We start from the raw sequence: 56,923 nt of genomic DNA on the forward strand, positions 1-56,923 counted from the left end.
CGTCCACGACGGGTGATGCGTCTTCCACGGGTGGTGCGTCCACGACGGGTGATGCGTCTTCCACGGGTGGTGCGTCCACGACGGGTGATGCGTCTTCCACGGGTGGTGCGTCCACGACGGGTGATGCGTCTTCGACCGGTGGTGCGTCCACGACGGGTGATGCGTCTTCGACCGGTGGTGCGTCCACGACGGGTGATGCGTCTTCGACTGGTGGTGCGTCCACGACGGGTGATGCGTCTTCGACCGGTGGTGCGTCCACCACCGGCGAGACCTCCTCCACGGGTTCCTCGTCCTCCACCGGTGAGGTGACGAGCGGCTCCAGCAGTACCGGATCCACGACCACCACCGGTGGCAGCTCGACCACCACCACCGGTGGCGGCTCGTCCGCCAACGGTGGCGCCGGCACCTGCACCGTCGACCTGGACGGCGCCGAGTGCGTGGACACCGGGGACGGCACGAAGACCGACCAGGCCGGCTCGCAGCCCGTGCAGCAGGGCGAGGCCAAGGAAGAACTCGCCGAGACCGGTGCGGCCGAGACCTCGTTCCTGGTCATCGGCGCCGCGACCATGATCGCTGGTGGCATCGGCTTCCGCATGCTGCCGCGTCTCGTCACCGGCGGTCGCACCGCCGCCTGACGCGGTCGCGCAGCGGTGTGACGACGGCAGCATGACGAAGGGCCGGGGGTTCGCTCCCGGCCCTTCGCGTGCTTCCGGCTCGTGCGGGCTTTGCGGGCCCTCCGGTCAGGCGGTCTGGACCGCGGCGAGCAGGGCGATCGCCGCGAGCAGGGCGACCGCGAGCGTCAGGAGCATCGCGGGAGTCAGTCCCTGGGGGGTCAGTCGCTCCCGGTTGGCGCGGCAGACGGGGCAGCGGCCCTCGGCGACCGGGGCTGCGCAGTTGGCGCACACCAGTCGGTCGTAGGTCATACGCTCTCCTCCTCCCGCACGGGGTACACACGGGACAACGTCCGATGGGATCCGGACGTTCCCCTACCACTGTGCCAGCTTCGCTGCGTTTCGGCGCGCCCGTCGGATCGTCCGCCCCCCGACCGGGAGGGCGAAAAGGATAAAGCACGCAAGCCGGGGCCGCGACTGCGCGGTGCATCCCGGGTCGCGTAAGGTCACGCACACCTACTCCCGGCCGACCGTGGTGCACCCGTGATCCGATTCGACAACGTCTCCAAGTCCTATCCGAAGCAGAGCCACCCCGCTCTCCGGGATGTCTCCCTGGAGATCGAGAAGGGGGAGTTCGTCTTCCTCGTCGGTTCCTCCGGCTCCGGAAAGTCGACCTTCCTGCGCCTGCTCCTCCGCGAGGAGCGCGCCAGCCAGGGCCAGGTGCACGTCCTCGGCAAGGACCTGGCCCGGCTCTCCAACTGGAAGGTGCCGCACATGCGGCGCCAGCTCGGCACCGTCTTCCAGGACTTCCGCCTGCTGCCCAACAAGACCGTCGCCCAGAACGTGGCCTTCGCCCAGGAGGTCATCGGCAAGCCGCGCGGCGACATCCGCAAGGCCGTGCCGCGGGTGCTCGAACTGGTCGGTCTGGGAGGCAAGGAGGACCGGATGCCGGGCGAGCTCTCCGGTGGTGAGCAGCAGCGCGTCGCCATCGCCCGCGCGTTCGTCAACCAGCCGATGCTGCTGATCGCCGACGAGCCCACCGGCAACCTCGACCCGCAGACCTCCGTCGGCATCATGAAGCTGCTCGACCGCATCAACAGGACGGGGACCACCGTCGTCATGGCGACCCACGACCAGAACATCGTCGACCAGATGCGCAAGCGCGTCATCGAGCTCGAAAAGGGCCGCCTCGTCCGCGACCAGGCACGCGGCGTCTACGGATACCAGCACTGAGCCTGTAGCTAGTAGGAGAAAGCAGACCCATGCGCGCTCAGTTCGTGCTCTCCGAGATCGGCGTCGGTCTCCGGCGCAATCTCACGATGACCTTCGCGGTGATCGTTTCCGTGGCCCTCTCGCTCGCCCTGTTCGGCGGTGCGCTGCTCATGCGCGAGCAGGTCAGCACGATGAAGGACTACTGGTACGACAAGGTCAACGTCTCCATCTTCCTCTGCAACAAGACCGACGCGGCCACCGCGGCCAAGTGCGCCAAGGGCGCGGTCACCGGTCAGCAGAAGGAGCAGATCGAGGCCGATCTGAAGAAGATGGACATCGTCGAGTCGGTGCACTACGAGTCGGCCGACGAGGCGTTCAAGCACTACAAGGAGCAGTACAGCGACACCGCCATCGCCTCCATCATCACGCCGGACCAGATGCAGGAGTCGTTCCGGGTCAAGCTGAAGGACCCGGAGAAGTACAAGGTGGTCGCGACGGCCTTCGCCGGCCGTGACGGCGTCGAATCGGTGCAGGACCAGCGGAACATCCTGCAGAACCTCTTCGACCTGATGAACGGCATGAACATCGCGGCCCTCGGTGTCATGGGCCTGATGCTGATCATCGCGCTGATGCTGATCGTCAACACCGTCCGGGTCTCGGCCTTCAGCCGACGGCGCGAGACCGGCATCATGCGGCTGGTCGGGGCGTCCAGCTTCTACATCCAGATGCCGTTCATCATGGAGGCGGCCTTCGCCGGACTCCTCGGCGGTGCCGTCGCCTGTGTGCTGCTGCTCGTGGGCCGGTACTTCCTGATCGACCACGGCATCGCGCTCGCCGAGAAGATGCAGCTGGTCAACTTCATCGGCTGGGACGCGGTCTTCGCCAAGTTGCCGTTGGTGATCGCCATCGGGCTGCTCATGCCCGCCCTGGCCGCCTTCATCGCCCTGCGCAAGTACCTGAAGGTGTGAGAAGGCACCCCTGTTCGTGGATGGCGTCGTGCGCTCAAAGCCCGTGCGGCGCCATCGCCTTGTCCTAGAGTGGGCGCCATGCCGGCCGGGCTCGACCTCTTCTCCTTCCGGCCCCGCGGAACGGTCCGCGGGGCCGTTCTCACGTTGGTGTTCACGGGGGTGCTCGCCACCGCCGCGGCCACCGGCTCGCTGCCCCGGCAGGAGTCCGCGGAAGCCGCGCAGCGGCCCGTCCCCTCTCCTGCGCCGTCCGATGCCACCGTCGACAGCGCCGCGCTCAGCCGGGCCGCCGCCGCGGCCATGGCCGACGGCAAGTCGGGCAAGAAGGCGGCGGAGGAGTTCGTCAGTCGCAGCGGTGACCGCTGGGGCGCGGTGTACGACAAGAAGGAGTACGCCGAGTTCGAGCAGGCCCTGGACGGTTCCTACACCGGAGTGGGGCTCTCTGCCGGCCGGTCCGGAACGGGCGGGGTCCGGGTGACCCGGGTGCACGCCGGTGGTCCCGCCGACCGGGCCGGGATCCGGACCGGCGACGCGCTCGTCGCCGTCGACGGGCACCCGGTCGACGGCCTCTCCGTCTCCGAGGTCGTCTCCTCGCTGCGCGGTGACGGCGTCCCCGGCTCGACCGTCGTCCTCCGGGTCGCGCGGGGGCGCGCCGCCTGGACGCAGACCCTGCGCAGGGCCCGGCTGACGATGGACCCGGTCACCGTCCGCCGCCTCGACGACGGGGCCGTGCTGATCCGGGTCGCCGCCTTCACCAAGGGGGCGGGCGCGCGGGTGCGCGAAGCGGTGCGGGCCGCCCCGGCCGGCGCCGGGGTCCTGCTGGACCTGCGGGGCAACTCGGGCGGCCTGGTCGAGGAGGCCGCCGTCGCCGCCTCCGCCTTCCTCGACGGCGGGCTGGTCGCCACCTACGACGTGCGGGGCGAGGAGCGGGCCGTGTACGCGGAGGGCGGTGGCGACACCGGCAGGCCGTTGGTGGCGCTGGTCGACGGGGGAACCATGAGCGCGGCCGAATTGCTCACCGGTGCACTCCAGGACCGGGGGCGGGCGGTCACGGTCGGCTCGCGGACCTTCGGCAAGGGCTCGGTGCAGATGCCGAGTGCGCTGCCGGACGGTTCCGTCGCCGAGCTGACCGTCGGCCACTACCGCACCCCCGCCGGGCACGCCGTCGACGGACGCGGCATCACCCCGGACCTGTTCGTCGGCGAGCGGGCCGAGGAGCGGGCCCGGACGGTATTGAGTGGCCTCGGAGGGGCCTCCTAGTGCGAAAATGACCGCACTATGGCAAAGGGACTCGTGAACGTGCAGGGAAAGCCTGCCAAGAAGAAGGCCCAGGACAAGGGGCCGGAGCGCAAGCTCATCGCACAGAACAAGAAGGCGCGCCACGACTACCACATCCTCGACACGTACGAGTGTGGTGTGGTGCTCATGGGCACCGAGGTGAAGTCGCTGAGGATGGGGCGGGCCTCGCTGGTCGACGGCTTCGTCCAGATCGACGGCCACGAGGCGTGGCTGCACAACATCCACGTGCCCGAGTACATGCAGGGCAGCTGGACCAACCACCACGCGAAGCGGAAGCGGAAGCTGCTCCTGCACCGGGCCGAGATCGACAAGCTGGAGCAGAAGTCCTCGGAGACGGGTCACACGATCGTGCCCCTCTCGCTGTACTTCCTGAACGGCCGGGTGAAGTGCGAGATCGCGCTCGCCCGGGGCAAGAAGGAGTACGACAAGCGCCAGACCCTGCGGGAGAAGCAGGACACGCGCGAGACCCAGCGGGCGATCGCGGCGGCGAAGCGGCGGCAGCGGGCGGCGTAGCCCGTTTCCGCCGCCGGGAATGTGCTGGCGACCGTGCGCGTCGGTCACGTACGATGGGTCGTGCACCCCACCGAGGGCGCACGTTTTGAAAAAACAACATGGGGATGATCGGTTTCGACAGCGGATGTCGAAGCAGGGGAAGCGTGTCGAGGAAGCGGCAATGATCTCGTTAACCACGCGCCGAAACCAATAATCGCCAACACCAAGCGCGATTCCTTCGCCCTCGCTGCCTAAGTAGCGACTTGCGAAGTGTCAGCCCGGGGCTGTTCCCGACCCGGATCCTGGCATCAGCTAGGGGACTAAACCTTGATCCCGGTCACGGGGTGAAGAGGGAAACCAAACAGTGACTGAGCCCGTTCCGGACTTGTCTGGGTGATCCGGAGGGCCGAGAAACTCGTACCAGACTGCACACGGAGAAGCCCTGGTTCCGCACCGTTGGACGCGGGTTCGATTCCCGCCATCTCCACTCATCCCATGTGGGCACGGGCCCGGTGGTCGCGCGAGCGAGCACCGGGCCTTTGTCATGCCCTCTTGTGGGCTTGGTCTGGACCTGACACCCTGCGGTCGCCGCCCCCCACACCACGGCATTCCCGGAGGTACGTATGCGTCACAGACCCCTCGCGGTCCTGCTCATGCTCCTCGCCCTCCTCGTTCCCGCCACCCTGCCGGCCGGTGCCGCCGCCCCCGCTCCCGTGCAGGTCTACGGCGCCTGGCACTGCGGGGACGACTACTGCACCTGGTCCACCGTCCGCGACGTCGCCGAGTTCGACGCCAAGAACCACTGGCTGGTCGACCGCGGTGACGGACGGCCCTCCGTCAACCTGGTCGTCCTCAGCTTCGTCGAGCCGCTCAAGCTGCTGCACCGCACCACCGACGCCGGCACCGCGAACGGCGTTCCCGTCGGCATGAACCGCGAGGTCGTCCAGTACTTCACCTCGCGGGGGATCCGCGTGATGCTCTCCATCGGCGGCATCACGTACACCGACGCCTGGGACGCGGCCCTCGCGGAGGACGCCACCCGGCTCGGTCTGAACGCCGCGGCCGTCGCCGCCGACCTCGGCGTCGGCATCGAGATCGACTACGAGCAGAACACCGCTCCGAACCTCACCGGGCTCCAGGCCTTCATCGACGCCTACCGTTCCGTCCACCCCTACGACGCCTCCGGCACGCGGCCGGCCGCACGGCTCACCATCGACACCGCCGCCGGCGACCGCTGGCTCATCGCCCTCAACCGCAAGGCCACCGCCGACTGGCTGCGCACCGACGACCCCGTGCTCGACTACGCCAACGCCATGGTGACCGCCCGTCCCACCTCCGCGAGCTCGCACATCGCGAACTGGCAGGAGCACATCGACGGCAAGTCCCAGTACGCGCCGCCGGTCGCTCCGCTCGCGCCCGCCAAGTTCACGGCCGGGCTGTACCTCGCGTACGGCCGCAACCCGCTGCCGGAGTGCACCGACTTCACGGACTCGCTCCAGAAGGAGACCGGCGACTGGGTGCGGAACGCGGCCCCCCACGGCGCCGGGACCACTCCGGGGCTGCTCGGCTACATGTTCTGGGCCGCCGAGAAGCCGTCCACCCGGGGTCTCGGCACCCAGGAGCCCAACGGCTGTGCGGGCGGTGCCGGAGCCGGTGCGACCGCCTTCGGGGTGCAGGTGCCCATGCCGTCGCTGCGGCAGGACTGATCACCCCTGTGCGCGGCGGCCCGCCCCGGTCGCCGCGCACAGGGCCAGGGCGGAGGCCGCGGCCGTCACCGGGAGCAGGAAGCCGAAGGAGGCGAAGGGGGCGTGGTCGGCCGCCCAGCCACCGCCCGCCGAGCCGGCCGCGATGCCCGCCAGGAGTGCGGTGACCGCCAGGGTCATGCCCTCGTTGAGCTGGGCTGCCGGGGTGAGCCGCTGGACCAGGCCCATGCCCGTCACCATCGTCGGCGCCGTCGCGGTGCCCGCCACCAGGAGCCCGACGGCCAGTGCGAGCAGGGAGCCGGTCGAGGCGGCGAACAACGGCACCGTCATCAGGACGGCCATCGCACCGAGGCAGGTGTGCAGCCGGGCGGCCCGGCGGGCGCGACCGTACAGCAGGCCGGCCGCACAGGATCCCGCGGCCTGGAGGGCGAGGATCGGTCCCGCGACGGGGCCGTCCACGTACGCCAGGGTCACCACCTCCATCGAGCCGAAGACCGCCCCGGTGGCGAGGAACACCGCGAGCAGCGGCGCCATCCCGGGGGCCCGCAGCGGGGATCCCGCAGAGGAGCGCGGGGCGACCGGGGGTTCGGTGGAGCGCTGGGCGGCGAAGAGCAGGATGCCGCCGAGGAAGAGGGCACCGGCGGCCAGCGTGCCGGCCTCCGGGAAGAGCGCCGAACAGAGGACGGCGGCGAGCACCGGGCCGAGCATGTAGCAGAGTTCGTCGGCCGCCTGCTCGAAGGAATTGGCGGTGTGCAGCAGGTCCGGGTCGTTCCGGAAGAGGTGCGCCCAGCGGGCCCGGGACATGCCGCCGGTGTTCGGGGTGGTGGCGGTGACGGCGGTGGTGACGAAGAGGGCCCAGACGGGAGCCCGCTCGTGGACGCAGAGCAGCAGGACCAGGTGGCCCAGGACCGCGTAGGCGGCGGCCGGGACCGCGATCCGGGCCTGGCCGTACCGGTCGACGAGCCGGGCGATCAGCGGGCTGGTGACCGAGCCGACCGCGAGGCCGGTGGCGGTGACCGCACCGGCCAGCGCGTAGGAGCCGTACGCCGCCGCGATCATGATCACTGCGCTGACGCCGAACATGCCCATGGGGAGCCGGGCGATCAGGTTCCCGACGGTGAAGGCGCGGGTGCCGGGGCGGGCGAAGAGGCGGAGGTAGGGATTGGTGGGGATCGGGCGGGGCAGCTCGCGGTAGCGGGGGGCGAGGGCCGGGCCCGCCGGGGTGAGGGTGAGGTCCGGTTGAGGAGGCACGATCCAAGGATCTTTTGGCATGCCCCTGCTGGTCCAACACCTGATCGGTGGCCATTCACGCACCCGTGTTGTTAAATCGCTTCGATGTCCGCCTCGCCCTCACCCCACGACCTCGACCCGCGCCTCCTGCGCGCCTTCACCGCCGTCGCCGAGGAACTCCACTTCACCCGCGCCGCCGCCCGCCTCTACGTCGCCCAACAGGCGCTCAGCCGCGACATCCGCCGCCTGGAGCGCGAACTGGGCACCGAGCTGTTCGTCCGGACCACCCGGCAGGTCTCCCTCACCCCCGACGGCGCCCGACTCCTCCCGTACGCACGCCGGGTGCTCACCGCCCACGACGCACTGCGCGAGGCCTTCCGTGCCGAGCCCCGCCCCCTCCTCGTCGACCTCAATTCCCCCGACCTCGCCCAGGAACAGGTCCTCCGCCGGGCCCGCGAACTCGCCCCCGACCAGGAGCTGATGATCCGCTACGAGAGCGGACTCACCGGCGCCGCGCAGAGCATCCTCGCCGGCCGGATCGACGTCTCCTTCGGCCGGTACGGGGGACTCGACGCCCGACTCCGGGCACAGCTCGACTCCCAGTTCGTCCGCTACGAACCGATGGCCGTCGTCCTCCCCGAGGACCACCCGCTCGCCCACCTGCCGGCCGTCCCGCTCGCCCGGCTCACCGGGGAGCAGATCTACGCCGGCGCCGGGAACGAACGCACGCCCGAGTGGACGGACCTCGCCGCCCGCCTCTTCGCCGGTCGCGGAATCGAGATCGCCCCGCCCGCGCCGCTCGCCGTCGGCCACGAGGAGTTCCGCCGCATCATGGCCAAGCACCGCCATCCGGTGCTCGCCGTCATCGACTTCCCGGCCATGCCCGACTGCGTGATCCGGCCACTCATCGACCCCGTCCCCCTCTCACCCGTGAGCCTGGTGTGGCGCAAGGGACTGCGCCACCCCGGCGTCGACGCCCTGCGCCGGGCCGCCACCGAGATCGGCACCCGGTCCGGCTGGCTGACCCGCCCGCCCGGCACCTGGCTGCCCGAGGGGGAACCGGGGCTACCGACACCCGGGGCGCTCACAGGACCCGCGCGCTCCGGGTGAGAGCAAGGTTCCGTCCCCGACACCTCACGGCATCGGCCTGAAACGAGCCCTTCCTAACGTCGGGCACATCAGGGATCCGACTCCGTGGAGGTGCGACATGAGTGGCCGCTGGATCGAACGCTGGGAACCGGAGGACGAGACCTTCTGGCGCGAGGAAGGGGAGCGGATCGCCAAGCGCAACCTCCTCTTCTCCGTCATCTCCGAGCACATCGGCTTCTCCGTCTGGAGCCTGTGGTCGGTCATGGTCCTCTTCATGGGGCCCCAGTACGGGGTCGACCCCGCCGGCAAGTTCTTCCTGATCGCCATCGCGACCTTCGTCGGATCGCTGATCCGGATCCCGTACGCCTTCGCCGTCGCCCGCTTCGGGGGTCGCAACTGGACGGTCTTCAGCGCCCTGTTGCTGCTGCTCCCGACCGGCTTCGCCTACGCGGTGATGGAGCCCGGCACCTCCTACGGCACCTTCCTCCTGGTGGCGGCGCTCACCGGCGTCGGCGGCGGCAACTTCGCCTCCTCCATGACCAACATCAACGCCTTCTTCCCGCTCCGCAAGAAGGGGTGGGCCCTCGGCCTCAACGCCGGCGGCGGCAACATCGGCGTCGCCGTCGTCCAGCTCGTCGGCCTCCTCGTCATCGGCACCGCCGGCGCCGTACACCCGAGGATCGTGCTCGGCATCTACCTCCCCCTCGTCGTCGTCGCCGGCGTCTGCGCCGCCCTCTTCATGGACAACCTCGCCCCCGTCAAGAACGACACCGGTGCCGCCAGGGAAGCCGTGCAGGCCCGCCACACCTGGATCATGTCCTTCCTCTACATCGGCACCTTCGGCTCCTTCATCGGCTACAGCTTCGCCTTCGGACTCGTCCTGCAGACCCAGTTCGGCCGCACACCGCTGCAGGCCGCCTCGCTCACCTTCATCGGCCCGCTCCTCGGCTCGCTCATCCGGCCCCTCGGCGGCTCCCTCGCCGACCGCTACGGCGGCGCCCGCATCACCCTGTGGACCTTCGCCGCCATGGCCGCCTCGACCGGAGTGGTCGTCTACGCCTCCGTGAGCGAGTCGCTGCCCGTCTTCCTCACCGGCTTCATCGGCCTCTTCGTCCTCACCGGACTCGGCAACGGCTCCACCTACAAGATGATCCCGGCCATCTTCCTCGCCCAGGGCCACCGCAAGGGCCTCGTCGGCGAGGCCGCCGAAGCCTACGGACGGCGGCTCTCCGGAGCCTCCATGGGCCTCATCGGCGCCATCGGCGGGCTCGGCGGGCTCGGCATCAACCTCGCCTTCCGGCAGTCCTTCCAGACCGCCGGCACCGGAACCGCGGCCTTCCTCGCCTTCCTCGCCTTCTACGCGGTCTGCATGCTCGTCACCTGGGCGGTATACCTTCGGAGCCCGGTCACCGCCCCCGACACCCCCCAGGCGCTCGCGGAGCCGGCGCCCCGGACCGGCTACGCGCAGGTGTGACGCCCGATGCCCGGCGCGGACCGTAACGACCAGGAAATACCGGCGAACCGAGACCGTCACGCGTCCCCGTCAGGCTCGGGCCCCATGGACGAGCAAGAACACGGCCCCCTCGCGGGCTTCACCGTCGGCGTCACCGCGGCACGCCGCGCCGACGAGCTGATCGCACTGCTGCGACGGCGCGGCGCGGCCGTCGTCCACGGCCCCGCCCTGCGGATCGTGCCCCTGGCCGACGACGCCGAACTCCTCGCCGCCACCAAGGAACTCGTCGCCCACGCCCCGGACGTCGTCGTCGCCACCACGGCGATCGGCTTCCGGGGCTGGGTCGAGGCGGCCGAGGGCTGGGGACACGGGGAAGAGCTCCTCGGCGTCCTCCGGGGCGTCGAGCTCCTCGCCCGCGGCCCCAAGGTCAAGGGAGCCGTACGGGCCGCCGGACTCACCGAGTCCTGGTCGCCCTCCTCCGAATCCATGGCCGAGGTCCTCGACCGGCTCCTCACCGAAGGCGTCGCCGGCAGACGGATCGCCCTCCAGCTCCACGGCGAACCGCTGCCGGGCTTCGTCGAGGCCCTCACCGCAGCCGGCGCCGAGGTCGTCGGGGTCCCCGTCTACCGCTGGATGCCGCCGGAGGACATCGGCCCGCTCGACCGGCTCCTCGACGCCACCCTCGCCCGCGGGCTCGACGCGGTCACCTTCACCAGTGCACCGGCCGCCGCCTCCCTCTTCTCCCGCGCGGAGCAGCGGGGGGTGCGGGACGAGCTCCTCGCCGCGCTCCGCCACGACGTGCTGGCGGTGTGCGTGGGGCCGGTGACGGCGCTGCCCCTCCAAGCGGAGGGCATCGACACCCACCAGCCCGAGCGGTTCCGGCTCGGGCCGCTCGTCCAGCTCCTCTGCACGGAACTGCCCGCCCGCGCCCGGGTCCTGCCCGTGGCCGGCCACCGCGTCGAGGTCCGCGGACACGCCGTCCTCGTCGACGGCGGGCTGCGCCCCGTCCCGCCCGCCGGCATGGCCCTCCTCGGACTCCTCGCCCGCCGTCCCGGCTGGGTCGTCTCCCGTGCCGACCTGCTCCGTGCGCTCCCCGGTGCGGGACGCGACGAACACGCCGTCGAGACGGCGATGGCCCGCCTGCGCAGCGCCCTCGGCGCGCCCAAGCTGATCCAGACCGTGGTGAAGCGGGGCTACCGCCTGGCGCTGGACCCCACCTCCGACCACAAGTACGACGGCTGACCCCCGGTCGCCGGGACGCCCTCCGGGACGCACCGCCCCGCACGGCAGCGCCCGGTACCGTACCGGGATGATCACCGAAAGCCCCCGGATCCGTCCCGCCGCACCCGGTGACGCCCCCGCGCTGGCCCGCGCCCTGATGCGGAACCGCACCCACATGAAGCCCTGGGAACCCCACCGGCCCGAGCGCTACTACACCGCGGAGGCCCAGGTCGAACGGCTCACCGACGGCGCTGCGCAGTGGATCGCCGTGGACGGGGACGAGGTCGTCGGAGCAGCCACCCTCTCCGGCATCGTCCTCGGGGCCTTCCGCAGCGCCTCCCTCGGGTACTGGGTGGACCGGGACCACACCGGCCGCGGCCTCGCCACCGCGCTCGTCGGGACGGTCTGCCGCGGCGCCCGGGAGGGACTGGGCCTGCACCGGATCCAGGCCGGGACCCTGCTCCACAACCACGCCTCCCAACGGGTCCTCGTCAAGAGCGGATTCACCCGGATCGGCACCGCGCCCCGCTACCTCCACATCGACGGCGACTGGCGCGACCACCACCTCTTCCAGCGGATCCTGCACGACGATCCGCCGCCCCACGGCTGATCACGCCTGACACGACGCCCCCTCGTGGCGTACGCTCGACGGCTGCCCAGTGCACATGAGAAGGGGGCCTCCGTGGCCGCGCAGGAAGCCGTCGACACGGTCATGGACCGTGAGATCGGTGTCGAACAGGAACATCTGGATCAGGTCTACCGCCGTCTCGAGGAGAAGATCCACGAGGCGGAGTTCCTGATGAACGACGCCGCCCAGCGGGGTCAGGTCGGCACGCCCGGCGCGCTCGCCGAACGCGACGCCCAGGTCTTCCGGGCCGGCATCCACCTCAACCGGCTCAACAACGAGTTCGAGGACTTCCTCTTCGGCCGGATCGACCTGCTGTACGGCAAGGACGGGAAGAAGGGGCCCGACGGCGCCTACACCTCCGTCGAGCCCGCCGAGGACGCCGTGCGCCCCGACAACACCGCCGAGATCGGCGAGACCCTCCACATCGGCCGGATCGGCGTCCTCGACGCCGACTACGCACCGCTCGTGATCGACTGGCGCGCGCCCGCCGCCGCCCCCTTCTACCGCTCCACCCCCGTCGACCCCGGCCGGGTGGTCCGGCGCCGGGTGATCCGCTCCAAGGGCCGCAAGGTCCTCGGGGTCGAGGACGACCTGATGCGTCCCGAGCTCCGCGCCACCCTCGACGGCCGCGAACTGCCCGTCATCGGCGACGGCGCCCTGATGGCCGCCCTCGGCCGGGCCCGCAGCCACAGCATGCGGGACATCGTCTCCTCCATCCAGGCGGAGCAGGACCTGGTCATCCGCGCGCCCGCGGCCTCCGTGGCCTACGTCGAGGGCGGTCCGGGGACCGGGAAGACGGCGGTCGCCCTGCACCGGGCCGCCTATCTGCTCTACCAGGACCGGCGGCGGTACGCGGGCGGCATCCTGATCGTCTCCCCGACCCCGCTCCTCGTCTCGTACACCGAGGGCGTCCTGCCCTCCCTCGGCGAGGAGGGGCAGGTCGCGATCCGTGCCCTCGGCTCGCTGGTCGACGGTGTCGAGGCCACCGCCTACGACGAGCCGGCCATCGCCCGGATCAAGGGCTCCTCCCGCATGCTCCACGTGCTCCGCAAGGCGGCCCGGGGCGCCCTGGAGACCCCCGCCCCCAAGTCCCAGCCCGAGTTGGGCGAGGACACCGGGGCCGCCCCCGCCGGCACCCCCACGCTGCTGCGCGTCGTCGCCTTCGGGCGCCGCCTGGAGCTGGAGGCGGACGAGCTCCGCCGGATCCGCCACAACGTCCTCGGCGGCACCGCCCCCGTCAACCTGCTCCGGCCGCGGGCCCGTCGACTGCTCCTCGACGCCCTGTACGCCAAGTCCGGTGCCGTGGGCCGGCACAGCGACCCCGAACTCGCCGCCGAGCTGCGCTCCTCCTTCGACGAGGACGTGTCCACGGAGGACTCCTTCCTGTCCTTCCTCGACGCCTGGTGGCCCGAGCTGACCCCCCGCCAGGTCCTCGACGCGATGGCCGACGAGCGGCGGCTCGGCCGCTGGGCCCGCCGGATCCTCACCCCCGGCGAGGTGCGGAAGCTCGCCCGCTCGCTGCGCCGCCGGGAGGCATCCGTCCACGACGTGGCCCTCCTGGACGAGCTGAGCACCCTGCTCGGCGCCCCGGCTCGGCCCCGCAAGAAGCGGGAGTACGACCCGCTGGACCAGCTCACGGGCCTGGAAGAGCTGATGCCGGTCCGGGAGGAGACCCAGCGGGAGCGGGCCGAGCGGCTCGCGGCGGAGCGCACCGAGTACGCCCACGTCATCGTGGACGAGGCCCAGGACCTGACGCCGATGCAGTGGCGGATGGTCGGCCGGCGCGGCCGGCACGCCACCTGGACGATCGTCGGGGACCCCGCGCAGTCCTCCTGGTCGGACCCGGACGAGGCCGCCGAGATCCGCGACGAGGCCCTCGGCAGCAGGCCGCGGCGCCGTTTCGAACTCACCGTCAACTACCGCAACCCTGCGGAGATCGCCGAGCTGGCCGCGAAGGTCCTGGCACTCGCCATGCCGGGCAAGGAGTCGCCGCGCGCCGTCCGCTCGACGGGCGTCCGGCCCCGCTTCGTGGCGGTGGCGGAGCAGGCGGATCTGGCCGGAACCGTACGTTTCGAGGCGGAGCGGCTCCTGGACGAGGTGGACGGCACGGTCGGCGTCGTCGTGGCCATGAACCGGCGCCGCGAGGCGGCCGACTGGCTCGCCGGCCTCGGCGACCGGGTGGTGGCGCTCGGTTCCCTGGAGGCGAAGGGCCTGGAGTACGACGCCACGGTGGTCGTCTCGCCCGCGGAGATCGCCGATGAGTCCCCGGCCGGACTGCGGGTCCTCTACGTGGCCCTGACCCGCTCCACACAGGCCCTGACGGTGCTCTCCGGCGACCGGGACGTGCCGGACGAGGCAGGCGTCCCCGACCTGCTGCGGGACTGATCCAGGGGCAGGTCGGAGGCTGATTTCCGGTCAACCTGTGGCGCTGGAATCGCCGGACGGGGTGGTTTGTTAGCCTTGTCGTGGCACCGGCTCGATCCAAGCCCCCGGGCCCAACCTTCGTCCCTCAGAGGGACCACTTGCCGCGAGGCGAGCATGGCGGGTCGGTGCCACTTAGACGTACGCACGAAGTTGAGGCCCCTGTCACCTCAGGTGACGGGGGCCTCTTCTGTTTCCCTCGAACTTCTCGTATGGTGGAAACTACTTTCCGAAAACAAAAAGACCGCATTACCTGCTACCGGCAGGTAGGTGCGACCATCGGAGGGCGCCGCCAGGCAACCAGCCGGGGCGGCGTAGCAACGAAGCTCAGGGAAAGCAGAGGAACTCGGCCATGGCAACGGCGCCCAGCGTCTCGTACTCGATGACGGTCCGGCTGGAGGTTCCCGCGAGCGGGACCGCGGTCTCCCAGCTCACCACCGCGGTGGAGTCCCACGGCGGATCCGTCACCGGCCTCGACGTGACCGCCTCCGGCCACGAGAAGCTCCGCATCGACGTCACCATCGCCGCCACCTCGACCGCGCACGCCGACGAGATCGTCGAGCAGCTCCGCGCCATCGAGGGCGTCACCCTCGGGAAGGTTTCCGACCGCACGTTCCTGATGCACCTCGGCGGCAAGATCGAGATGGCGTCGAAGCATCCCATCCGCAACCGTGACGACCTCTCCATGATCTACACCCCGGGCGTCGCCCGGGTGTGCATGGCGATCGCCGAGAACCCCGAGGACGCCCGCCGCCTCACCATCAAGCGCAACTCCGTCGCGGTCGTCACCGACGGCTCCGCCGTCCTCGGCCTCGGCAACATCGGCCCCAAGGCCGCCCTGCCCGTCATGGAGGGCAAGGCGGCCCTCTTCAAGCGCTTCGCCGGCATCGACGCCTGGCCGATCTGCCTCGACACCCAGGACACCGACGAGATCGTCGCGATCGTCAAGGCGATCGCCCCCGGCTTCGCGGGGATCAACCTGGAGGACATCTCGGCGCCCCGCTGCTTCGAGATCGAGGCCCGACTGCGCGAGGCCCTCGACATCCCCGTCTTCCACGACGACCAGCACGGCACCGCCATCGTCGTCCTGGCGGCCCTCACCAACGCGCTGCGCGTGGTCGGCAAGGGCATCGGCGACGTACGGGTCGTCATGTCCGGTGCCGGTGCCGCCGGTACGGCCATCCTGAAGCTGCTCCTCGCGGCGGGAGTGAAGCACGCGGTCGTCGCCGACATCCACGGCGTCGTGCACGCGGGCCGTGAGGACCTCGTGGAGGCCCCGGTCGATTCGCCGCTGCGCTGGATCGCCGACAACACCAACCCCGAGGGCGTCACCGGCACCCTCAAGCAGGCCGTCGTCGGTGCGGACGTCTTCATCGGGGTCTCGGCCCCGAACCTGCTCGGCGCCGAGGACGTCGCCGCCATGGCGGAGGGAGCCATCGTGTTCGCGCTCGCGAACCCCGACCCGGAGGTCGACCCGGCCGCCGCCCGGCAGACCGCGGCCGTCGTCGCCACCGGCCGCTCGGACTTCCCGAACCAGATCAACAACGTGCTGGTCTTCCCGGGCGTCTTCCGCGGCCTGCTCGACGCCCAGTCCCGCACCGTCAACACGGAGATGATGCTGGCGGCGGCCTCGGCCCTGGCGGACGTCGTCACCGAGGGCGAGCTGAACCCGAACTACATCATCCCGTCGGTCTTCAACGACAAGGTCGCCGGAGCGGTCGCCGGCGCCGTCCGCAACGCGGCGAAGGCCGCGGGCGCGGGTGTGGTCCCCGAGGGCCGCTGACGGCGCGTCGTGATTCGCGGAGCCGTAAACCCGCCTTTAGGGTTGCTTTTCGACTCCGCCCGGTTTTGGTGGAGTCGACAGAACGTCACCACCGCGGGGCGCTGGCGCTTTTCGTGTGACCCGCGGGGGTGCCGGATTGGCGTTCCCGCCGCTGGTGGGGGCAGGATGCGTGTTTGGGCGCGAGGGTCTGCCATTTGACCCGGGTCCGGGGACTGTCCGAGGGCCCTGGCAGCATCGGCTTCGCTGTACCCAGTCGCGCGGCTTCCGCCGCGTGGCACGCCTCACAGGCAAGAAGAACACGGGAGTAACAACATGAACCGCAGTGAGCTGGTGGCCGCCCTGGCCGACCGTGCCGAGGTGACCCGCAAGGACGCCGACGCCGTGCTGGCCGCTCTCGCCGAGACCGTTGGTGAGGTCGTCGCCAAGGGCGACGAGAAGGTCACCATCCCCGGCTTCCTGACCTTCGAGCGCACCCACCGTGCCGCTCGCACCGCTCGTAACCCGCAGACCGGCGACCCGATCGACATCCCGGCCGGCTACAGCGTGAAGGTCTCCGCGGGCTCGAAGCTCAAGGAAGCCGCCAAGGGCAAGTAAGACGGCCTGTAGGCGCACGAAGGGCGGCCACCCCCTGTGCGGGGTGGCCGCCCTTTCGTTCGCACCGCTGAGGGCCCCTGGGGGCCCGCGGCGCCTTGCCCGGGGGCTCAGACCAGTGCGCTGCCCGGCAGCTCGACCTTGGCGCCGAGCTCGACGAGCTTCTCCATGAAGTTCTCGTAGCCGCGGTTGATCAGCTCGATGCCGTGCACCCGCGAGGTGCCCTGGGCCGCGAGTGCCGCGATGAGGTAGGAGAAGCCGCCGCGCAGGTCGGGGATGACCAGGTCGGCGCCCTGGAGTCGGGTCGGGCCGGACACGACCGCCGAGTGCAGGAAGTTCCGCTGCCCGAAGCGGCAGTCGGAGCCGCCGAGGCACTCGCGGTAGAGCTGGATGTGCGCGCCCATCTGGTTCAGCGCCGAGGTGAAGCCGAGCCGGGACTCGTAGACCGTCTCGTGGACGATGGAGAGGCCGGCGGCCTGCGTCAGCGCCACGACCAGCGGCTGCTGCCAGTCGGTCTGGAAGCCGGGGTGCACGTCGGTCTCCAGGGCGATCGCGTTGAGCGAGCCGCCCGGGTGCCAGAAGCGGATGCCCTCGTCGTCGATCTCGAAGGCGCCGCCGACCTTCCGGTACGTGTTGAGGAAGGTCATCATCGAACGCTGCTGGGCGCCGCGCACGTAGATGTTGCCCTCGGTGGCGAGCGCCGCCGAGGCCCAGGAAGCCGCCTCCAGGCGGTCCGGGAGCGCCCGGTGGGTGTAGCCGTCGAGGCGGTCCACGCCGGTGATCCGGATGGTCCGGTCGGTGTCCATGGAGATGATCGCGCCCATCTTCTGCAGGACGCAGATGAGGTCTTCGATCTCGGGCTCCACGGCCGCGTTGGACAGCTCGGTGACGCCCTCCGCGAGGACCGCCGTGAGCAGCACCTGCTCGGTCGAGCCGACCGAGGGGTAGGGGAGGCGGATCTTGCAACCGCGAAGACGCTGCGGCGCCTCCAGGTACTGCCCGTCCGCCCGCTTCTCGATGGTGGCGCCGAACTGGCGGAGCACGTCGAAGTGGAAGTCGATGGGCCGACCGCCGATGTCGCAGCCGCCCAGGCCCGGAATGAAGGCGTGGCCGAGGCGGTGCAGCAGCGGGCCGCAGAAGAGGATCGGGATGCGCGACGAACCGGCGTGGGCATCGATGTCAGCCACGTTGGCGGACTCGACGTGCGTCGGGTCGAGGACGAGCTCGCCGGGTTCCTCGCCCGGGCGGACCGTCACGCCGTGCAGTTGGAGCAGTCCGCGGACCACGCGGACGTCACGGATGTCCGGCACGTTGCGCAGCCGGCTGGGGCCGCTGCCGAGCAGAGCGGCGACCATCGCCTTGGGCACGAGGTTCTTCGCGCCGCGGACGCGGATCTCGCCCTCCAGCGGGGTGCCGCCGTGGACAAGCAGGACATCGTCTGTGCCGGTCATGAATCTCGCGTTCCGAAGTGGGTCCGACAGGGGGCCAGAGAAAAGGGTAAGGGTCCATGAGACCCCGTTCGGGTGTCTCGTGGGACCTGTCAGACGTAATGAATTCGGCACAACACCCTCTGTTCCCGCGACCTTGCGGAGTGTCACCGTCCGGTTGTCCTCGCGGAGGTCTTCCACCCCGTACTTCCGTCGCCCCTGAACTGCGGAGCTCCCCGGGCTCCCGGAGATCCCCGCCGACGCCCCACGCGAACGCCGAAGATGCGGGATCATGTGTCGCATGACCGAGGTGTCCTCGCTCACAGGGCGGCTGCTCGTCGCCACACCCGCGCTGGCGGACCCGAACTTCGACCGCGCGGTCGTCCTGCTGCTCGACCACGACGACGAGGGTTCGCTCGGGGTCGTCCTCAACCGGCCCACGCCGGTCACCGTCGGTGACATCCTCGCCCCCTGGGCCGCCCTCGCCGGCGAGCCCGGCGTCGTCTTCCAGGGCGGCCCCGTCTCGCTCGACGCGGCCCTCGGCATCGCGGTGATCCCCGGCGACGAGGGCCCCCTCGGCTGGCGGCGGGTGTACGGTGCGATCGGCCTGGTCGACCTGGAGACGCCGCCCGAACTGCTCGGACCCGCGCTCGGCTCGCTGCGGATCTTCGCCGGGTACGCGGGGTGGGGCCCCGGGCAGTTGGAGTCCGAGCTCGGTGACGGCGCCTGGTACGTGGTCGAGTCGGAGCCCGGTGACGTCTCCTCACCGCACCCCGAGACGCTCTGGCGGCAGGTGCTGCGGCGCCAGCGCGGTGAACTCGCGATGATCGCGACGTACCCGGACGACCCGTCCCTGAACTGACCCCGGCGGAGCGAGGCCGTCCGGGCGGGCGCGGGGCTTCACCGGGGTCCCTCGCGAGGACGGGGGCGCGCCCGTTCGATGACGGGCGCGCTGACGCTCCGTCGCTGCCCGCGGGTCCCGATGTGCCCGTCCGTGCCGCCGGCCGTGCGCGCCCCGCCGCTCCGTCGAAGGGCCCCGGCCGCCGGTCGGCCGAGTCGATCCCGGTCCGCCCGCGCCGCTCCGCCCCGTGGTGCGACGGCCGCTCCGGCTTCCCGGTCGACGTGAGTACCCTTGGGTCCCATGAGCACTCTCGAGCCCGAGCGCGGGGCAGGTACGGGAACCCTCGTTGAGCCGACGCCGCAGGTGTCCCACGGTGACGGCGACCACGAGCGCTACGCCCATTACGTCCAGAAGGACAAGATCATGGCGAGCGCCCTCGACGGCACGCCCGTCGTGGCGCTGTGCGGCAAGGTCTGGGTACCGGGGCGCGACCCCAAGAAGTACCCGGTCTGCCCGATGTGCAAGGAGATCTACGAATCCATGGGCGCCGGTGGCGGCGACAAGGACAAGGGCGGCAAGGACAAGTAGCACTGCACTGCCCCCTGGCGGTCGGGACGAGCCTTCGGCGGCCCCCGCCGCGCGTACTCCGGTACGTGCGTCGGGGGCCGCTTCGCTTGGCGCGGAACGCCTCCCGGCCGCACGGTCGTTGCGCGGTCCGCTCCCGTCCGTCACGGAGCGGTCGGGGTCGGCGGGACCCCTTGTCGTCCCGCCCCGGGCGCACCTAACCTCAGTCGTGTTGTGTTGTGCGAAACGGTCGTTGCGCATGATGCAACGCACTTGCCCGGAAGGGAGTGCCGTGGGACGGCCCGCCGGCGGCACCGCCTGCAGCACCGCCCGGGCCGCCGCCCGCCCGCCGGGCCGACCGCGATGACGATCCGGGTGTTCGTCTTCTCCGCCCTCGTACGGCTCCGCCCGGCCCCGGGCCCCGGCGGAGCGGTGAAGGACCGACACAATGACCTCAGAGACCCCCGACCACGACCTGATCCCGCTGCCCGCACGGACCGTGGGACCGCACCGCGGCGGTTTCCCCCTCGACCACCGGACCACCCTGAGCGCGGCCCCCGGCACCGAGACCACCGAACGCTGGCTGCGCACCGCCCTCGGCGCCGCCTTCGCGCTCCCGCTCCGGCCACCGGCAGACGGGGACGACGCCCCCGCCATCCGGCTCCGCCTCGACGGGACGCTCGCCCCCGAGGCGTACCGGCTCGACGTCCTGGCCGACCGTGCCGTCGAGATCACCGGAGGCGGCCCCGCCGGAGTGTTCTGGGGCGCCCAGACCCTGCGTCAACTCCTCGGCCCCGAAGCCTTCCGGAAGGCGCCGACGCGGAACCGGCCGCCCGTGACCCTGGCGGCCCGGACGATCGAGGACGCCCCCCGCTTCGGCTGGCGCGGGCTGCTGCTCGACGTTTCCCGGCACTTCATGCCCAAGGACGACGTCCTGCGCTACCTGGACCTCCTCGCCGCCCACAAGCTCAACGTCCTCCACCTCCACCTCACCGACGACCAGGGCTGGCGCATCGAGATCGAGCGCCACCCCCGACTCACCGGGGTGGGCGCCCGAAGGGCCCGCACCAAGTGGGGGCACCGGGCCTCGCCGCTCTGGACCGAGACCCCGCACGGCGGTTTCTACACCCACGACGACATCCGCGAGATCGTCGCCTACGCCGCCGACCGGCACGTCACCGTCGTGCCCGAGATCGACCTCCCCGGCCACGCGCAGGCGGCCATCGCCGCCTACCCCGAGCTCGGCAACACCGACGTCGTCGACACCGCGGCGCTCACCGTCTGGGACACCTGGGGGGTCAACCCGAACGTCCTCGCCCCGACCGAAGCCGTCCTCCGCTTCTACGAGGGAGTCTTCGAGGAAGTCCTCGACCTCTTCCCGGCCACCTTCGTCCACGTCGGCGGCGACGAGTGCCCCAAGGACCAGTGGAAGGCGTCCCCGACCGCCCAGGCCCGCATCCGCGAGCTGGGGCTCGCCGACGAGGACGAGCTCCAGTCCTGGTTCATCCGCCACTTCGACCGCTGGCTCGCCGCCCGGGGCCGCCGCCTCATCGGGTGGGACGAGATCCTGGAGGGCGGCCTCGCCGAGGGCGCCGCCGTGTCCTCCTGGCGCGGATACGCGGGCGGCATCGCCGCCGCCGAGGCCGGCCACGACGTCGTCATGTGCCCCGAGCAGCACGTCTACCTCGACCACCGCCAGGCGCCGGGCGAGGACGAGCCGGTCCCGATCGGCTACGTGCGCACCCTGGAGGACGTCTACCGCTTCGAACCCGTCCCGCCCGGCCTCGCACCGGAGGCCGCCGCCCGCGTCCTGGGTACCCAGGCCAACGTCTGGACCGAGGTGATGGAGAACCGTTCCCGCGTCGACTACCAGGTCTTCCCGCGCCTCGCCGCCTTCGCCGAGGTCGCCTGGTCCGCGCTCCCCGCGCCCGAGGCGCGCGACCACGCAGACTTCGAGCGCCGCATGCGCGCCCACTACCGGCGCCTGGACGCCCTCGGAGTCGACTACCGGCCGCCCACCGGCCCCCACCCCTGGCAACGGCGCCCCGGGGTCCTCGGCAGGCCCCTGGAGGGAGCGCCCCCGAACGTGTGAGGGACCCGACGTTCCCGGGTCACCCAAGAGCGTCGAAAGGGGAGTTACCGTCACCCCCGGGACGTCCCGGACCGAGCGGTCCTTCACGGACCCTCGCACCGGACTCCTCGGAAGATGTGCCAGAGTTGCCACGTCCGGAGTGTGAGCACGTACGGTACGCCCACACGCAGGCGCGACCACCGGGCACAGTCGGGGACCACCGGGACACCGGGAAGGGGCAGCGGGTTGACCACGCACGCACCACAGACGGCGCAGTCCGTGACGCTGCCCGCCTCGCTCGACGAGGCCGTGGCGGCGCTCACGGCCATGCCCGCCGCCGTACCCGTCGCCGGCGGCACCGACCTCATGGCCGCCGTCAACAAGGGCCAGCTCCGCCCCGCCGGACTCGTCGGCCTGGGCCGCATCAACGAGATCCGTGGCTGGCAGTACCAGGACGGACACGCCCTCCTCGGCGCGGGCCTCACCCACTCCAGGATGGGCCGCCCCGACTTCGCCGCCCTCATCCCGGCCCTCGCCGCCGCCGCCCGCGCCGCCGGACCGCCCCAGGTCCGCAACGCCGGGACCCTCGGCGGCAACGTCGTCACCGCCGCCCCCACCGGCGACTCGCTGCCCGTCCTCGCCGCCCTGGAAGCCGACCTCGTCGTCTTCGGGCCGCTCGGCAGCCGCGAGATCCCCGTCTCCCACCTCCTCGCGGGCCGCGACCTCCTGGCCCCCGGCGAGCTCGTCGGCTTCGTCCGGGTGCCCCTGCTCCACGCCCCCCAGGTCTTCCTGAAGGCCACCGGCCGCACCGGCCCGGCCCGGGCCACCGCCTCCGTCGCCGTGGTCCTCGACCCGGCCCGCCGGGGCGTGCGCTGCGCGGTCGGCGCTGTCGCGCCCATGCCGCTGCGCCCCCTCGAAGCGGAGCGCTGGATCGCCTCGCTGGTGGACTGGGACAACGACCGGGGGCTCGCACCGGAAGCGCTCGCGGCGTTCGGCGAGTACGTCGCCGCCGCCTGCATCCCGGACCCGCAGGGCGACGCACCGTTGCCCCCGGGCGTACTGCACCTGCGGCGCACGGTCGCCGCACTCGCCCGACGGGCACTGGGGAGGGCACTCTCGTGAGCAACAACGATCAACAGCAGAACCCCGGCGGCTGGGAGCCGATCCCCCAGAGCGAGGGGTACGACGGCGATGCGACGGCCTTCGTCCAGTTGCCGCCCGACTTCATGCTGGACGGCGTCCCGCTGGAGGCGCCGGGCCACGGCTACGTACCGCCGATGATCACCCCGCTCCAGCCCCTGAACCCGCCGGCCGACCCGGCGGCAACGGGCAGTTGGACGGTGCACACCCCGACGGAGGCGCAGCAGACGCCGTACTACGAGGGGAGCCCGTACGGCGATCAGAGCGGGGCGTACGCGGGCGATTACCACCCGGACGTCTCCTACCAGGACGGCTCGTACCCGGACGGCTCCCACCCGGGTGGTTCGGCCCACGACGGCTCGTACCCGGACGGCTCCTATCCGGACGGTCCGTTCCAGGGGGCGGAGCGCTTCCAGCCGCCCGCATACGTCGAGCAGGCGGTCGAGCACGTCGAGCACGACCCGAACGCGACGGCCGAGTGGCGCTTCGAGGAGGTGGCGCCCGCCGCCGAGCCCGGAGCCACCGGCCAGTGGCAGATTCCGGCCGTACCGGAAGAGCCCCCGGCCCATGCCGGGGCCGGCGCAACCCTGCCGGGCGGTGCTCCCGCGCCCTGGGCCCTCCCGGAGGAGCCCGCCGCGGAGGCGCCCGAGGTTCCCGAGGCGGCAGAGGTTCCCGAGGCGTCCGAGCCCCTGGAGGCCCCGGAGGTGCCGGAAGCCCCGGAGGCCTCCGGGGACTTCGGGCCCGCGGAGCCGAACGTGGAGGAGCCGCCGGAGCTCACGGACCCGGCCGTGCCGGAGCCGGTCGCCGACGAGGAGTCCCCGGCCACCCCGGACGATCCGAGCACTCCGGACGCCCCGGTCGTCTCCGCGGCTCCGGCGGGCCCCGAGGCTCCGGTCGTCTCCGAGACCCCCGTCGTCTCCGAGGCTCCGGTCCTTCCGGCCGCCCCGGTCGTCGTGGAGGCTCCGGGGACACCCGGCGAGGTGGTTCCCGAGCCCGCCGCGGCGGTCGACGCCTCGACCGACAGCGACGAACACCCGCACGTCTCGTACACGCTGCGGGTCAACGGGACCGACCGGCCCGTCACCGGTTCCTGGATCGGCGAGTCGCTGCTCTACGTCCTGCGCGAGCGCCTCGGCCTGGCCGGAGCCAAGGACGGCTGCTCGCAGGGGGAGTGCGGGGCCTGCACCGTGCAGGTCGACGGCCGGCTCGTCGCGTCCTGCCTGGTGCCCGCGGCGACCACCGCCGGGAGCGAGGTGCGGACCGTCGAGGGCCTCGCGACCGACGGCGAGCCCTCCGACGTGCAGCGTGCGATGGCCCGGTGCGGCACCGTCCAGTGCGGCTTCTGCATCCCCGGCATGTGCATGACCGTGCACGACCTCCTGGAGGGCAACCACGCCCCCACGGAACTGGAGACCCGCCAGGCCCTCGCCGGCAACCTCTGCCGTTGCTCGGGCTACCGGGGCGTGCTCCAAGCCGTCCGGGACGTCGTCGCCGAGCGCGAGGCCACCGCCACGGCCACCGCGCCCGAGAACACCGACGCGCCCCGTGTCCCGCAGCAGATCCCCCACCCGCACGACGGAGGCATGGCGTGAGCAGCGACGCGACCACCGCGGCTCCCACGACGCCGGACACCGCTCCCGGAGTCCCCGGCCAGGAACCGGCCGCCCACGGCCTCGGCACCTCGCTCCCGCAAGCCACGGCGCGGGCGAAGGCCGAGGGCACCTTCCCGTACGCCTCCGACCTGTGGGCCGAAGGGCTGCTCTGGGCCGCGATCCTGCGCTCCCCGCACCCCCACGCCCGGATCGTGTCGATCGACACCACGGCCGCCGCAGCCATGCCCGGCGTACGGGCCGTGGTCACGGCCGCCGACGTGCCGGGTGCAGCGACGTACGGCCGCCGGGTCGCCGACCGCCCCGTCTTCGCCACCGACCTGGTCCGGCACCACGGAGAGGCCCTCGCCGCCATCGCGGCGGACCACCCGGACACCGCCCGGCTCGCCGCCGCGGCGATCGCCGTCGAGTACGAACTGCTCGAACCGGTGACGGACCCGGAGAAGGCCTTCGAGGCCGAGGCGCTGCACCCCGACGGAAACCTGATCCGACACATCCCGCTGCACTTCGGCGACCCCGAGGCGACCGGCGAGGTCATCGTCGAGGGCCTGTACCGGATCGGACGCCAGGACCCGGCGCCCATCGGCGCCGAGGCCGGCCTGGCCGTGCCGCGCCCAGACGGCGGGGTGGAGATCTACACCGCATCGACCGACCCGCACACCGACCGCGACCTGGCCGCCGCCTGCTTCGGCCTGGCGCCCGAGCAGGTCAAGCTGGTCGTCACCGGGGTTCCCGGCGCCACCGGCGACCGCGAGGACCCGGGCTTCCAGATCCCGCTCGGCCTGCTCGCCCTGCGCACCGGCTGCCCGGTCAAGCTCACCGCCACGCGCGAGGAGTCCTTCCTCGGCCACGCCCACCGACACCCGACCCTGCTGAGGTACCGTCACCACGCGGACGCCGAAGGGCGCTTGGTCAAGGTGGAGGCACAGATCCTGCTCGACGCGGGCGCCTACGCGGACTCCTCGTCCGAGTCGCTCGCCGCGGCCGTGGCCTTCGCCTGTGGCCCGTACGTCGTCCCGCACGCCTTCGTCGAGGGCTGGGCCGTCCGTACGAACAACCCCCCGTCCGGCCACGTGCGGGGCGAGGGCGCGATGCAGGTGTGCGCGGCCTACGAGGCCCAGATGGACAAGCTGGCCGCCAAGCTGGGCGTGGACCCGGCCGAGTTGCGCATGCGGAACGTCATGGCGACCGGTGACATCCTGCCCACCGGACAGACCGTCACCTGCCCGGCCCCGGTGGCCGAACTGCTCTCCGCGGTGAGGGACTTCCCGCTTCCCGCCCTGCCCAAGGACAGCCCCGAGGGCGATTGGCTGCTGCCCGGCGGCCCCGAAGGCGCGGGCGAGCCGGGCGCGGTGCGCCGCGGCGTGGGCTATGCGCTCGGCATGGTGCACATGCTGGGCGCGGAGGGCACCGACGAGGTCTCGACGGCGACCGTGCGGGTCATGGACGGAGTGGCGACGGTCATCTGCTCGGCCGTGGACACCGGTTCGGGCTTCTCGACGCTCGCCCGGCAGATCGTCCAGGAGACCCTCGGCATCGACGAGGTCCACGTCGCCCCCGTCGACACCGACCAGCCGCCGGCGGGCCCGGCCGCCCACGGCCGGCACACCTGGGTCTCGGGCGGAGCGGTGGAACGGGCCGCGAAGATGGTCCGCACCCAGCTCCTCCAGCCGCTGGCCCACAAGTTCGGCATGTCGACCGAACTGCTCCAGATCACCGACGGCAAGATCACCTCGTACGACGGGGTCCTGTCCACGACCGTGATGGAAGCGATGGACGGCAAGGAACTCTGGGCCACCGCCCAGTGCCGCCCCCACCCCACCGAGCCCCTCGACGAATCGGGCCAGGGCGACGCCTTCGTCGGCCTCGCGTTCTGCGCGATCCGTGCGGTCGTGGACGTCGACATCGAACTCGGCGCCGTGCGCGTCGTGGAGATGGCCGTCGCCCAGGACGTCGGTCGCATCCTCAACCCCGCCCAACTCGCCGCCCGCATCGAGGCCGGCGTCACCCAGGGGGTCGGCGCGGCCCTCACGGAGAACCTCCGCACGGCCCGTGGTCTGGTCCGGCACCCCGACCTGACGGGCTATGCACTTCCGACATCCCTGGACGCCCCGGACATTCGCATCGTGAAACTCGTCGAGGAACGCGATGTGGTGGCCCCCTTCGGAGCCAAGGCGGCGAGCGCCGTCCCCGTCGTCACCTCACCCGCCGCAGTGGCTTCAGCAGTACGCGCGGCGACGGGACGCCCCGTCAACCGCCTCCCGATCCGCCCCCAGGCGGCCGTTGCCGCACCCAATTCGTAACCATGTGATGTCCGTTGCTTGTGCAATCCAGAGGTGCGGACTGTCGTCGCTCCTGACTACAGTGGACTTCTAGAACCGTGCCGCACGCGGCACGGTGGTTCACCGGGGGAGGGACACGAGCGTGGAAGCCTACATGGACGGGGGAGGCTCGTTCGGCATGCGGGCCATGAGCAAGGAAGCCGTTCGCTACAACTCCGAGTCCATGTCGGAGTTCAAGACGAGCATCGACGGGCTGATCGAGATGCTCACCTCGTCCGAGGCCGACCACGGCAAGATGAAGTCGGACCCGGTGACGCGCAGTCAGCTCGGCGGTGGCGGTGCGGCCTGGATCGAAGCGGCCGGCCTGCACGACTCGTACAACACCGTCCTCAAGCAACTGACAGAACTATCCAGCCTGTTGCAGGACTGTCTGGAGGGTCTCGGCATCGCGGTCGTCGGTTCGAAGGACGGCTTCGAGCAGTTGGACGAGGACACCAAGCGCAAGATGATCAACATTCACCAGCGGACCGAGGACGCCAGGGCGAGGGCTGATCGGGAAGCGGGCCTCGTCCGGGAGGACACGAGCAGCCAGAGCACCGAGGACGGGCCCACCTTCAGGTAAGGCGGCGCTGACGGGACGACGGGGACACGGGGAAGAGGCGAAGATGAGGCCTGCAGAGGGCGGCAGGGGTGGCGGGACGGACTTCCACTCCATGCCCCACCAGAAGATGCTGGAGTGGCTGGACGAGGCCGAGACGTACCCGATCAGGAACGCCGGCGACCGCTTGAAGGCGGCTGCCGAGGAGTTGGAGCGCATTGCTGGCCAGCTCAAGAACCGTACGGGGCGCGTCGATTGGCAGGGCGAGGCGGAGAAGGCGTTCACGGAATGGGCCGCGAACGTCGTGAGCTCGACGTACTCGCTCAGCAAGTACAGCGCCGACGCCGCCCAGCAGATGGCCGACGCCTCCCAGGCGCTCGCCTCCGCCAAGAGCGCCATTCCGCGCTACACCTCCCACGAGGCGGCCAAGGCGAGCTTGGAAGCGGCGCAGAAGTACCACAACGATCCCGACTCGGCGACCATCGCGCGCAACGCGCGGAATGCCTTGTCCCCCAGCGAGGAGCTCCAGGCCATTGAGGCCAAGGAGAGGGAGAACCAGCAGGCAGCCGCGGACGAGATGCGGAAGCTCTCCAGCGCGTACTACTGGTCCGGCCGCCGCATGACGGACATGGTGCCGCCGACGTTCCCGCCGCCACCGGGGGCTTTCGTGCCGGATGCGGCGGGTGAAAGCAATACCTCCTCAGGCATCGGCGGTTCGTCCTCTTGGAGCGGTTCGAGTTCTACGGGCACGATCTCGACGGCGCAACCCTCGCCTCTGCAGTCGGGCACTCGGATGCCCGATGCTCGTACACCCTTGCCCACTGAAGAGTTGACAGGGGCTACGCAGGTCACCCGCCCAGCGGTGAGGCCCGAGGTTCCTGTGGATCTCGGCATCGATAGCGTCGGAACGCTGCCGCAGCCGACCACGACCGGTCCGGCGACGCAGCCGCCCGGCGGCTCGTCCATGCCGGGCAGGCCGGAGGGGGGCACGCCTCCGTTCGTGACGACCCCGGGAGTTGCTCCGATCATGGCGAAGGGGGGCCCGGGATCCCTCGGTACCACCTCGCCCGTTGCCGGAGGCACGGGGACCCCCCGTGGCTCGGCCACCGGTGGCGTTCGTGCGGGAACTACCTTGCCCCGGGAAGGCATTACTGGTGGCCGTGCGGTTCCCAGCACTACGGGTCGACCAGCGAACGGCATTCCGCGCAGCACGGTCATCGGTGCGGAGCCGGGTGGTCAGAACCGTGCGGCGATGGGGCGCGGCCCGATGGGCGGGGGCCACGGCATGGGTGGCGGGCACGGCATCGGCGGTGGGTCCGGACAGAGCGGCATCAGTGGTGGGCGTCGGCTTGCCGGTGAGACCGGTGGTGTCGCAGGAGGTAGGGCGCAGCGTGCCGGTGGCGCTGTTGGAGGCGCTGGACGAGGGTTTACGCCCGGTGGTTCCGGTCTGGTGCGTGGGGGGTCCGCGAAGCCTGAGGAGCGGAGTGGGGAGCGTCCTGACTATTTGGTCGAGGACGAGGAGACCTGGCAGCAGGGCAGGCGTCACGTGGCACCGCCCGTAGTCGATTGATCAGTGCGAGGAAGCAGATGCGTACCAGCAGTGTTCGTCGGAGTCGTGTCCGGGCCGTTGCTTCGGCTGTCTTGGGGATGCTGCTGGTGGGCATCGCTTCCGTCCCCGCCCAGGCGGAGGGTATTCGGGCCCAGCAGTGGCACCTCGATGCCATGGGAGCCGAGGAGATCTGGGCGCTCAGCACCGGTAAGGGTGTCACCGTCGCAGTCCTCGACACTGGGGTAGAGAAAGATAACCCAGACCTTCGAGGGCAGATCCTCAAGGGCAAGGACTTCGCGACGGAGAAGTCGGGTGACGAGTACACCGACTACAGTGGTCACGGTACCGGCATGGCCGCTCTGATTGCCGGTACAGGTGCAAGAAACAGCGGGAACGGGGCTTATGGATTGGCTCCCGGGGCGAAAATTCTTCCTGTTCGTGTACCGGGAGGCGAGCGGGGGCAGACGACCCAGGCGAAGGCCGATGCGGAGTTCAATCGCGTCATGCCGCAGGCCATCCGCTATGCCGCTGATTCGGGGGCCAAGGTCATCAACATCTCGCAGGGTGCGTTTGAAGGTTCGTCCCAGCTCACCGAAGCGGTGATGTACGCCTTGGGTAAGGGCGCTCTTATTTTTGCGGCTACCGGGAACAGTGCTGAAAAGAGTAATAGGGTCGAGTATCCGGCGGCGACACCTGGCGTTGTCGGCGTAGCCGCTGTTGACAAGCAGGCAACACATACGAGCGAGTCCACTTACGGCCCGCAGGTTGATATTGCTGCCCCCGGCAAGGACATGGTGCATGCCTGTGGTGGTGGTACTGGCCTCTGCAAGTCCAGTGGTACGAGTGATGCCACTGCGCTTGCGTCGGCTGCGGCTGCGTTGGTGTGGTCGAAGCATCCTGAGTGGACCAACAATCAGGTTTTGAAGGTCCTACTCAACACTGTGGCTAAGCCTGCAAAGGGGGAGGAGCGCAGCAGCTACATCGGCTATGGGGTCATTCGGCCGCTTCGTGCGTTGAAGTCTCCGGGTGATCCGGGACCGGCTGATGTTCGGCCGATTGACGATCTTGCTGAGCCTGAGTCGTCGTCTCCTTCGGTGCAGCCGTCGCAGGGCGGTGTTCCGTCATCGGAGGGGTCTGCTTCTTCTGCTCCGGGTGCTGTTCCTCAGGCGTCGGAGGGTGATGGTGGTGCGGGGTTGTGGATCGGGCTCGGGATCGGGGCGGCCGTGTTGATCGGTGCTGCCGTGGCCGTCCCGGTACTCCGTTCCCGCAGGGGTTGAGTCCACCCCCGTCGTCTCGCTGACGCGCAGACCACGCTGCGGGGCGGGTCGGAGGCGGAAGGGATTCTGGATGAGTTCCGGATGGCACAGATCGACGAGGGTTATGAGAAGGACTCTGAGGAGCACAAGAAGGCTGTCGGTAAGACGACCGAATGGGTCAAATTCGGCGTCGGCGCGGCGGCCGGTGGTATTGCCGTCCTGACGGGTGGCGCCGACTGCGCACGGGTACCGCTTGCCGCCGAGACGGTGGGCGGCACGGTGACGACCATTATCGGCATGGAAGCTGACGACATGTCGGAGGAGTGCGAGAAGGGCGAGTTACTGAAGAAGGAGTCGAGCAAATCGCCGGACGATGCACTGGCCATGGGCAAGGAAAACTAGCTCCGGCCCGCCATCGCCTACGCGAGCGCGCCCGGCTGGAGCGAGAAGGACCGCAACCACCTCGACGAGGAACTGGTCAGGTACGTCCGGGGCTCGCGCCTGCATGCTCGCGACAACTCGCTTCCTGACCCGTATGAGAAGGACTGACGCGCATGCACTCTGCGCTGGCGCGCGTGGGAGCGGCTGCTGTTGCCGCCGCAGTTCTCACGGGGTGTGGTGGGGAGACAGGGAAGGAGCCGGGCCTGACGGCTGCCCAGGCCTGTGGCGGCTTCGCCAAGGACACGGCGGCCACGGCAGCGCTCAAGGCTTTCTGGACGACGATCGTTTCGAGGACGACCTCTCGAAGCCGGACAAGGCTCTCCGTAGGCTGCGTGAGGATGCCGCGGCGCCATGGGCTGACTCGTACCGACCGCTGCCGGTGAAGTACTGCGGCCTCTTGTCCGCGGGGAAGGCGTCGAAGAACCTCAAGATCGAAGTGAACGCGGTGGGGGAAGGCCCGTACCTGGGTCCGGAACTTGCCAAGTCCGTGACCTCGTACGCCACAGGCATTGAGGCATTCTCCCCGTCCGGTCTCGGCAAGCTCTACTTTGTCTGTCGTCTAGAGTCGCCGGCCCTGCCGATCGTCATTGAGACGGGTATCTGGGGACCGGCGGACGTCGAGGAGACGGATCTGGAGCAGCGGACCCGTTTTATCACCCTCGCCAATGCGGCGGCCCGGCACGTTGCCGCCGCGTTGGGGTGTGCGGGCACCGGGCTGGTGGAGGGGGTGCCTGCCGAGGTGCTTCGGTCCTGAGGGGTGGTCGCCCGGTTTGGGAGTTCCGCCACGCCCTGAACGCCGGCGTGGCCGCGATCCGGCCGCCGCGGGGGATGATGACGCGGTTGTCGCCGCTGACCAGTTGGTGGGAGTCCTCGCGCTTCATCTTGAGGGTGAAGAGATGGGCGTGGGTGGTCTTGTGGACGACCCGGACGTGGCTGTTGCCGGGGCGTGGAGCCAGGCCGCCGCACCCTCCACGACCGGGGGTACACGGCGCCGGGCTCGTTCCGTTCAGAACCTCGTACCAGTCGGAGACCGGGAAGCGGTCATCCTGCAGGGTGCTGTAGCGGTGTGCGTTCTAGCCGTTGCACGCGATGACGATTTCGCCGCTGGCTGCGGGGGGTGCCCCCAGGGGAAGCTACCGCTGACGCCTTCCTGCCACGGGAGGTCGTCACGGTCGAGGCGGCGGGCCGTCAGGGGGGCGCCGAGGTGGGCCGTGTTGTTGTCGCCGAGGGTCGGGGCCTGACCGTTGGTGCCTTGGTCTTCGCGCTCCCAGTCAGTCCGTCCGGTCTCGGTGTGGAGCGTGGCTACACGGCCATCCCTGCCGTGGATCACCAGCCGTTTCCTGTCGACGGCGGCCTTCGCGGGGCCGTTGGGGAACGGGGGACGTCATCGACCGGGTCCAGGAGGTGGCGAGGATTCAGGTGTTGACGCTGTGCAGCTCGTCGTCCTTCGTCACCAGGCAGACAGGGGTGTCGTCCGCGGCGAGAAGACGTCCGCCGCCGGTCCGACGTGCTGCCCAAGGATTTGCTCGGGCACCCCGTAGCCGGGGGTGACCGGGATCTGGCCCGTGGCAGTGAGGGTCAGACCGTGTCCGGAGCGTGCGATGCCGAAGTCGATGATCTGCGGGCCGGTCGCGGTGAGCAGATGTTCGGCGGCTTGAGGTCGCGGTGGACCGGTCCTGCCGTGTCGATGCCGTACAGGGCGAGGGCGATTTCGGCGGCGAGCGCGCGGACCGTCGGTACGTCCACCGGACCGTGCGCGCGGACGGCATCGTCGAGCGTTGGCCCGGCGAGGAACTCGCTGGCGATTCCCCCAGAGCAGCACTATTGCGAAAGCGAACTATGCGCGAGGATGTCGTAAAGGTCCTGTGGGGAGTCGTGGCTCTTTTTATACCTTGCGCGAACGGGCATCTGAGAGACTGCTGCCGATGAGGTTCGCGGGTGTGTGCCTTGCTGGGGCGAAGCGGAAATGATTGCTGTCACGGGGGAAAGTATGTCGTTCGATCAGGAATGGGCGTCAGCACGGTCCGTGTCCACGGCGGCAGTGAGCACGAGGCTCAACCAGGTCGCCCCGGAACCCGGTGGCGGTGGTGGGAACGCCGACCTCAGTGTCGACCAGGACAAGCTCGGGGCGATCGGCACCGCCGCCTATGGGCTGCACGGACGACTGGTCAAGGACGGCAACCACGCGCGCACGACCACGACGGAAGCGGCGACGGGCATGTCCAGCCACGGCTTCCGCACCGGGGCCGCGATGTCGACCGTCCAGGAGACCTGGAACTCGCAGCTGAACACGCTGCTCGACGCCTGCGCCAACATCTCCAACCACCTGGACTACAGCGCGGCTTCGCACGCCAGGGAAGAAGCCGACATCCAGGCGGCCCTCACGGCCTCCAAGATCAACGAGTACTTCACGTAGGCGGGGGACCTGCTGTGCTGACTTTCGACAACGTGTACCAAGCCCCCCTGGGCAGAATGAAGTCCGCGGCCGACGACTGGTCCGTGATGAAGGGGAAGCTGGACGTGCTCGCCGAGGACGCCCGCACCACGATGGCGGCGAAGGCCAAGGACGATTACTGGCGCGGAGTGAACGCCGAAGTCACCAAACCCTTCGTGGACAAGACCGCGAAGGAGTTCGAGGACGCGGCCAAGGCCGCCGACGGCATCCACAAGGTCCTGGAGGACGGTTACCAGGCCTTCAAGAAGGCCAAGGACGACCTCAAGCGGATCGTCGAGACCGAGGCCCCCGCGAAGGGCTTCAAGGTGCGGCCCGACGGCACGGTCGTGGCCCTCGAACCGCTGGCCTCGACCAAGGATCAGGGCATGCGGCACGACCCCGACTTCCCGGACCTGATCCGGAAGGAACGGGCCGAGATCGACGCCATGCAGCGACGGATCGACGCGATCGTCGAGACCTGCGACGACGCCGACGTGTCCTGCTCCAACGCGCTCAAGGCCAACATCACCGGCAAGAAGCACGACTTCAGCGCCCCGAAGTACGACAGCCTCGACGCCGAGGAGGCCCAGCGCGCCGTCGACCTCGCCAAGAAGGGCCGGGACATCTCCCACGAGGAGCTGGTGCGACTCAACGAGCTGCTGAAGGACAACAGCGGCTCCAAGGAGTTCTCCAGGGCCTTCTACGACGGCATGGGGCCGAAGGGCGCCCTGGAGTTCTTCGGCCAGTTGTCCACCGACACCTACGACTACACGAAGGTCAACGAGCAGCGCCTCGCCGACGTCCAGGACCTCCAGAAGAACCTGGGCCTCAACCTCGCGACGGCGACCCAGGGCGGCGACGCATGGACCGAGAAGTGGTCCGCCGACATGCGCAAGTGGGGAACCGAGCGCATCCCGCTCGCCAAGTACGACAACAACCCTCCGTTCGGGTACCAGCTGCTCGGCGGCATCATCCGCTACGGCGACTACGACAAGAAGTTCCTCGTCCCGATCGCCGAACACGTCACCCAGCTCCACGCGAAGGACCCGTACCTCTTCGCCAACAGCAAGCCCATGATCAGCGGCGGGCTGCAGAACCAGTACAACCCGTCCGGGGTGAACGGCTCCGGCTTCGACCCGATGATCCCGGTACTGGAGGCGCTGGGCCACAGTCCGGAGGCGTCGAAGGAGTTCTTCTCGAAGGAGGAGCTGACACCGTACAACCAAGACGGGAGTGTCGGCGGCGAGCTGAACCTTGGTGAGAATGCAGGAGGGAAGGAAGTCACCAGCTATCTCGACTTCTTCGCCAACGGCAAGTACACATTCTTTGCCGATGTCGAGGGCCACGACCCAGACGACCTCACGAAGACCATGGGGTACATGCCGGACGCCCTCGGGCACGCACTGGAGTCGGCGACCCTCGGTCATGCCTGGGACGATCCGACGCCGGAACTGAAACGTGATGAGACCACGGGCAAGATCATGCATGAGGTCGTTACGAAGTACGGTGGTGATGCCGAACTGCTCAAGAAGTGGCAGTCCACGATGTCGGACAGCCTTGGAAACATGGCTGCCGGTTACATAGATGACCTCAACTGGTCGCTGGAAAAGAGCGAGGGTGACAGTGTCTTTGCGCCGACGAAAGACCCGTCGGCGCATCCCACGTTCAACCGGAATTCGGCTGTTGGGTTCCTGAGTACTCTCGGTCAGCACCCGGATGCTTATGCCACTGTTTCCACGGCGGAGCGTCTCTATACCACCAGCGTTCTTGAGGCGCAGGTCGGTCCGGACGGCGGTATTGACGAGGGGCGTGCACGAGGTGCCGTGTTCACGGGCGCCACCCTCCATGGGCTTCTCGATGAGTCTCGTGGTGCTCAGGTCGAGGCCGAGGGCATGGAGAAGTTTGAGGAGTACGAGAAGGAGCAGGCAACCAAGGCCGGTTGGGTGGAGCTCGGGGCCACGCTGGGGATTGCGGCTGGTGTTGCCTTTCTTCCTGCTACTGCTGCGGTCGGTGCGGCCGCCATTCTTGTTCCGCTTGCTGTGGATGCTGGCTCGGGGGCCATGGAGCAGCTTGCGGGTGATGTCATTGGTGACTGGTCGGACAAGTCGATCGATGACAACAAGGACAGCACCGAGGGGCAGATCCACGACGACAAGAGGGCCATCTATACGGCTGGTCGATGCAGTGCCGAGTCTCCGATGGAGCGGTTTCTGTTCGAGCATCGCGGCCGGGTGAGCAGTGATTTCCGTCAGGACATGATCGAGTCCGTGAGCAACGGCTACGGGTTGGGCAACGATCATGCGAGGCAGACCGGCAATGCCCCCGAGACCGGCTGACCCTTCCGCCACAGAATCCACGAGAGTCTCAGGGAAAACGATGAGCAGAGTGCGCGCGTCCGTTTCAGCCATGCTGGTCTCTGGGCTGCTCCTGACCGGGTGCGGGAGTGATGAGGAGCCGCCGCGAGTGACCACTGCGCAACAGTGCGACGGAATACTCTCGCCCGCGGCAGCGAGCGCGCTCGAATCGATGTTGGGATCGAAAAAATTCTGGGGTGCCGGAAGTGGTGGGTTGGACCGGACGGTGAAGGAGTTGATCGAGGATTATGCGAGGGAGGGAAGACCGCCGGGGCATCCCCCGATGTGCGAGGTTGAGGCCAAAGTGAGTCCGCCGGCTGGGATGATGATCCACTTCCGGTTGTACGACAGGGGGGACCTGTATGACGACGGTACCGAGTGGACGTCTCAAGGGCGGTACCTCTACGGGATGGGTCGTGAGGCGAGTACGGACAACAGGACTGCGTTTCTCTTCGTCGGGTGTTCCAGTCCACGGATGAAGGGTTCGGACAAGCAGCCGGCTCCGATCGAGAGCGTGCTCAGTTTCGACAGGTCGCTGCAGGGCTCCTATCCCGAGAACACTCCTGCCACCCGGGAGGCGTTCCTCACCATTTTGCATTCCGTCACTTTGACCGTGGTGAGGGAGTTGGGGTGTGAGAGGGATGCCGGGCTTACCGAGACGCCCGTCTTCACGACCAAGGCGTGGCGCGGGAAGCGGGAGGGGTGAGCCGTCGGGCATGCACTGGCGCCGGTGCCCCTTGGTCATGCCTGGGACGATCCGACGCTGGAATTGAAGCGTGATGAGAGCGCAGGCAAGATCATGGGTATTGACCTTCGGCTTGTTGCTGACCGCGTGTGGAAGCAGCGACGAGCCCCAGGTCGCACAGGGGTGTGACGGTGCGCTTTCGTCCGAGGCGGTCGACGCAGCGGAGTCGGTGCTGGGCACGAAATCCTTCCAGTGGGACGGAAGTGGTCTGGAGCGGACGGTGACGGCACTGATCGACGATCAGGCGGTGCCGGGGCATGCGCCGGGGACTTCTCCGATGTGCCAGATCGGGACCGCTGCTGATGACAGGCTCGGTCTCCGCATCGCCTTCCGGCTGTACGACAGCGGGGACCTGTACGACGACGGCACCGAGTGGACGTCCCGGGGGCGGTACCTCTACGGGATGGGCCGTGAGGCGAGTACGGACAACGAATCGGCGGACCTCTTCGTCGGGTGTTCCAGCCCGCGGATGAAGGGTTCGGAAGAGCGGCCCGCACCCCTTCAGGCCGTGCTCAGGTACGAGAAGACGCTGCAGGGCTCCTATCCCGAGAACACTCCCGCCACCCGGGAGGCGTTCCTCACCATTTTGCATTCCGTCACTTTGACCGTGGTGAGGGAGCTGGGGTGTGAGGGGGATGCCGGGCTTACCGAGACGCCCGTCTTCACGACCAAGGCGTGGCGCGGGAAGCAGGAGGGATGAGCGGGGCCGTCGGGCGGGGAGGCCCCGCGGGGAGGGGGTTCCGTGGCCGTGTGGTCGTCGTGCGGCTGCCGGGTTCCGGGCGCGGTCGTACGTCCAAGGGCTGAGGTCGATCGGGACTTCTGACAGGAGCCACTTCGCGGTTCGCCTCTTACTCTGGGGGAATGAGCGCAATCGAACCCAGTGGCACCGCGGCGGACGCGGCCGCGGCCGTCGCCGACACTTCCGGACTCCCGGTCGCACCCGGCGGACCCAAAGGGTCCGTCCTCGATCCGGAGCACCGGGCGCTCAGCATCGGCATCGTCTCCGTCGTCCTGCTCATCGCCTTCGAAGCGACCGCCGTCGGCACCGCGATGCCCGTAGCCGCCCGTGAGCTGGACGGCATCCCCCTCTACGCCTTCGCCTTCTCCGCGTACTTCACCACCAGCCTCTTCGGCATGGTCCTGGCCGGCCAGTGGTCCGACCGGAGGGGGCCGCTCGCCCCGCTCGCCAGCGGCATCAGCGCCTTCGCCGCCGGCCTGCTGCTCTCCGGGACCGCCGGGGCGATGTGGCAGTTCATCCTCGGCCGGGCCGTGCAGGGGCTCGGCGGCGGCCTCGTCATCGTCGCGCTGTACGTGGTCGTCGGTCGTGCCTACTCCGAGCACCTCAGGCCCGCGATCATGGCGGCCTTCGCCGCCTCCTGGGTGGTGCCCTCCGTCGTCGGGCCGCTCGCCTCCGGCACCGTCACCGAGCACCTCGGCTGGCGCTGGGTCTTCGTGGGCATTCCCGTCCTCGTCGTCCTCCCGCTGGCCCTCGCCCTCCCCGCGATACGCCGGACGGCCTCCGGCCCCGCCGACCCCGATGCGGCCGTCGCCCCCTGGGACCGACGCCGGGTGCTGCTGGCCCTCGCCATCTCGGCCGGCGCGGCGCTGCTCCAGTACGCGGGCCAGGAGCTGCGCTTGCTCTCCCTGCTTCCCGCCGTCGCGGGGTTCGCGCTCCTGGTGCCCGCCGTGCGCGGGCTGCTGCCCCGCGGCACCTACCGGGCCGCCCACGGCCTGCCCTCCGTCGTCCTGCTGCGCGGCATCGCCGCCGGCTCCTTCATCGCCGCGGAGTCCTTCGTCCCCCTGATGCTGGTGTCCCAGCGCGGGCTCAGCCCCACCCTGGCCGGCCTCTCGCTGGCGGTCGGCGGCCTCACCTGGGCGCTCGGATCGTGGATCCAGTCCCGACCGTGGACGGAGCCGCACCGTGAGCGGCTCGTCGTCCTCGGCATGGTCCTCGTGGTGCTCTCGGTGGCCGCCGCGCCCAGCGTCCTGATCGCTTCCGTGCCGGTCTGGACGGTCGCGGTGGCCTGGGCCTTCGGCTGCCTCGGCATGGGCGCCGTGATCGCCTCGACGAGCGTGCTCCTGATGAAGCTCTCCGCCCCCGAGGAGGTGGGCGCCAATTCGGCCGCCCTCCAGATCTCCGACGGCCTCTCCAACGTCCTGCTGCTCGCGGCCGGCGGTGCGGCCTTCGCGGCGCTCGGTGGCGGCGCGGTGGGCCACGCGATGGACGCCGGCGGGACGGGGGGCTCCCACCCGGCTGCCTTCGCCGCCGTCTTCCTGCCGATGGCGGGGGTGGCGGCGGTGGGGGCGTGGGTGGCGACACGCCTGCACCGGCCGGAGCAGCACTCCGCCGGCTGAATATTCCGGTACCGGGTCGCTGCGGCGGCGCTACCGTTCCGGCATGGCCATGAACGTGCGTCTCCGCGACGACCAGACCGAGGCCCTCGGACGGCGCGCCGAGCAGGAGGGCACCAGCGTGCACGCCCTCGTCCTGCGGGCGGTCGACGAGTACCTCGCCCGCACCGCCCGGGAAGCCGTCGTGCGCAGGACGGCGGGGGAACAGGCCGTCACGTGGCACGAGCTTCTGGAGCGCCTCAAGTGAAGTGCACCCACCTCTCGACCGAGGAAACCCTGATCGTCGCCGAGTACGCGGTCGATGACCAGAAGGTGGTCGTCCGTGACGCTGGGCTGCTCGATTCCGCGACGCACCGCCCGTCGGCCGCCGTGTTCGGCGAGGAGGCCTACCCGGACCCCGTCTCCAGGGCCACCGCCCTGTTCCAGTCCCTCGCGGTCAACCACCCCTTCGTCGACGGGAACAAGCGGACGACCTGGCTCTCCTGCGTCACCTTCCTCGCGATGAACGGCATCCGGCTACGGCCCGACATCGACGCGGCGGAACGGCTGGTCATCGCCGTGACGACCGGCGAGGCAGGGGAGATCGACGCCATCGTGCGGGGGTTGACCGAGTTGATCGACCCCGACCTGAGGTGAATCGACCCCGACGTGAGGTGAATCGCACCCGTCTCCTCGGCACCCCGATTCGTACGGGGTTCCGGCCGGGCCGCCGGTAAGGTGGCCCGGTTGTCATATCTGGACGAGCGTCGAACCCGGAGATCGTGACTACCACCGCCACCTCCTCACACCACCTCTCTCCCGCCTTCCCCGGCCGTGCCCCCTGGGGTACCGCAAACAAGCTGCGCGCCTGGCAGCAGGGGGCCATGGAGAAGTACATCCAGGAGCAGCCCCGTGACTTCCTCGCGGTCGCCACGCCCGGCGCCGGCAAGACCACCTTCGCGCTGACCCTCGCCTCGTGGCTGCTGCACCACCACGTCGTGCAGCAGGTCACCGTCGTCGCCCCCACCGAGCACCTCAAGAAGCAGTGGGCGGCTGCGGCGGCGCGGATAGGGATCAAGCTGGACCCCGACTACAGCGCCGGACCGCTGAGCAAGGAGTACGACGGGATCGCGATCACGTACGCCGGTGTCGGCGTGCGGCCCATGCTCCACCGCAACCGTTCCGAGCAGCGCAAGACCCTCGTCATCCTCGACGAGATCCACCACGCCGGAGACTCCAAGTCCTGGGGCGAGGCCTGCCTGGAGGCCTTCGAGCCCGCCACCCGGCGGCTCGCGCTGACCGGCACCCCGTTCCGTTCCGACACCAATCCGATCCCCTTCGTCACGTACGAGGAGGGGAACGACGGGATCCGGCGGTCCTCGGCCGATTACACGTACGGCTACGGGAACGCCCTCGGCGACGGCGTCGTCCGTCCGGTCATCTTCCTCTCCTACAGCGGCAACATGCGCTGGCGCACCAAGGCCGGCGACGAGATCGCGGCCCGCCTCGGCGAGCCGATGACCAAGGACGCCATCTCGCAGGCCTGGCGCACCGCGCTCGACCCGCGCGGCGACTGGATGCCGAACGTGCTGCGCGCCGCCGACCAGCGGCTCACCGAGGTCCGGAAGTCCATTCCGGACGCCGGCGGGCTGGTCATCGCCTCCGACCAGGACTCGGCCCGCTCCTATGCGAAGCTGATCCGCGAGATCACCGGCACCAAGGCCACCGTCGTCCTCTCCGACGACACCGGCGCGTCGAGCCGCATCGACGAGTTCAGCGAGAACACCGACCGCTGGATGGTCGCCGTCCGGATGGTGTCCGAGGGCGTGGACGTGCCGCGGCTCGCGGTCGGCGTGTACGCGACGACGATCTCCACTCCGCTCTTCTTCGCGCAGGCCGTGGGACGTTTCGTGCGTTCCCGCAGGCGCGGCGAGACCGCGTCCGTGTTCCTTCCGACGATCCCCAGTCTCCTCGGTTTCGCCAATGAGATGGAGGTCGAGCGGGACCACGTCCTGGACAGGCCCAAGAAGGCCGGTGAGGACGAGGACCCGTACGCCGAGTCCGAGAAGGAGATGGCCGAGGCCGAGCGCCAGCAGGACGAGGACACTGGCGAGCAGGACATGCTGCCCTTCGAGGCGCTGGAGTCGGACGCCGTCTTCGACCGGGTGCTCTACAACAGCGCCGAGTTCGGCATGCAGGCCCACCCCGGAAGCGAGGAGGAGCAGGACTACCTCGGCATTCCCGGGCTCCTCGAACCCGACCAGGTCCAGCTGCTCCTCCAGAAGCGACAGGCCCGGCAGATCGCCCACAGCCGCAAGCGGCCGGACAGCGAGGCGGACCTGTTGGAGCTTCCGGCGGAGCGACGTCCCGTCGTTTCCCACAAGGAACTCCTCGAACTGCGCAAGCAGCTCAACACGATGGTCGGCGCCTACGTCCACCAGAGCGGCAAGCCGCACGGGGTCATCCACACCGAGCTGCGTCGGGTGTGCGGAGGTCCGCCGAGCGCGGAGGCGACGGCCGGGCAGATCCGCGAGCGGATCAAGAAGGTCCAGGAGTGGGCCACCCGCATGCGGTGAGCCGGTCCCTCCGGAAGCGAGCGAGGCCCGTGCGCCGGTGTGCGCGCGGGCCTCGGCCGTCCCCCGGCGACGGGGGCCGGCCCGACGGCGGACCCCGCCGCCGGCCGCCGATCGGTGTCGCACCACGGGCCTGACATAGGCGATCTTGTCCGTCAAAGTCGCACGCCCGGGCGACGAAGGTCCCGAACCGCCTCCATACGGTCAGCGGCGCCCGGATTCTGGACGAGGTCTTCCGCTGAGCGGAGCGCGACGCTACTGTCCCGGCTCACAAGCAATCGCCCCGTGGCAGCGCCGCCGCGGAGCGCAGCCGGTGTACCCCTTCGCCGGCGGCCTCTGACGTGCGTCGCCGCGGGACCGGCGCCGCAACTCCGTGAGAGCCCGCCGCCACTCACTCCGAAGGAGAGGGCGTCGTGACCGCGGAGACCTCCCAGACGCTCGACAGAGGGCTCAGAGTCCTCAAACTGCTCGCCGATACCGACCACGGCCTGACCGTCACCGAGTTGTCCAACAGACTCGGCGTCAACCGGACGGTGGTCTACCGCCTGCTCGCCACGCTGGAGCAGCACGCCCTGGTCCGCCGCGACCTCGGCGGTCGGGCCCGCGTCGGCCTCGGCGTGCTGCGGCTCGGCCGGCAGGTCCACCCCCTGGTCCGGGAGGCCGCGCTGCCCGCGCTGCGCTCGCTCGCCGAGGACATCGGCGCGACCGCCCACCTGACCCTCGTCGACGGGGCGGAGGCGCTCGCCGTCGCGGTCGTCGAACCGACCTGGACCGACTACCACGTCGCCTACCGGGCCGGCTTCCGCCATCCGCTCGACCGGGGAGCTGCCGGACGGGCGATACTCGCCGCCCGACAGGGCGGGCTGACCGAGCCGGGCTTCACCCTCACCCACGGCGAACTGGAAGCCGGTGCGAGCGGCGCGGCGGCACCGCTCGTCGGCGTCACCGGCGTCGAGGGAAGCGTCGGCGTCGTGATGCTCGCGGACGCGGTGCCGGAGCGGGTGGGCCCCCGCGTGGTCGACGCGGCCCGCGAGGTCGCCGACGCACTGCGCTGAGTCGTCGCACCGAGTCGTCGCACCGCACCCGGTTGCCGCACCGCGCCGATTCCCCGCACCGCACCGGTCACGCGCCGTCGGGCCGGCCCGACGGCGCGCCGTCTCAGCCGCCGGAGGAGGCCAGGAGCGCGCCCAGCGGCGTGACGGCGTGACGGACCGATCTGCCCGTGCGGGTCGTCGTGAGGAGTCCCGCCGCGCGGAGCGCTTGGGCGTGGGCCGAGGCCGTTGCGTTGCTGACGCCGAGGCAGCGGGCCAGTTCCGTGGTGGTGCGGGGCTCCGCCAGGGTCCGCAGGAGCGCGGCCCGGGTACGGCCGAGCACCCCGGCGAGGGCCTCCTCGTGGCCGTCCCCGACGGCTTCGGCGGTCCCGGCGGACCCGGTGAGCGGCAGTGCCCCGCCCGCCGGATACGCGAGGACCACTGGGCGGTCCGGCAGGTCCTGGAGGAGCGGTCCGCCCCGCCAGTGGAAGGTCGGCAGCAGCACGAGGCCGCGACCGGCGAGGCGCACCTCGCGAGGGGCGGCGCCCGGCCACTCCCAGACCCCGTCCCGAAGCCCCGGCGCCAAGGCCGCGAGCGCCGCGCCCAGCCCCTGCTCGGCGACGACCAGCGCGTGCCGGGCGAACTCCGCCCGGTGCAGGTCCTGCACCCGGGACCAGACCGGCGCCAGCACCGTCTCGTACGCGGCCCGCTGCGCCCGCTCCCACACCCGCCACGCGTCCGGGCTCCCGGTGTGCAGGGCCCGGATCCACGGCGGGACGGGCCGTCGCCCCGCCCCGTACACCCGCTCCAGCTCGGACCGCACGAACTCCGGCCGGGCCGCCCGCACCCGTGCGATGCCCTCCTCCCGGGTCTCCCCGAGGACGTCGAGGAAGCGCGGGGCCGTCCCGCCCGGCACCAGGTCCGCGAGCGGTTCCGCCGTGCGCGGCAGGGCACGCAGCAGCCTGCCCCGCCAGCGTCCGAAGAGCAGCTCCTCGTGCGGGGCGCCCATCATCATCAGGGCCGCGTGCAGCTCGGCCACGGGAGACGGTCGGGGCGCGAACCGCACCCGGGCGAAGTCCCCGGACGTGAAGCGGACGCGCAGCATTGTTCTCCCCCGTGGCAAGCCTTTCGGGCCGGGCCTGAACCTTCGCGCCCCGCTCCCCTCCGCCCCAGGATGCCGCACATGACACAGCTTCCCGCGTCCAGCCGTCGTACCGTCGTCAAGGCCGCCCTCCTGGGCGCCGCCGCCCTCCTCGGCCCCGCTGCCGCCCCCGCAGCCGCCACTGCCCCAGCCGGGGCGGAGGAGGGGCCGACCGTGCTCCGGTTGCCCGCGCCGACCGGCCCCCACCCCGTCGGCCTGCGCACCCGCGTCCTGACCGACCGCTCCCGCCAGGACCCCTGGGAGCCCGGTGCCCGCCGGGTCAAGGTCAGCGTCCTCTATCCGGCCCGTACCGTCCGCGGCTGCCCGCGCGTCCCGCAGCTCACCCCCGCGGAGGCCGAGGCCTTCGCCGAGCTCGCACCCTGGGTGCACCCCGGCCTTCCGGCCGGGGGCGTCGACTGGGGCGCGGTCCTCACCCACGGCCACCTGGACGCCCCTCCCCTCCCGGGCCGCCGCCCGGTGCTCCTCTACGGGCCCGGGGGCGGCGATTCCCGCACCCTCGGCACGGGTCTCGCCGAAGAGCTCGCCAGCCACGGGCGGACCGTGGTCCTCGTCGACCATCCCGGTGACGCCAGTCAGGTGGAGCTGCCCGGGGGCGTGCGCCGGACCGTCCTCACCGGGCCGCCGGACCCGGAGACCTTCCGCACCATGGTCTCCACCCGGGTCGCCGACCTCCGCCTCCTCCTCGACCGGCTCGGTGACCTGCCCCTGGCCTCCGCCATGGACCCGCGCCGGATCGGCGCGTACGGGCACTCGGCGGGGGGCACCGCCGCCGTCCACGCGCTGGTCACCGACGACCGGATCGGCGCCGGCGTCAACCTGGAGGGCCACCTCGACCTGGACCCGGAGCTCGTGGCGGGCCTCGACAAACCCCTGTTGATGTTCCGCACCGACGGCTTCCGGGAAGCCGCACGCCTGACGCGTTCCTGGTCGGGCGTCCCCGCCCGCCAGTGCCTCCTGCCGGCCGGCAGCGACCACGGGGTCTTCACCGACTACGCCCACCTCGTCCCCCGGCTCCAGGCCGCCGGGCTCGTCACGGCCGGCGCCAGGGCCGCGCTCATCGGGCCGGCCGATCCGGCGGCGGCGACGGCCGTCGTGCGGCACGGCCTGCGCTCCTTCTTCGCCCGTCGACTTCCCGTACGGGTGCACCGGGCCTAGCCCCTCGCACCGGGCCCCCGCGGTGCCCCGCCGGACCGGGGCGCGCCCCGCCGCCGGGCCGCCGGTGTGGGGACCGCCGGGTCCCTCCCGCGCCCCCCACCGTGCCCCGGTGCGCGTCCCAGTAGATTGGGGGCGTGCTCTCCAGCCTCTCCCGTCCCCGCGTCCTCGCGCTCTGCGCCCTGCCCGTCGCCGCGCTCTTCGCCGTCGCCGGGCTGGCCCCGCTGCCGTACGCGATCGCCCAGCCCGGCACGACGGCCAACGTGCTCGGTACGGACAAGGGGCGTGAGGTCATCACCATCACGGGTGCCCCGGTCCGGGCCACCGAGGGCCGACTGCTGATGACGACCATCCTCGCGACCGGGCCGTCCACGGAGGTCGACCTCGCGGACGTGGCCGACGCCTGGTTCCGCACCGACCGGGCCGTCCTCCCGCACGACGCGGTCTACCCCTCGGGCAAGTCGGACGCCGAGATCGAGGAGCGCAACCTCGGACAGATGAAGGAGTCGCAGGACGCCGCCGCCCTCGCCGCGCTCGGGTACTTGGAGAAGGACCCGAACGAGGTGCAGGTGAACCTGCACCTCGCGGACGTCGGCGGGCCCAGCGCCGGTCTCCTCTTCGCCCTCGGGATCGTCGACAAGCTCGACGGCGACGGGGACGGCGGTGACCTCACCGGCGGCCGGACCGTCGCCGGTACGGGCACGATCGACCCGGACGGCACGGTCGGGGCGGTCGGCGGGGTCTCCCTGAAGACGCAGGCCGCCGCCCGGGACGGGGCCACCGTCTTCCTCGTGCCGAAGGACGAGTGCGCGGACGCGCGGGCCGAGCAGCCGAAGGGCCTGCGGCTCGTGCCCGTCACCACGCTCAGCGACGCGGTGGACTCCCTGCGGGCCCTGGAACGGGGGCAGGGGGCGAAGGTTCCGTCCTGCTGAGGTCCTCGTCGGGGCGACCGGCGGGGGCGCGGTCCATGCCGCGCCAGGCCGGGAAGACCATCGGCGAGAGCGTGGCCAGGAAGTAGGCCGTCCCGATCCCCAACAGCGTCGTCGCCAGGCCGATCCGCTCCACCAGGAGCCCCGCCGCCAGACCGCCCAACGGGGTCGTGAGCAGGACCCCCGCCGTGCTGGCGCCCATCACCCGGCTCCGCAGGGCGTCCGGCACCTGCTCGTACATGACCGTGGTCAGGATCGGGTTGAGGACTCCGGCGCCGAGGCCGGCCGCCGCCGCCGTCAGGAGCAGCGGTGCGGTGGTGTCGGTGAGGGCGGCCACCAGGTAGGGCGGGGCGCCACAGATCAGGAAGCCCGCCGTGAACACCACCCGGCGCGGGAAGCGTTCCCCCACCGCCCCGTAGAGCAGGGCACCGGCCAGGGCGCAGCCGGCGAAGACCGAGACGATGAGGCCCTGCGTGCCCGGGCCGCCGAGGACCTCCCGGGCGTGCACCGGGAGCAGGACCGAGGTCCAGCTCTGGTTGAGGCCGTTGGTGACCATCACCATGACGGTGATGCCCAGCAGCAGTCGGGTGCGGAACAGGAAGGCGTACCCCTCGCGCAGGTCGGCGCGGTAGCGGGCGGGGGAGAGACGGGGACCGTCGCGCAGGGGCTCGGCCGACGGCACCCCGCGCAGTCCCGCCACGACGAGCAGCGCGGAGACGGCGAAGGTGGCCGCGTCGAGGAGCAGGACCGTGCCGGGGCCCAGGAACGCCACGAGCAGTCCGGCGATCGCGGCGCCCGTCATCCGGGCGCCGCGCGCCACCGCGTCGTACAGGCTGGCCGCCCGGGTGAGCGAGGTCCCGGCACGTCCGGCGAGGTCGGGCACGAGCACGTGCCGGGCCATTTCACCCGGTGCGTGGAAGAGCCCGGTGACCGCCATCAGCGCGCACAACAGCCAGAAGTGGAGGACTCCGATCTGGTGCAGGAGCGGGATCGCGGCGAGTGCGAGCCCGCAGACCAGGTCGGAGACGATGCTGACCCGCCGACGTCCGAGGCGGTCGATGACCGGGCCGCCGGCGATCGCCGAGACCAGCACCGGGAAAGCCGCGCAGAAGGCGACGAGCCCGGCCTTGCCGGGGCTTCCCGTGGTCTCCAGGGCGAACCACGGGACGCCGATGAGCGTGAGTGAGTTGCCGCTGATGGAAACGGCGTTGGCGGCCAGGACGGTGGTCAGCGGAATGCGGTCGCGGGTCCTTTTCACCCGCTGCTCTCCCCCCGCGGCGGTCATGCGGCCAGGGTGACGCCACGGCCCGTCGGGACGGCCATGCGCAGGCCCAGCTCGACGGGGCTCCAACCCGGCCGGGCACGGAGGGTGGAGATGGGGGCGGGGGACTGCGGTCGGGGCGCGCCGGCCTTGAGCCGCAGCTCCGCGGCGGCCAGCGCGTGCAACTGGAGGTGGATGTCGGCATGCATGGGATGCGTGGGTCCTTCCGTGGGTGCGTGCGGTGACGTGCGGACGGGGCCCGGGGTCCGGGTGTGGTGTCGTGCGGACGGGGCCCGGGGCCCGGGTGTGTGGTGACGTGCGGACGGGGTCGGGCGTCCGCGTCCCCCGTCCCGGCCCGGGAGCGGCCCGGTGCGGGCTCAGTCCCGCTGCCGCGGTTCGTCCTCGTGCTGCGGGAACGCGTGCAGGTGCATCCGGACGGGCGCGGCGCCCGGAGCTTCCGGGTCGGCGCCGTCGCGGTACTCGTCGATCAGCGCGTGGATCTTCCCGTTGAGCTCGCGCAGCCGCTCGGGCGGCAGGGTCAGCCTGAAGTCGCTGAAGTCCCAGGCGCCGTGCCAGGACTCGTCCCAGGTGTGCCGGGTGGCGACCCAGGTGGACATCTCCTGGGTGTGGATGGTCGCGACCTCGTGCATGACGAGGTCGAGCGCACCCTGGACCTCGGGGTCCGGGTTTCCGTGGAGGGTCTCGTCGAAGAGGGTTCCGTGATGGGCCGCCCTCCACCACCGCTCCCGCCCCTTGCCGAGCGTCGGGTCGTCCGTGATGAAGTCGTGGGCGGCGAGTTGGCGCAGGTGGTAGCTGGTGGCGCCGCTGGACTCGCCGAGCCGTTCGGCCAGTTGGGAGGCGGTGGCGGGCCCGTGCCGGCGCAGGGCGCGGAGCAGCTGGATGCGCAGGGGGTGGGCGATGGCGCGCAGGGACCGGGGGTCGAGCATGCGGTTCGGGTACTGCTCGGGCGGCGGGTCCTGCCGCTCGGGGAAGCGCTCTTCGGACTCGGGCATGAGCTCACCGTAGACTTGCAAAGAAATGGTTGCAAGGGTTTCTTTGCAACTACTCCTTTGCATGCCCCCGCGAGGTCGCTAGTCCTGTGCCGCCTGCTCCACCAGCGGGATGATCCGCAGCGGTACGGGGTTCTCCATCACGATCGCGGTGGAGGCCCGGACGATCCCCTCGAAGCCCACCACCCTGTCGATCACCCGCTGGAGGTCCGCGTTGGAGCGGGCGACGAGCCGGCACAGCATGTCGCCGTGTCCCGTCGTCGTGTGCAGCTCCAGGACCTCCGGCACCGTCGCCAGGTGCCCCCGCACGTCAGCGCCCTGGCCCTGCTTGATCTCCAGGGTCGCGAAGGCGGTCACCGGGTAGCCGAGCGCCGCGGGATCCACCTGGGGGCCGAAGCCGCGGATCACCCCGCTCGCCTGGAGCCGGTCGAGCCGCGCCTGCACCGTGCCGCGCGCCACCCCCAGGCGGCGGGAGGCCTCCAGGACCCCGATGCGCGGCTCCCGCGCGAGGAGCGCGATCAGCCGGCCGTCCAAATGATCGATCGCCATGGCGACCTCCTCATGGTCAGGATGTACAAGTCGCACGGTCATACTCGTCGGTCGCTATGCAGATTGACCAGTAGATCAGCAAACTCTTGCGCACCTTGCCGAACGGCGGGACATTGCTGCCATGGCAGATACCTCGATGACCATCGACCCCAACCCTTCCACCGCGCGTGAGGCCGATCCCTTCCCGGTCAAGGGAATGGACGCGGTCGTCTTCGCCGTCGGCAACGCCAAGCAGGCCGCGCACTACTACTCCACGGCCTTCGGCATGAAGCTGGTCGCCTACTCCGGACCGGAGAACGGCAGCCGGGAGACCGCCAGCTACGTCCTCACCAACGGCGCCGCCCGCTTCGTCTTCACCTCCGTCATCAAGGCCTCGACCGACCGGGGCCGCTTCCTCGCCGAGCACGTCGCCGAGCACGGCGACGGCGTCGTCGACCTGGCGATCGAGGTGCCGGACGCGCGTGCCGCGTACGCCTATGCCGTCGAGCACGGCGCCACCGGCATCACCGAGCCGTACGAGCTGAAGGACGAGCACGGCACCGTCGTCCTGGCGGCCATCGCCACCTACGGCAAGACCCGCCACACCCTCGTCGAGCGCTCCGACTACGACGGCCCCTACCTGCCCGGCTTCGTCTCCGCGAACCCGATCGTCGAGCCGCCGGCCAAGCGCACCTTCCAGGCCATCGACCACTGCGTCGGCAACGTCGAGCTCGGCAAGATGAACGACTGGGTCGGCTTCTACAACAAGGTCATGGGCTTCACGAACATGAAGGAGTTCGTGGGCGACGACATCGCGACCGAGTACTCGGCGCTGATGTCCAAGGTCGTCGCGGACGGCACCCTCAAGGTGAAGTTCCCGATCAACGAGCCGGCGATCGCGAAGAAGAAGTCGCAGATCGACGAGTACCTGGAGTTCTACGGCGGGGCGGGCGTCCAGCACATCGCCCTCGCCACCAACGACATCGTCGCGAGCGTGCGCGCGATGCGGGCGGCGGGCGTGCAGTTCCTCGACACCCCCGACTCGTACTACGACACGCTCGGCGAGTGGGCGGGCGAGACCCGCGTGCCCATCGAGATCCTGCGCGAGCTGAAGATCCTCGTCGACCGCGACGAGGACGGCTACCTGCTGCAGATCTTCACCAAGCCGGTCCAGGACCGCCCGACCGTCTTCTTCGAGATGATCGAGCGCCACGGCTCCATGGGCTTCGGCAAGGGCAACTTCAAGGCCCTGTTCGAGGCGATCGAGCGCGAGCAGGAGAAGCGCGGCAACCTGTAGGCGACGGGGCCCGTGTTCCGGGCCCCGCACACAGACGTGCACCACAGACCGGGTCGGCCCGGGCGCCCGTTCCACCGGGCCCGGACCGGCCCGACGGCGTCCCGGCGGGACACGGGGCCTGCCCGGGACGCCTTCTCCTCCCCGGCCCCGCCACCGGCCGTGGGGACGACCCCGGACCGGGCCCCCGAGTCCCCGGGCGTTCCGCCGCGGCGTCAGTCGCGCGCCGCCTCCGGAGCGTCCCCGCGCTTCGCCCGCGTCGGGGGCGCGGCCGTCGGGCCCGACCGTGCCGCGGACGCCGGGGAGCCCGGTTCCGGGGGGAGTTCGACCGACGGCTCGCCCAGGGCGGCCAGGGCCTCCTCGGCCTTGCGCGCGTGCAGCGGGGAGAAGTCCGGGTTGATCCGCAGCGCCTCCTCCAGGTGCCGGCGGGCCGGGCCGGGCCGGTCCAGGGCGCGCTCGATCGCGCCCCGGTGGTACGTGAAGAGCGCGCTCCGCCGGCCCTCCTCCGTGGCCAGCCTCGCGTACCCCAGCGCCTCCTTCGACGCGCCCGACCGGTGCAGCGCCCACCCCAGCGCGTCCGCGGTCCCCACCGAGCGGTGGCCACGCGCCCACTCCGCGCGCATCCGGACCGCTGCGTCCGCCGGGTCGCCGTGATCCGCATCGAGGAGCCCCAGCGGTACTTCGGCCCCCGTCCAGGTGCCCTTCCGCAGCCGCTCGTACAGGGCCCGGGCCTCCCCGTCCCGCCCCAGCGACTCGTACAGCTCGCCCGCCTCCAACAGGTACTCCGGCAGCGGCAGCCGGACCAGCGCGGCCCGCCAGTCGCGCAGCGCCTCGTCCGGGCGGCCGAGGGCCGCCAGGGCCCGTGCCCGGCCCGCGAGCGAGGGTCCGTGGTCCCGCACCAGCCGCAGGGCCGCCCCGTACCGTGCGCGTGCCTCCTCCGGCTCGCCCCGCTCCCACGCCAGGTCCCCGAGCCGCCCCAGCGCCGCGGCCCTCTCGGCGTCCGAGTCAGCCAGGGCCATCGCGTCCAGGGCCGCCGCGTCGGCGTCCTCGCGCCAGCCCCGGTCGCGGTAGGTCTGCGAGGCCCTGGCCCGCACCACCGCGCCCGTGTGCAGCCCCTCCAGGTCCTCCATGGCCTTCCGGGCCGCCGCGTACTCGCCGAGGCCGTTGTAGGCGTCGATCAGCACCGGATACACCGGCCACCGCTTCGGGGCGGCCTTCCGCACCTGCTCGCCCCACTTCCGCGCGGTGCGCCAGTCGCCCCGGGCCACGGCGAGTGCGGCGAGGCCCAGCGGGGCGTCCAGGTTGCCGCGGGCGGCGGGCCGTTCGGCGAGCGAGCGCTGCAAGGCCCGTTCGGCCTTCGGGTACTCCCGGGCGTCGCCCAGGCGGGTGCCGCGCTCCGTGTAGGCCGCGCCCAACTCCGCCCAGGACGCCCCGTCCTCCGGATGGGCCCGCACCCACTGCTCCCGGTCGGAGATCAGCGCGGTCAGGTCCGGGAGCGCGGCCGGAGCGCCGGCGCGGGCCGCGACCGTCGCCCGCTCCGCCGGACCGGGCGGGGGCGGCGGACCCTGGCCGACGAACTCCGGGACGTACAACAGCACCGTTGCCGCGAGCACCGCGCCCACGCCGGCGGCCAGGACCGTCCTCGACACGTTCTGGGGCTTCATGGCGCTTACTGTGCTCCCGCGGCCGGTCGTGAGGAGAGCGCACGAAGCGCTCCCCCCGGCGGGTTCACACCGATGGCCCCGGGTGCCACGCTGGAGGCATGGACGATCTTCAGAAGGACGATCCCCGCACCGATCTCCCGATGCGACTCCACACCGCGCTGCTGGCCGGGCTCCCCGCCGAGGCGCTGCTCACCGATCCCGACGTGACGACCTCCTACGCACGGGACATGGCGAGCTTCTGCGCGGCCGGCACCCCCGCGGTGGTCGTGCTCCCGCGCACGGTCGAGCAGGTGCAGCACGTCATGCGCACCGCGACCGAACTGCGCGTCCCCGTCGTCCCGCAGGGCGCCCGCACGGGCCTGTCCGGCGGCGCCAACGCCTCGGACGGCTGCATCGTGCTCTCCCTGGTGAAGATGGACCGCGTCCTGGAGGTCGATCCGGTCGACCGGATCGCCGTCGTCGAACCGGGCGTCGTCAACGCCGTGCTGTCCCGTGCCGTCGCCGAGCACGGCCTGTACTACCCGCCGGACCCGTCCAGTTGGGAGACGTGCACCATCGGCGGGAACATCGGCACCGCCTCCGGCGGCCTCTGCTGCGTGAAGTACGGGGTCACCGCCGAGTACGTCCTCGGGCTCGACGTCGTCCTCGCCGACGGCAGGCTCCTGCGGACCGGTCGGCGCACCGCCAAGGGCGTCGCCGGCTATGACCTCACCCGGCTCTTCGTCGGCTCGGAGGGCAGTCTCGGCATCGTCGTCGGAGCGGTCCTGGCGCTCAAGCCACGGCCGCCGGCGCAGCTCGTGCTCGCCGCCGAGTTCCCCTCCACCGCGTCGGTCTGTGCGGCCGTCTGCGCGATCATGGAGCGCGGGCACACCCCTTCGCTGCTGGAACTCATGGACCGGACCACCATTCGCGCGGTCAATGAACTGACGCGCATGGGGCTGCCCAACACCACCGAGGCACTGCTCCTGTGCGCCTTCGACACCCCGGACCCGGGCGCCGATCTGGCCGCCGTCGGGGAGCTGTGCCGGGCGGCGGGGGCCACCGAGGTCGTGCCGGCCGCCGACGCCGCCGAGTCCGAACTCCTGCTCCAGGCGCGCCGGATGTCGCTCACCGCCCTGGAGACGATCAAGCCCGCGACGATGATCGACGACGTCTGCGTGCCACGGACGCGGCTCGCCGAGATGCTCGACGGCACGGCCGCGGTCGCGGAGAAGTACCGCCTGACCATCGGCGTCTGCGCCCACGCCGGGGACGGCAACACCCATCCCGTGGTCTGCTTCGACCCCGCCGACGAGGACGAGTCGCGGAGGGCGCGGGAGTCCTTCGACGAGATCATGGCGCTCGGGCTCGCCCTGGGCGGCACGATCACCGGTGAGCACGGCGTGGGCGTCCTCAAGAAGGAGTGGCTGGCGCGGGAGCTGGGGCCGGTCGGCCTGGAGCTGCAGCGCGGGATCAAGGACGTCTTCGACCCGCTGGGGCTCCTGAACCCCGGAAAGCTCTTCTGAGTCCACGGACGGCGGCGTACGGGTCACAGCTCGCCGTCCTGGGACTCGTCCGACGGCCACGGGTCGCGCAGCCAGAGCTCGTCGGCGACCGTCGTGGTCGCCAGGAGCTCGGCGAGCCCGTCGTCGAGGCCGAGGCGCTCGGGCTCGGTGCCCGGCGGGACCGCGCGCAGGGTCCGCTCCAGCCAGGCGGACACCTGCGCGGACGGGGCTTCGAGCAGTGCGTCGCCGTCGGGGGAGGAGAGCGCCATCAGGATGACGCCGCGGCCGTCGACCTTCGTCGGCCAGATGCGGACGTCCCCGTGGCCGCAGGCCCGGAAGACGCCCTCGACGAGCAGCTCGCGCGCGAAGGTCCAGTTGACCGGGTGGTCCGTGCCGATGTGGAAGGTGATGTGGACGGCGTACGGGTCGTCGGTGCGGTAGGCGAGTCGGGCGGGCACGGGGACGGAGCGCTCGGGCGAGAGCACCAGCTTCAGCTCCAGCTCGCGCTCGACGGCGGTGTTGTCGGTGTTCTGCATGGTCCTGCTCCTTCTCGCGGGCGGCCCCGGGCGGGCCTTCACCCGGAGAGAGCGGGGTGGCCGCGGTTCATTACGCGACTTCGGGAAGTTTTTTCGGGAAGTTTTTTCCCGACCCGTCCCGGGGAGGTGTTCCGGGCGGCCCACCCCGAGGGATGCATCGGCCCGAACATCACTGGGAGTGACCAATTCCGTTACGTGTCCCCCCGAAGGCGGGCTTTCTCGCGGGCTCCTTCTCCCCCCGGGGACGTTCTTCGTTACTGTCCTCCTTGGGTGCGGCACGCCCGGCGCGCTGCCGTGCGGATCAAAGGCGTTGTGACTGAACGGAGTCGGGGCAGTGGCTACTCCTCCTGGAGGCGGCGAAGAGGTACCGCAGGCGGGGTACTACCCGGACCCGTCCATTCCCGGATACATCCGGTACTGGAACGGGGGAGCCTGGGTGCCCGGCACGAGCCGGCCGGCCCCCGCGGACGGTGTGGTTCCGCCCGGTCCGCCCGCCTCGGCGGTCCCGGCCGGCCCGATCCTGGCCACCAGCCCGGCTCCGGCCCCCGCACCGGTTCCGACCCCCGCTCCGACCCCCTCGCCCGCACGGGCCGCCGCGTCCGGACAGGCCCTGCCGTCCGTGCAGACCCCGGCCCCCGTCCAAGCCGCCGCGCACGTGCCGCTCCAGGCGCAGGCTCCCGTGCCCGCGGTCGAGGAGACCGGACCCGTCTTCCTCGACGAGGAGCCGGCCGCGCCGGAGCCCGCGTCGGCGTGGCAGGCCGACGCCTCCCGACAGGCGGGCTTCGGCGGTGCACGCGACCAGAAGGTTTCCTGGGGCGCCCCCCGGACCCCCGATCCGCGCACCCCGGTCGAGTGGCCGGTGGCGGGTGGGAGCGGGCCGGAGGAGGAGGGGGACGCCGTCCCCGAGCCCCGACCGGCCGCGGGAGCGCAGCGCCTCGGGGGCATGCCGGTCACCCCGGTGCCCACGTCGACCCCGGACCCCCGGCCGCAGCCCCAGCAGCCCCGCCCGGCTCCGGAGGCTGCCGCCCCTGCTCCCGCCGCCCCCGCACCTGCCCCTGCTCCCGCCTCTTCGGCGGTTCCGGCGCCCGCTCCGGCTCCGTCCCCTGCCTCCGCTCCCGCTCCCGCTGCGACGACGCCCTCCTGGGCCCAACAGCAGGCCCAGGCCCAACAGCAGGCCCAGGCCCAACAGCAGGCCCAGGCCCAACAGTCGGCTCGGGAGCAGCAGCCGGTTGCTCCGTGGAAGCCGCCCGTCGACGACGTCTTCCAGCAGGCGGCGCGGGCGCAGGCCGCCGCACGCCCCGCCGGGCTCGGTAGGCGCCTGCTCGCCCGACTGGTCGACGGCATCGTCCTGGGCGCGCTGGTCGGCGCTGCTTCCACGCCCTTCGTGACGGCGGCCGTGGACCACATCGAGGGCAAGATCGAGGCGGCGAGACGGACCGGGACCACCGTTCAGGTCTGGCTCCTGGACGCGACCACCTCCGTCCAGCTCGGCATCGTGCTCGCCCTGCTGCTCGTCCTCGGGCTCCTGTACGAGGTGCTGCCCACCGCCAAATGGGGCCGCACCCTGGGCAAGAAGCTGTGCGGGATCGAGGTGCGGGACATCGAGGCGCACCAGCCGCCGACCTTCGGCAAGGCGCTCCGTCGCTGGCTCGTCTACGGCCTGCTGGGACTCCTGGGCATCGGCGTCCTGAACGTCATCTGGTGCCTCTTCGACCGCCCCTGGCGCCAGTGCTGGCACGACAAGGCGGCCCGCACCTTCGTGGCGCGCTGAGGCGCCCCCCGTGCCCCGTCGCCCGAACGGGCGGTGATTCCTTGCGGGCCCGCCCCGTCCGGGATGCACTGCCCCCATGAGCACCGACCAGCCGCCGTCCGGCCAGCAGCCCGAGGACGATCCCTTCAGCAAGAGGCCCCCGGAGCCGCCGGCCGGGGAGCCGCCGGCCGGCCCGCCGCCCGGGGGGCCCCCGCCGCCGGGCCCCCCGCCGGGGAACCCGTACGACAGCGCGCCCCCACCTCCGTACGGCGGCTACGGCGGGGGGTACGGGGGGACCGACCCGCTCTCCGGGATGCCGCCGCTCGCGGACACCGGTCGCCGGATCCTCGCGCGGCTCATCGACTGGGTGATCCTCGCGGTGCCGCTCGCGATCATCGGCATCCCGTTCGACGTGTACCAGCGGGCGACCGAGGACGGCGACGGCTTCGGCGACACCGTCAACAGCCTCAACGGCGGCAGCCAACTGGTCTTCCAGCTCATCACGATCGTCGCGTACGTCGCCTACGACACCGTGCTCACGGCCAGGAACGGCCGGACCGTCGGCAAGAAGCTGATGAAGCTGCGGGTCGCGATGCTCAACGACGGGTCGACGCCCCCGATGAACCAGTCGCTGCTGCGCGCCGTCGTGCTCTGGCTGCCCGCGCTGATCTGCTGCGCCTGCCTGTGGCCGTTGCTCATCCTCATCCTCATCATGGTGGACAAGCCGTACAAGCAGGGTCTCCACGACAAGGCGGCGAAGACGGTGGTCGTCAGCGCCCCCGAGTGACCCCAGGTCCTCGAAGCGGACGAAGCGTCACGAAGGGATCCGGGTGTCGGACCCCGCGCCCACGCGCTGGGCCGGCACCCGGACCTCTTTGCGTTCGGAGGGCTTGACGGGCTGCTCGCGTCGCGGCATCGTCACCGCCACCAGGATCCCGAGCAGCAGTGTCGCCACGCAGACCGCCGCGATGCCGAGCGTCGTCGTCGTACCGGAGAGCAGCAGCAGGGCCACGGTCGCGAGCACGACGGTGGCCGAACCGTAGGCGAGCTGTGCGGTGTTCGGACGCAGCATGACAAATCCGTCCCTCGGGTTCCCGACCGACTCTATGACGTCGATGCCCGGGTGGCGCCAGGGGTAAGCGTGACCTAACCCACGATGCCGAGGCGCAAGGGGCGCACAGGGTCACGAAAGCCGTCAATCCCCCCGCACATGCGCCCGTCGAGCGTCCGATAATCGGAAGTTGTCTCCCGCATAGTGCAGTTGGCTTGTGCAAGTCAAGATCTGTCTTTTCTTCCCACACTCCGATCCAATGTCGTCACTTGTGACGCGCGACCCCGCCGGACGGACACCCCACCTTCGGTCCGAGTGCGCGGGCGCCGGGGAGGACAACATCAAGTGACCAATAGACGACGGGCGATCAGAGCGTCCGCAGTCGTCGTGGCGCTCGCGGCCACCGCCGCCACCGCCTCGACCTTCAGTACTGCATGGGCCGTCGGCCACGGAAACGTGGAGCCGGTCGGCATCCAGACCGTCGACAAGACGACGGTCGACCACAACCTTGAAGGCCCCTTCAGCGAGCAGCAGGAACAGCAGCGCAAGGCTGCCCTGGAGCAGGTGCTGAACGGTGACGCCAAGGTCGAGAAGCGGGGCGGCTCCCAGGTCGTCAAGCTCGGCGCGAAGAAGTACGTCGAGCTCGGCCGTGAGAAGACCGACAAGATCTTCACCATCCTCGTCGAGTTCGGCGACCAGGTCGACAACACGACCCTGGTCGACCGCAAGGACGACGACACCACCGAGCTGAAGCCGAAGTACGGCGGCACGCCCGGCCCGCTGCACAACCAGATAGCCAAGCCCGACCGCGCCACGGACAACTCGACGGCGTGGCAGGCGGACTACAACCAGGCGCACTTCCAGGACCTGTACTTCGGTACCGGCAAGGACGCCAAGGGTCAGCCGAAGGCCTCGCTGAAGACCTACTACGAGCGGACCTCGTCCGGTCGCTACTCGGTCGACGGCGCGGTCACCGACTGGGTCAAGGTCCCGTACAACGAGGCCCGTTACGGCTCGAACTACTGTGGCCAGTCCAACTGCGGCAACGTCTGGGACGTCGTCCGCGACGGCGTGAACGCCTGGGTCGAGCAGCAGAAGGCCCAGGGCAAGACCGACGCCGAGATCAAGGCGGGCCTGGCCGAGTTCGACCAGTGGGA

The 56,923-nt window shown here is 71.0% G+C and carries 51 protein-coding genes, 1 other RNA gene and 2 pseudogenes (1 of these 54 cut by a window edge); 41 read left to right on the forward strand and 13 right to left on the reverse strand.

The window, feature by feature from the left end; genetic code table 11:
- A pseudogene (locus tag ACFW2Y_RS01920) lies at positions 1-280 on the reverse strand (sigma-70 family RNA polymerase sigma factor); the annotation flags it as partial.
- A gap of 25 nt (positions 281-305) precedes the next feature.
- Here ACFW2Y_RS01920 and ACFW2Y_RS01925 point away from each other — a divergent pair.
- A complete protein-coding gene (locus ACFW2Y_RS01925; RefSeq protein ID WP_384872061.1) occupies positions 306-635 on the forward strand; it encodes an LPXTG cell wall anchor domain-containing protein in 330 nt (109 codons plus the stop codon).
- A 105-nt stretch (positions 636-740) separates the two neighbouring features.
- On the opposite strand, the gene ACFW2Y_RS01930 is transcribed toward ACFW2Y_RS01925, so the two are convergent.
- Entirely contained in the window at positions 741-923 is a 183-nt protein-coding gene (locus ACFW2Y_RS01930) for a hypothetical protein (RefSeq protein WP_384872063.1), read from the reverse strand.
- Positions 924-1,154: 231 nt separating this feature from the next.
- Here ACFW2Y_RS01930 and ftsE point away from each other — a divergent pair, with 231 nt between their 5' ends.
- The 6 genes from ftsE to ACFW2Y_RS01960 all read left to right on the forward strand — a co-directional run bounded on the left by ftsE (position 1,155) and on the right by ACFW2Y_RS01960 (position 6,285).
- The gene (gene ftsE, locus ACFW2Y_RS01935) at positions 1,155-1,844 is read left to right on the forward strand and encodes a cell division ATP-binding protein FtsE (protein WP_384872066.1); all 690 of its coding nucleotides are present in this window, start codon (positions 1,155-1,157) and stop codon (positions 1,842-1,844) included.
- A gap of 29 nt (positions 1,845-1,873) precedes the next feature.
- On the forward strand, positions 1,874-2,791 hold the full coding sequence (ftsX, locus tag ACFW2Y_RS01940; RefSeq protein WP_384872069.1) for a permease-like cell division protein FtsX: 918 nt from the start codon (positions 1,874-1,876) through the stop codon (positions 2,789-2,791).
- Between the two features lie 78 nt (positions 2,792-2,869).
- Positions 2,870-4,048 (forward strand): S41 family peptidase, encoded by a 1,179-nt coding sequence (locus tag ACFW2Y_RS01945; RefSeq protein WP_384872072.1) that lies wholly within the window; start codon positions 2,870-2,872, stop codon positions 4,046-4,048.
- A gap of 18 nt (positions 4,049-4,066) precedes the next feature.
- Positions 4,067-4,600, forward strand: coding sequence for an SsrA-binding protein SmpB (gene smpB / locus ACFW2Y_RS01950; RefSeq protein ID WP_384872075.1), 534 nt, complete (start codon positions 4,067-4,069; stop codon positions 4,598-4,600).
- Between the two features lie 100 nt (positions 4,601-4,700).
- Positions 4,701-5,069, forward strand: a transfer-messenger RNA (tmRNA) gene (gene ssrA, locus ACFW2Y_RS01955).
- A 133-nt stretch (positions 5,070-5,202) separates the two neighbouring features.
- The gene (locus ACFW2Y_RS01960; protein WP_384872078.1) at positions 5,203-6,285 is read left to right on the forward strand and encodes a hypothetical protein; all 1,083 of its coding nucleotides are present in this window, start codon (positions 5,203-5,205) and stop codon (positions 6,283-6,285) included.
- On the opposite strand, the gene ACFW2Y_RS01965 is transcribed toward ACFW2Y_RS01960, so the two are convergent.
- Complete coding sequence (locus ACFW2Y_RS01965; protein ID WP_384872081.1) at positions 6,286-7,554, reverse strand: MFS transporter; 1,269 nt, start codon at positions 7,552-7,554, stop codon at positions 6,286-6,288.
- 63 nt (positions 7,555-7,617) lie between these two features.
- Here ACFW2Y_RS01965 and ACFW2Y_RS01970 point away from each other — a divergent pair, with 63 nt between their 5' ends.
- The 7 genes from ACFW2Y_RS01970 to ACFW2Y_RS02000 all read left to right on the forward strand — a co-directional run bounded on the left by ACFW2Y_RS01970 (position 7,618) and on the right by ACFW2Y_RS02000 (position 16,701).
- A complete protein-coding gene (locus tag ACFW2Y_RS01970; RefSeq protein WP_384872085.1) occupies positions 7,618-8,622 on the forward strand; it encodes a LysR family transcriptional regulator in 1,005 nt (334 codons plus the stop codon).
- 97 nt (positions 8,623-8,719) lie between these two features.
- Positions 8,720-10,075 carry a nitrate/nitrite transporter gene (locus ACFW2Y_RS01975; protein ID WP_384872088.1) on the forward strand — a complete coding sequence of 452 codons (1,356 nt, stop codon included), beginning with the start codon at positions 8,720-8,722 and terminating at the stop codon, positions 10,073-10,075.
- An 84-nt stretch (positions 10,076-10,159) separates the two neighbouring features.
- Entirely contained in the window at positions 10,160-11,296 is a 1,137-nt protein-coding gene (locus tag ACFW2Y_RS01980) for a uroporphyrinogen-III synthase (protein ID WP_384872091.1), read from the forward strand.
- Positions 11,297-11,363: 67 nt separating this feature from the next.
- The gene (locus ACFW2Y_RS01985; RefSeq protein ID WP_384872094.1) at positions 11,364-11,885 is read left to right on the forward strand and encodes a GNAT family N-acetyltransferase; all 522 of its coding nucleotides are present in this window, start codon (positions 11,364-11,366) and stop codon (positions 11,883-11,885) included.
- A gap of 102 nt (positions 11,886-11,987) precedes the next feature.
- On the forward strand, positions 11,988-14,288 hold the full coding sequence (locus ACFW2Y_RS01990) for a HelD family protein (protein ID WP_384872219.1): 2,301 nt from the start codon (positions 11,988-11,990) through the stop codon (positions 14,286-14,288).
- 388 nt (positions 14,289-14,676) lie between these two features.
- A complete protein-coding gene (locus ACFW2Y_RS01995) occupies positions 14,677-16,107 on the forward strand; it encodes an NAD-dependent malic enzyme (protein WP_384872097.1) in 1,431 nt (476 codons plus the stop codon).
- Positions 16,108-16,419: 312 nt separating this feature from the next.
- Positions 16,420-16,701, forward strand: a complete 282-nt coding sequence (locus tag ACFW2Y_RS02000; protein ID WP_015033921.1) for an HU family DNA-binding protein — start codon at positions 16,420-16,422, stop codon at positions 16,699-16,701.
- 107 nt (positions 16,702-16,808) lie between these two features.
- On the opposite strand, the gene murA is transcribed toward ACFW2Y_RS02000, so the two are convergent.
- Entirely contained in the window at positions 16,809-18,149 is a 1,341-nt protein-coding gene (gene murA, locus ACFW2Y_RS02005) for a UDP-N-acetylglucosamine 1-carboxyvinyltransferase (RefSeq protein ID WP_384872100.1), read from the reverse strand.
- A 277-nt stretch (positions 18,150-18,426) separates the two neighbouring features.
- On the opposite strand from murA, the gene ACFW2Y_RS02010 reads away from it, so the two are divergent.
- The 11 genes from ACFW2Y_RS02010 (at position 18,427) to ACFW2Y_RS02060 (ending at position 31,231) form a co-directional block, all read left to right on the forward strand.
- Positions 18,427-18,987, forward strand: coding sequence for a YqgE/AlgH family protein (locus ACFW2Y_RS02010; protein ID WP_384872103.1), 561 nt, complete (start codon positions 18,427-18,429; stop codon positions 18,985-18,987).
- Positions 18,988-19,266: 279 nt separating this feature from the next.
- Entirely contained in the window at positions 19,267-19,554 is a 288-nt protein-coding gene (locus ACFW2Y_RS02015; RefSeq protein ID WP_024761666.1) for a DUF3039 domain-containing protein, read from the forward strand.
- 424 nt (positions 19,555-19,978) lie between these two features.
- Positions 19,979-21,622 carry a beta-N-acetylhexosaminidase gene (locus tag ACFW2Y_RS02020; RefSeq protein ID WP_384872106.1) on the forward strand — a complete coding sequence of 548 codons (1,644 nt, stop codon included), beginning with the start codon at positions 19,979-19,981 and terminating at the stop codon, positions 21,620-21,622.
- Between the two features lie 225 nt (positions 21,623-21,847).
- Positions 21,848-22,723 (forward strand): FAD binding domain-containing protein, encoded by an 876-nt coding sequence (locus ACFW2Y_RS02025; RefSeq protein WP_384872108.1) that lies wholly within the window; start codon positions 21,848-21,850, stop codon positions 22,721-22,723.
- Positions 22,720-24,333: a 2Fe-2S iron-sulfur cluster-binding protein gene (locus ACFW2Y_RS02030; protein WP_384872111.1), complete on the forward strand. Its 1,614-nt coding sequence runs from the start codon at positions 22,720-22,722 to the stop codon at positions 24,331-24,333. The genes ACFW2Y_RS02025 and ACFW2Y_RS02030 overlap by 4 nt, the downstream gene beginning before the upstream one ends.
- Positions 24,330-26,654, forward strand: a complete 2,325-nt coding sequence (locus ACFW2Y_RS02035; RefSeq protein WP_384872114.1) for a xanthine dehydrogenase family protein molybdopterin-binding subunit — start codon at positions 24,330-24,332, stop codon at positions 26,652-26,654. The genes ACFW2Y_RS02030 and ACFW2Y_RS02035 overlap by 4 nt, the downstream gene beginning before the upstream one ends.
- Before the next feature lie 121 nt (positions 26,655-26,775).
- The gene (locus ACFW2Y_RS02040; protein ID WP_384872117.1) at positions 26,776-27,255 is read left to right on the forward strand and encodes a hypothetical protein; all 480 of its coding nucleotides are present in this window, start codon (positions 26,776-26,778) and stop codon (positions 27,253-27,255) included.
- A gap of 91 nt (positions 27,256-27,346) precedes the next feature.
- On the forward strand, positions 27,347-28,801 hold the full coding sequence (locus tag ACFW2Y_RS02045; protein ID WP_384872120.1) for a hypothetical protein: 1,455 nt from the start codon (positions 27,347-27,349) through the stop codon (positions 28,799-28,801).
- Positions 28,802-28,818: 17 nt separating this feature from the next.
- Positions 28,819-30,057, forward strand: a complete 1,239-nt coding sequence (mycP, locus tag ACFW2Y_RS02050) for a type VII secretion-associated serine protease mycosin (protein ID WP_384872123.1) — start codon at positions 28,819-28,821, stop codon at positions 30,055-30,057.
- An 81-nt stretch (positions 30,058-30,138) separates the two neighbouring features.
- On the forward strand, positions 30,139-30,438 hold the full coding sequence (locus ACFW2Y_RS02055; protein ID WP_384872125.1) for a hypothetical protein: 300 nt from the start codon (positions 30,139-30,141) through the stop codon (positions 30,436-30,438).
- Positions 30,439-30,856: 418 nt separating this feature from the next.
- Positions 30,857-31,231 (forward strand): hypothetical protein, encoded by a 375-nt coding sequence (locus tag ACFW2Y_RS02060; RefSeq protein WP_384872128.1) that lies wholly within the window; start codon positions 30,857-30,859, stop codon positions 31,229-31,231.
- A 726-nt stretch (positions 31,232-31,957) separates the two neighbouring features.
- On the opposite strand, the pseudogene ACFW2Y_RS02065 reads toward ACFW2Y_RS02060, so the two are convergent.
- Positions 31,958-32,283: pseudogene (locus ACFW2Y_RS02065) on the reverse strand (protein kinase); the annotation flags it as partial.
- Between the two features lie 235 nt (positions 32,284-32,518).
- Here ACFW2Y_RS02065 and ACFW2Y_RS02070 point away from each other — a divergent pair.
- From ACFW2Y_RS02070 to ACFW2Y_RS02110, 9 genes are all read left to right on the forward strand, one after another.
- Positions 32,519-32,893, forward strand: coding sequence for a hypothetical protein (locus tag ACFW2Y_RS02070; protein ID WP_384872131.1), 375 nt, complete (start codon positions 32,519-32,521; stop codon positions 32,891-32,893).
- 14 nt (positions 32,894-32,907) lie between these two features.
- Positions 32,908-35,247 (forward strand): hypothetical protein, encoded by a 2,340-nt coding sequence (locus tag ACFW2Y_RS02075; protein ID WP_384872133.1) that lies wholly within the window; start codon positions 32,908-32,910, stop codon positions 35,245-35,247.
- 127 nt (positions 35,248-35,374) lie between these two features.
- The gene (locus ACFW2Y_RS02080; protein ID WP_384872136.1) at positions 35,375-35,971 is read left to right on the forward strand and encodes a hypothetical protein; all 597 of its coding nucleotides are present in this window, start codon (positions 35,375-35,377) and stop codon (positions 35,969-35,971) included.
- A gap of 115 nt (positions 35,972-36,086) precedes the next feature.
- Positions 36,087-36,710: a hypothetical protein gene (locus ACFW2Y_RS02085; RefSeq protein WP_384872139.1), complete on the forward strand. Its 624-nt coding sequence runs from the start codon at positions 36,087-36,089 to the stop codon at positions 36,708-36,710.
- Positions 36,711-36,871: 161 nt separating this feature from the next.
- On the forward strand, positions 36,872-38,365 hold the full coding sequence (locus ACFW2Y_RS02090; RefSeq protein ID WP_384872142.1) for an MFS transporter: 1,494 nt from the start codon (positions 36,872-36,874) through the stop codon (positions 38,363-38,365).
- A 43-nt stretch (positions 38,366-38,408) separates the two neighbouring features.
- Complete coding sequence (locus ACFW2Y_RS02095) at positions 38,409-38,609, forward strand: CopG family transcriptional regulator (RefSeq protein ID WP_384872145.1); 201 nt, start codon at positions 38,409-38,411, stop codon at positions 38,607-38,609.
- Complete coding sequence (locus ACFW2Y_RS02100; protein WP_384872147.1) at positions 38,606-38,998, forward strand: type II toxin-antitoxin system death-on-curing family toxin; 393 nt, start codon at positions 38,606-38,608, stop codon at positions 38,996-38,998. The genes ACFW2Y_RS02095 and ACFW2Y_RS02100 overlap by 4 nt, the downstream gene beginning before the upstream one ends.
- 122 nt (positions 38,999-39,120) lie before the next feature.
- On the forward strand, positions 39,121-40,917 hold the full coding sequence (locus tag ACFW2Y_RS02105; protein WP_384872222.1) for a DEAD/DEAH box helicase: 1,797 nt from the start codon (positions 39,121-39,123) through the stop codon (positions 40,915-40,917).
- A 410-nt stretch (positions 40,918-41,327) separates the two neighbouring features.
- Entirely contained in the window at positions 41,328-41,969 is a 642-nt protein-coding gene (locus ACFW2Y_RS02110) for an IclR family transcriptional regulator (protein WP_190160230.1), read from the forward strand.
- Positions 41,970-42,072: 103 nt separating this feature from the next.
- Here ACFW2Y_RS02110 and ACFW2Y_RS02115 read toward each other — a convergent pair whose 3' ends face one another.
- Positions 42,073-43,050, reverse strand: a complete 978-nt coding sequence (locus tag ACFW2Y_RS02115; RefSeq protein WP_384872150.1) for an ArsR/SmtB family transcription factor — start codon at positions 43,048-43,050, stop codon at positions 42,073-42,075.
- Between the two features lie 78 nt (positions 43,051-43,128).
- Here ACFW2Y_RS02115 and ACFW2Y_RS02120 point away from each other — a divergent pair, with 78 nt between their 5' ends.
- Positions 43,129-44,262: an acetylhydrolase gene (locus ACFW2Y_RS02120; RefSeq protein ID WP_384872154.1), complete on the forward strand. Its 1,134-nt coding sequence runs from the start codon at positions 43,129-43,131 to the stop codon at positions 44,260-44,262.
- 134 nt (positions 44,263-44,396) lie between these two features.
- The gene (locus tag ACFW2Y_RS02125) at positions 44,397-45,191 is read left to right on the forward strand and encodes a S16 family serine protease (RefSeq protein WP_384872156.1); all 795 of its coding nucleotides are present in this window, start codon (positions 44,397-44,399) and stop codon (positions 45,189-45,191) included.
- Here the strand turns inward: ACFW2Y_RS02125 and ACFW2Y_RS02130 are convergent.
- The 4 genes from ACFW2Y_RS02130 to ACFW2Y_RS02145 form a co-directional block, all read right to left on the reverse strand.
- Positions 45,124-46,473, reverse strand: coding sequence for an MFS transporter (locus ACFW2Y_RS02130; RefSeq protein WP_384872159.1), 1,350 nt, complete (start codon positions 46,471-46,473; stop codon positions 45,124-45,126). The genes ACFW2Y_RS02125 and ACFW2Y_RS02130 overlap by 68 nt on opposite strands.
- The gene (locus ACFW2Y_RS02135) at positions 46,470-46,658 is read right to left on the reverse strand and encodes a hypothetical protein (protein WP_384872162.1); all 189 of its coding nucleotides are present in this window, start codon (positions 46,656-46,658) and stop codon (positions 46,470-46,472) included. Before ACFW2Y_RS02135 ends, ACFW2Y_RS02130 begins: the two co-directional genes overlap by 4 nt.
- Positions 46,659-46,826: 168 nt before the next feature.
- Positions 46,827-47,462 carry an ArsR/SmtB family transcription factor gene (locus tag ACFW2Y_RS02140; RefSeq protein ID WP_384872164.1) on the reverse strand — a complete coding sequence of 212 codons (636 nt, stop codon included), beginning with the start codon at positions 47,460-47,462 and terminating at the stop codon, positions 46,827-46,829.
- A gap of 78 nt (positions 47,463-47,540) precedes the next feature.
- Positions 47,541-48,008, reverse strand: a complete 468-nt coding sequence (locus tag ACFW2Y_RS02145; RefSeq protein ID WP_384872167.1) for an Lrp/AsnC family transcriptional regulator — start codon at positions 48,006-48,008, stop codon at positions 47,541-47,543.
- A 136-nt stretch (positions 48,009-48,144) separates the two neighbouring features.
- On the opposite strand from ACFW2Y_RS02145, the gene hppD reads away from it, so the two are divergent.
- On the forward strand, positions 48,145-49,284 hold the full coding sequence (hppD, locus tag ACFW2Y_RS02150) for a 4-hydroxyphenylpyruvate dioxygenase (RefSeq protein WP_384872225.1): 1,140 nt from the start codon (positions 48,145-48,147) through the stop codon (positions 49,282-49,284).
- A gap of 212 nt (positions 49,285-49,496) precedes the next feature.
- Here the strand turns inward: hppD and ACFW2Y_RS02155 are convergent, their stop codons facing one another.
- The gene (locus tag ACFW2Y_RS02155) at positions 49,497-50,945 is read right to left on the reverse strand and encodes a hypothetical protein (protein WP_384872170.1); all 1,449 of its coding nucleotides are present in this window, start codon (positions 50,943-50,945) and stop codon (positions 49,497-49,499) included.
- Positions 50,946-51,043: 98 nt separating this feature from the next.
- Between ACFW2Y_RS02155 and ACFW2Y_RS02160 the strand changes: the two genes are divergently transcribed.
- Positions 51,044-52,450 carry an FAD-binding oxidoreductase gene (locus ACFW2Y_RS02160; RefSeq protein WP_384872173.1) on the forward strand — a complete coding sequence of 469 codons (1,407 nt, stop codon included), beginning with the start codon at positions 51,044-51,046 and terminating at the stop codon, positions 52,448-52,450.
- A 23-nt stretch (positions 52,451-52,473) separates the two neighbouring features.
- Here the strand turns inward: ACFW2Y_RS02160 and ACFW2Y_RS02165 are convergent, their stop codons facing one another.
- Complete coding sequence (locus tag ACFW2Y_RS02165) at positions 52,474-52,965, reverse strand: SsgA family sporulation/cell division regulator (protein ID WP_384872175.1); 492 nt, start codon at positions 52,963-52,965, stop codon at positions 52,474-52,476.
- 334 nt (positions 52,966-53,299) lie between these two features.
- Here ACFW2Y_RS02165 and ACFW2Y_RS02170 point away from each other — a divergent pair, with 334 nt between their 5' ends.
- Both ACFW2Y_RS02170 and ACFW2Y_RS02175 read left to right on the forward strand, forming a co-directional pair.
- The gene (locus ACFW2Y_RS02170; RefSeq protein ID WP_384872177.1) at positions 53,300-54,736 is read left to right on the forward strand and encodes an RDD family protein; all 1,437 of its coding nucleotides are present in this window, start codon (positions 53,300-53,302) and stop codon (positions 54,734-54,736) included.
- 76 nt (positions 54,737-54,812) lie between these two features.
- The gene (locus tag ACFW2Y_RS02175; protein ID WP_384872180.1) at positions 54,813-55,502 is read left to right on the forward strand and encodes an RDD family protein; all 690 of its coding nucleotides are present in this window, start codon (positions 54,813-54,815) and stop codon (positions 55,500-55,502) included.
- 27 nt (positions 55,503-55,529) lie between these two features.
- Here the strand turns inward: ACFW2Y_RS02175 and ACFW2Y_RS02180 are convergent, their stop codons facing one another.
- The gene (locus ACFW2Y_RS02180) at positions 55,530-55,787 is read right to left on the reverse strand and encodes a hypothetical protein (protein ID WP_384872183.1); all 258 of its coding nucleotides are present in this window, start codon (positions 55,785-55,787) and stop codon (positions 55,530-55,532) included.
- Positions 55,788-56,111: 324 nt separating this feature from the next.
- Here ACFW2Y_RS02180 and ACFW2Y_RS02185 point away from each other — a divergent pair, with 324 nt between their 5' ends.
- Positions 56,112-56,923, forward strand: the start of a protein-coding gene (locus ACFW2Y_RS02185; RefSeq protein ID WP_384872185.1) for an immune inhibitor A domain-containing protein. 1,597 nt of this gene lie beyond the right edge of the window; only the first 812 of its 2,409 coding nucleotides appear in the window; it begins with the start codon at positions 56,112-56,114; its stop codon lies beyond the right edge, outside the window.

Origin of the sequence: Streptomyces sp. NPDC058877, assembly GCF_042742855.1 — a bacterium.
Taxonomy (GTDB): domain Bacteria; phylum Actinomycetota; class Actinomycetes; order Streptomycetales; family Streptomycetaceae; genus Streptomyces.

Coding starts and splice junctions, on each gene's coding strand:
- ACFW2Y_RS02160 (WP_384872173.1), top strand. CDS start 51,044: ATGGACGATCTTCAGAAGGACGATCCCCGCACCGATCTCCCGATGCGA.
- ACFW2Y_RS02020 (WP_384872106.1), top strand. CDS start 19,979: ATGACCTCAGAGACCCCCGACCACGACCTGATCCCGCTGCCCGCACGG.
- ACFW2Y_RS01995 (WP_384872097.1), top strand. CDS start 14,677: ATGGCAACGGCGCCCAGCGTCTCGTACTCGATGACGGTCCGGCTGGAG.
- ACFW2Y_RS02120 (WP_384872154.1), top strand. CDS start 43,129: ATGACACAGCTTCCCGCGTCCAGCCGTCGTACCGTCGTCAAGGCCGCC.
- ACFW2Y_RS01970 (WP_384872085.1), top strand. CDS start 7,618: ATGTCCGCCTCGCCCTCACCCCACGACCTCGACCCGCGCCTCCTGCGC.
- ACFW2Y_RS02180 (WP_384872183.1), bottom strand. CDS start 55,787: ATGCTGCGTCCGAACACCGCACAGCTCGCCTACGGTTCGGCCACCGTC.
- ACFW2Y_RS02155 (WP_384872170.1), bottom strand. CDS start 50,945: ATGAAGCCCCAGAACGTGTCGAGGACGGTCCTGGCCGCCGGCGTGGGC.
- ACFW2Y_RS01930 (WP_384872063.1), bottom strand. CDS start 923: ATGACCTACGACCGACTGGTGTGCGCCAACTGCGCAGCCCCGGTCGCC.
- ACFW2Y_RS02010 (WP_384872103.1), top strand. CDS start 18,427: ATGACCGAGGTGTCCTCGCTCACAGGGCGGCTGCTCGTCGCCACACCC.
- ACFW2Y_RS02135 (WP_384872162.1), bottom strand. CDS start 46,658: ATGCATGCCGACATCCACCTCCAGTTGCACGCGCTGGCCGCCGCGGAG.
- ACFW2Y_RS01945 (WP_384872072.1), top strand. CDS start 2,870: ATGCCGGCCGGGCTCGACCTCTTCTCCTTCCGGCCCCGCGGAACGGTC.
- ACFW2Y_RS02130 (WP_384872159.1), bottom strand. CDS start 46,473: ATGACCGCCGCGGGGGGAGAGCAGCGGGTGAAAAGGACCCGCGACCGC.
- ACFW2Y_RS02000 (WP_015033921.1), top strand. CDS start 16,420: ATGAACCGCAGTGAGCTGGTGGCCGCCCTGGCCGACCGTGCCGAGGTG.
- ACFW2Y_RS02165 (WP_384872175.1), bottom strand. CDS start 52,965: ATGCAGAACACCGACAACACCGCCGTCGAGCGCGAGCTGGAGCTGAAG.
- ACFW2Y_RS02095 (WP_384872145.1), top strand. CDS start 38,409: ATGGCCATGAACGTGCGTCTCCGCGACGACCAGACCGAGGCCCTCGGA.
- ACFW2Y_RS02115 (WP_384872150.1), bottom strand. CDS start 43,050: ATGCTGCGCGTCCGCTTCACGTCCGGGGACTTCGCCCGGGTGCGGTTC.
- mycP (WP_384872123.1), top strand. CDS start 28,819: ATGCGTACCAGCAGTGTTCGTCGGAGTCGTGTCCGGGCCGTTGCTTCG.
- murA (WP_384872100.1), bottom strand. CDS start 18,149: ATGACCGGCACAGACGATGTCCTGCTTGTCCACGGCGGCACCCCGCTG.
- ACFW2Y_RS02055 (WP_384872125.1), top strand. CDS start 30,139: ATGGCACAGATCGACGAGGGTTATGAGAAGGACTCTGAGGAGCACAAG.
- ACFW2Y_RS02175 (WP_384872180.1), top strand. CDS start 54,813: ATGAGCACCGACCAGCCGCCGTCCGGCCAGCAGCCCGAGGACGATCCC.
- ACFW2Y_RS01990 (WP_384872219.1), top strand. CDS start 11,988: ATGGACCGTGAGATCGGTGTCGAACAGGAACATCTGGATCAGGTCTAC.
- ACFW2Y_RS02140 (WP_384872164.1), bottom strand. CDS start 47,462: ATGCCCGAGTCCGAAGAGCGCTTCCCCGAGCGGCAGGACCCGCCGCCC.
- ACFW2Y_RS01965 (WP_384872081.1), bottom strand. CDS start 7,554: ATGCCAAAAGATCCTTGGATCGTGCCTCCTCAACCGGACCTCACCCTC.
- ACFW2Y_RS02045 (WP_384872120.1), top strand. CDS start 27,347: ATGCCCCACCAGAAGATGCTGGAGTGGCTGGACGAGGCCGAGACGTAC.
- hppD (WP_384872225.1), top strand. CDS start 48,145: ATGACCATCGACCCCAACCCTTCCACCGCGCGTGAGGCCGATCCCTTC.
- ftsX (WP_384872069.1), top strand. CDS start 1,874: ATGCGCGCTCAGTTCGTGCTCTCCGAGATCGGCGTCGGTCTCCGGCGC.
- ACFW2Y_RS01960 (WP_384872078.1), top strand. CDS start 5,203: ATGCGTCACAGACCCCTCGCGGTCCTGCTCATGCTCCTCGCCCTCCTC.
- ACFW2Y_RS02145 (WP_384872167.1), bottom strand. CDS start 48,008: ATGGCGATCGATCATTTGGACGGCCGGCTGATCGCGCTCCTCGCGCGG.
- ACFW2Y_RS02015 (WP_024761666.1), top strand. CDS start 19,267: ATGAGCACTCTCGAGCCCGAGCGCGGGGCAGGTACGGGAACCCTCGTT.
- ACFW2Y_RS02090 (WP_384872142.1), top strand. CDS start 36,872: ATGAGCGCAATCGAACCCAGTGGCACCGCGGCGGACGCGGCCGCGGCC.
- ACFW2Y_RS01985 (WP_384872094.1), top strand. CDS start 11,364: ATGATCACCGAAAGCCCCCGGATCCGTCCCGCCGCACCCGGTGACGCC.
- ACFW2Y_RS01980 (WP_384872091.1), top strand. CDS start 10,160: ATGGACGAGCAAGAACACGGCCCCCTCGCGGGCTTCACCGTCGGCGTC.
- smpB (WP_384872075.1), top strand. CDS start 4,067: ATGGCAAAGGGACTCGTGAACGTGCAGGGAAAGCCTGCCAAGAAGAAG.
- ACFW2Y_RS01975 (WP_384872088.1), top strand. CDS start 8,720: ATGAGTGGCCGCTGGATCGAACGCTGGGAACCGGAGGACGAGACCTTC.